This window comes from Scandinavium sp. M-37, assembly GCF_043558715.1.
In the GTDB taxonomy this organism is placed as follows: domain Bacteria; phylum Pseudomonadota; class Gammaproteobacteria; order Enterobacterales; family Enterobacteriaceae; genus Scandinavium; species Scandinavium vulneris_A.
The window spans coordinates 56791-114461 of sequence record NZ_JBIGIN010000004.1; the positions used below are offsets into that span (position 1 = coordinate 56791).

Below are 57671 nucleotides of genomic sequence, written 5' to 3' on the forward strand. Positions count from 1 at the left end.
GCCGTCTGGTAGCCCGAGCCAGTGCCAATTTCCAGCACCCGTGATTCCGGGGTCAGTTCAAGCAGTTCGGTCATTCGCGCCACCATATAAGGCTGCGAGATGGTTTGTCCCTGACCGATTGGCAGCGCGACGTTTTCCCACGCTTTGTGTTCAAAGGCTTCATCAATAAATTTTTCGCGTGGCACATGGGCAATGGCATCGAGTACACGCTCGTCCATAATCCCCTGATTACGCAGCTGATTGAGAAGACTTTGTACGCGTTTGCTTACCATTGCACATCAACTCCCACACGTTCCAGCCAGCCGGAGACGACCTCCTGGGCGCTGTGAGCGGTCAAATCAACGTGCAGAGGCGTGACGGAAACGTAGCCTTCGTCGACGGCCGCAAAATCGGTGTCCGGCCCGGCATCACATTTTTCGCCCGGCGGCCCTATCCAGTAGAGCGTGTTACCGCGCGGATCCTGCTGAGGGATCACTTTATCCGCCGGATGGCGGCTACCGCAGCGGGTCACGCGAATGCCTTTGATTTCTGACAGCGGCAGGTCTGGGACGTTGATATTAAGAATACGCCCAGTGCGCAGTGGTTCACGCGCTAATGCACGCAGGATGGAACAGGTCACCGCCGCCGCCGTGTCGTAATGGGTATATCCGTTCAGCGAAACGGCCAGCGCCGGAAAACCGAGGTGTCGGCCTTCCATCGCTGCCGCCACCGTACCGGAATAGATAACGTCATCGCCCAGATTGGGCCCGGCGTTGATCCCGGAAACCACCACATCCGGACGCGGACGCATCAGGGTATTGACCCCAAGAAACACGCAGTCCGTTGGGGTGCCCATCTGCACGGCGATATCACCGTTGTCGAAAGTGAAGGTACGAAGAGAGGATTCCAGGGTCAGCGAATTAGACGCCCCACTGCGGTTACGATCGGGTGCAACAACCTGAACCTCGGCGAACTCGCGCAAGGCCTTCGCCAGGGTCTGGATCCCCGGCGCATGGATCCCATCATCGTTACTCAGCAATATTCGCATAATCACCTGTTGTGTTGATAAGTTCCCTTACCACACTGGTGGCAAAACTGCCTGCCGGCAGCCAGAAACGCACCTCAACGGTAACGTCATCCCACCAGTTCCAGCTCAGCTGTTGCGGGTAGAGCAGCATGGCTCGCCGCGCTGCATCGACTTTTTCGCGCAGCAATAACGACTGCAACAGCGATTCTTCCGCCAGCGTGTGTTGCTCAAATTCCAGTGCCGCACGCTGCGTGCCCCACTCACCGCTGCCGGGCAGCGAGGCGGTAATCATCAGCTCGCGATTATCAACCCGGGACTGAAGTTCGGGCATTTCTTCATCCGTTGCCACAAACCAGCTCCCGCGTCCCGCTAATTGTAGCGCATCGCCGTCAACAACTTGATTAAAGTCCGGTTTTTTTAAACGCTCGCTGACCAACTGATTAAACAACGCACTGCGGGCTGCCGACAACCAAAAACTGCGTTTATTACGATCGCGTACCGGCGCATCGCTCTGTGCCCAGCGCAGCGCGCCCTGCAAGTTGCTGCCACCAATGCCAAACCGCTGTGCGCCGAAATAGTTCGGCACGCCCTGGTCGCTAATCGCGTGTAAGCGCGTTTCCACGTCTTCGCGGTTGCTGACTTCTCGCAGCACCAGCGTAAACGCGTTGCCTTTCAGCGCCCCGAGGCGCAGCTTGCGCTTGTGGCGGGCATATTCCAGGACCTGACAGCCTTCCAGTTCAAACTTGCTTAAATCCGGCATCTCTTTGCCTGGCAGACGGACGCACAGCCACTGTTCGGTAACCGCATGTTTGTCTTTCTGCCCGGCAAAGCTCACTTCACGGGCATGTACTTTAAGGAATTTCGCCAACGCATCGGCCACAAAACGGGTGTTACAGCCGTTTTTGAGGATCCGCACCAGCAGATGCTCGCCCTCACCGTCCGGCGCAAAGCCTAAATCTTCGACCACCAGAAAGTCTTCCGGGTTGGCCTTCAGCAGCCCCTGCCCCTGCGGCTTACCGTGCAGGTAGGTCAGCTCATCAAAACCAATCATGGGTGCACCTTGTGCAGCAGAGCCACCGCTTCGCAGGCGATGCCTTCGCCGCGTCCGGTAAAGCCAAGCTTCTCGGTGGTGGTCGCCTTCACGTTGACGTCATCCATGTGGCAACCTAAATCTTCGGCAATAAACACGCGCATCTGTGGGATGTGCGGCAGCATTTTTGGTGCCTGGGCGATGATGGTAACGTCGACATTACCGAGCGTGTAGCCTTTGGCTTGAATACGACGCCAGGCTTCACGCAGCAGTTCGCGGCTGTCCGCGCCCTTGAAGGCCGGGTCGGTATCCGGGAACAGCTTGCCGATATCGCCTAACGCCGCCGCGCCGAGCAGCGCATCGGTCAGCGCGTGCAGCGCCACGTCGCCATCGGAATGGGCCAGCAGGCCTTTTTCGTATGGCACGCGCACGCCACCAATGATAATCGGGCCCTCGCCACCGAAGGCGTGTACGTCAAAACCGTGTCCAATTCGCATTATGCCTGCTCCTGAAGTCCGCAACGGGAAAGGTAAAATTCTGCCAGCGCCAGGTCTTCCGGGCGGGTCACTTTAATATTATCAGCCCGGCCGGGGACCAGCTGTGGGTGGAAGCCACAATATTCCAGCGCCGAGGCCTCATCGGTGATGGTCGCACCTTCATTGAGCGCTCGCGTGAGGCAGTCAAAAAGGAGTTCTCGGGGGAAAAACTGCGGCGTTAAGGCGTGCCATAGGTCAGTTCGGTCGACGGTATGGGCGATCGCCTCTTTACCGGGCTCGGCACGTTTCATGGTATCCCGCACCGGGGCGGCGAGGATCCCGCCGACGCGGCTGGTGTCGCTCAGCGCCAGTAAGTTCGCCAAATCGTCCTGATGCAGGCACGGACGCGCGGCATCGTGGACCAGCACCCATGGCGCATCACCCGCAGCCCGCAACCCGGCCAGGACGGAATCGGCGCGTTCGGCACCACCTTCAACGACGGTGACCTGCGGATGATTGGCGAGCGGGAGCTGCTGAAAACGCACGTCACCGTCGCTGATAGCGATAATGACGCGTTCAACCCGCGGGTGCGCCAGCAGAGCGGCGACCGCGTGTTCGAGAATCGTTTTGTTACCGATTGAGAGATATTGCTTCGGGCATTCCGTTTGCATACGGCGGCCAAAACCGGCTGCCGGCACCACGGCACAAACGCCCGGAAAAGTGGTTGCCATGCGGTTATCCTGGCTTGTGTTTATCGATTGTTCTGCCCCGAACTCTGAGCCTGATTGCGTTTAGACGCATCCGGCACCAGACGGTAGAAGGTTTCGCCTGGGCGAGTCATGCTGAGTTCGTTGCGAGCACGTTCTTCGATAGCTTCCTGGCCGCCGTTAAGGTCGTCAATTTCGGCGAAAAGCTGATCGTTGCGCGCTTTAAGTTTGGCATTCGTTGCCTGCTGGGCCGCCACGTCTTCATTGACGCGACTGTAGTCATGGAGACCATTCTTGCCGAACCACAGCGAGTACTGTAGCCAGACCAGCAAGGCCAGCAATAGCAGTGTTAATTTACCCATCCAGCCCCCTGAAAAACGGCATCATCATCCCATATCGTGCCGGAGTGCTCTACCCCGGCCTGCGGACGATGCCGCGTATCGCGGGGAATGTACCACATTTTGCCCGTCGAGTCGTAGGTCTCGATAGAAACGAATATACATCCGTAGACGGTTAGCCCAACAGCCACAGAAACAGCAGGCCAAAGAGCGCCCCAACCGCTATCAGCGTCACCACAATACTGTAGAGGAGTTTGCCGTTCATCAGTGAATGCAGCGCAATGCCAATCACCACCGAAACGGGCAGCAGTGCCAGAAAGAAGGGCCAGGTATAGAGAAAGAAGAACAGCGTGTTGCTGCCGTAAAGCAGGAAGGGAATACCCAGCGCTAACAGCCACGCGACAAAACCCACGACCGCACCGGGCAGAGACCAGGTGGTCTCTTCGGTATCGGTACTCATGGGCTCTGTGCGAGTAATCGTGATGTTCTGGGTATGGCGCATATCAAATCCTGTTTCCTGACAAGCCGGAAAACCGGCCCGGTCTCAGGATCTGATAATATCGCCCTGTCTCAGCAGGTCTAATAATTGGTTAACCAAATTTGTTACCAATTGTTCACCATCGAGGTGAATTTCTGCCTTTTCCGGAGCTTCGTACACCGCGTCAATTCCGGTGAAATTACGCAGTTCTCCGGCGCGCGCTTTCTTGTATAACCCTTTCGGATCGCGCGTTTCGCACACTGCCAGCGGCGTGTCGACGAACACTTCCACGAAACGCTCGGCACCCACGCGATCGCGTACCATCTGGCGTTCAGCGCGATGAGGTGAAATGAACGCCGTCAGTACTACCAGCCCCGCATCAACCATCAGCTTTGCCACTTCCCCGACCCGACGGATGTTCTCTTTGCGGTGATCGTCGCTAAAGCCTAAATCGCTGCACAGCCCGTGGCGCACATTGTCCCCATCCAGCAGATAGGTGCTGACGCCCAGGCGATGCAGCGCTTCCTCCAGCGCCCCCGCTACCGTGGATTTTCCCGAGCCCGAAAGCCCGGTAAACCACAGCACAACCCCACGGTGACCGTGAAGTTGTTCGCGCTGTTGTTGGGTCACTGGATGCGCGTGCCAGACGACGTTTTCGTCATGCTGGGCCATCACTTGCCTCCCAGCAGGTCACGAGCGCCCCAGTGCGGGAAGTGCTTGCGAACCAGGGCATTAAGCTCCAGTTCAAATGCGCTGAAGTCACCGTTAACGGCGGTAATGGCGTCCTGCTGCGGCTCGCGAACCATCCCTGCCCCGACCGTGACGTTGGTTAAACGGTCGATAAAGATAAGCCCCCCGGTGACCGGGTTATGCTGATATTTGTCGAGCACCAGCGGTTCATCAAAGGTCAACTCCACCAGTCCGATGCCGTTTAGCGGCAGGCTGGTCACTTCCCGCTGCGTCAGGTTGTTAATGTCCACCTGATACTGAATCGCGTCCACGCGTGCCCGGGTTTTCTTACCCGCGATTTTAATTTCATAGCTTTGCCCCGGCTGGACAGGCTGCTCCGCCATCCATACCACGTCCACGCTGGCACGTTGCACCGCAGGCAGCGTTGCGCTCACATCGACCAGCAGATCACCACGACTGATATCAATCTCATCTTTCAGCACCAGGGTAATGGCTTCCCCGGCGGCGGCTTCCTGTAGGTCACCGTCAAACGTGACGATGCGCGCCACGGCGGATTCCACACCGGACGGCAGCACTTTCAGGCGCTGGCCCACTTTCACGGTGCCGGAGGCCAGCGTGCCCGCATAGCCACGGAAATCGAGGTTTGGACGGTTGACGTACTGCACCGGGAAGCGCAGCGGCTGGCTTTCGACCACCCGTTTGATCTCCACGGTTTCCAGCACTTCGAGCAGCGTCGGGCCGCTGTACCACGGCATTTTATCGCTCTGGCTGGCGACGTTATCCCCTTCCAGCGCCGACAATGGCACGAAGCGGATATCCAGTTCGCCCGGCAGTTGCCCGGCAAAAGTCAGATAGGCATCGCGGATCTCGTTGAAGGTCTCTTCGCTGTATGCCACCAGGTCCATTTTGTTCACCGCCACCACCAGGTGTTTGATACCCAGCAGCGTGGAGATAAAGCTGTGGCGACGGGTCTGGTCGAGCACGCCTTTACGCGCATCCATCAGCAGTATCGCCAGATCACAGGTCGATGCCCCGGTCGCCATATTGCGGGTGTACTGCTCGTGGCCCGGGGTGTCGGCAATAATAAATTTGCGCTTCTCGGTGGAGAAATAGCGATACGCCACGTCGATGGTAATGCCCTGCTCGCGTTCGGCCTGTAGGCCATCCACCAGCAGTGCCAGGTCAAGCTTCTCGCCCTGGGTGCCGTGACGTTTGCTGTCATTGTGCAGGGAAGAGAGCTGATCTTCATAAATCTGGCGAGTATCGTGCAACAGGCGACCAATCAGGGTACTTTTGCCGTCATCCACGCTGCCGCAGGTCAGGAAACGCAGCAGGCTTTTATGCTGTTGAGCGTGCAGGTACGCTTCCACACCGCCTTCATCGGCAATCTGTTGTGCAATCGTTGTGTTCATGGCGGCTCCTTAGAAATAACCCTGGCGTTTCTTCAGCTCCATGGAGCCTGCCTGGTCGCGGTCAATCACGCGGCCCTGTCGTTCACTGGTGGTCGACACCAGCATCTCTTCAATAATTTCCGGTAACGTCTGCGCGTTCGATTCCACCGCGCCGGTCAGCGGCCAGCAGCCGAGGGTACGGAAGCGCACCATCTGCTGCTTGATGACTTCACCAGGCTGCAGATTGATCCGATCGTCGTCGATCATCATCAGCATACCGTCGCGCTCCAGTACCGGGCGCGGTGCAGCCAGATACAGCGGCACGATTTCAATATTTTCCAGATAGATGTACTGCCAGATATCCAGCTCGGTCCAGTTGGAGAGCGGGAACACGCGGATGCTTTCGCCTTTGTTAATCTGGCCGTTGTAGTTGTGCCACAGTTCCGGACGCTGGTTTTTCGGATCCCAACGGTGGAAACGGTCGCGGAAGGAGTAGATCCGCTCTTTGGCGCGCGACTTCTCTTCATCACGTCGTGCCCCGCCGAATGCCGCATCGAAACCGTACTTGTTCAGGGCCTGCTTCAGGCCTTCGGTTTTCATGATGTCGGTATGTTTGGCGCTGCCGTGAACGAACGGGTTAATCCCCATCGCCACGCCTTCCGGGTTTTTATGCACCAGCAGTTCGCAGCCGTAGGCCTTCGCGGTGCGGTCACGGAACTCGTACATCTCGCGGAATTTCCAGCCGGTATCCACGTGCAGCAGCGGGAACGGCAGCGTGCCAGGATAGAACGCTTTACGCGCCAGGTGCAGCATCACGCTGGAATCTTTGCCGATGGAGTACATCATCACCGGATTGGAAAATTCTGCCGCCACCTCGCGGATAATGTGGATGCTTTCCGCCTCCAGCTGCCGCAGGTGAGTGAGTCGTTTATGGTCCATAACCGTTCCTTATAAGGCCTGGGCTAAGCCAGATTCACCACAGAAGAGTTAAACCCCTCCTGCTGTTGATTGTGTTGAAACCAGGCGAGCTGGTGATGCAGTTGCACCACTTCCCCCACCACCAGCAGAGCTGGCATCGGGGCGTCTTTCGCGAGGCTTTCGAGTTGTTGTAATGTGCCAACGGTCACCTGCTGATCGGCGCGCGTGCCGCGACTGATCACCGCCACCGGCGTTTGGCTGTCGCGGCCATGAGCAATCAGTTGCTGACTGATTTCTGCGGCCTTCATGGTGCCCATATAAATCGCCAGCGTTTGCCCGCTCTGGGCCAGATGCGCCCAGTCAAACGGCGTGCTGTCGGCTTTGTAATGTCCGGTAACAAAGGTCACGCTCTGGGCGTGATCCCGATGGGTCAGCGGAATGCCCGCGTAGGCCGTCGCGCCCGCCGCTGCGGTCACACCCGGCACCACCTGGAATGGCACGCCCGCTTCGGCGGCGGCCTGTAACTCTTCACCGCCGCGACCAAAAATGAACGGGTCACCGCCTTTCAGACGTACCACGTTTTTCCCGGCCAGCGCGGCTTCCACCAGCAGGCGATTGGTTTCGTGCTGCGGCACGCTGTGGGTGCCCGCGCGTTTACCGACACAGATCATCTCCGCGTCGCGGCGCACCAGTTCACGCACACCCTCGCTCACCAGATGATCGTAAAACACCACGTCGGCCTGCTGGATGACCTGTAGCCCGCGCAGCGTCAGAAGCCCGGCATCCCCCGGCCCGGCGCCTACCAGCGTGATTTCACCCATCAGGCGCTGCGGTGCATTCAGCTCATCTTCCAGCGCCTGCTGTGCGGCGGTCTCGTTCCCCGCGCCCATCAGGCTGGCAAAACGGCCGGTAAACACTCGCTCCCAAAAGCGACGACGCTCTTCGATGGTCCGTAAACGGGTCTGAATATGATGCCGCCAGTAGCTGGCTGTGGCCGCCATCCGCCCGAGATGGGTCGGCAATAACGCTTCAATTTTTTCACGCAGCAAGCGTGCCAGCACCGGGGCGGTGCCGCTGGAGGAGATAGCCACCATCAGTGGAGAACGATCGACGATCGACGGGAAGATAAATGAGCACAGCGGTTGGTTATCCACCACGTTGACCAGACGCTGACGGGTATCCGCCGCCGCGAAAATGCGCTGATTCAGTTCGCTGTCATCGGTGGCGGCAATCACCAGAAACACCGGGTCAATCTGGGCTTCGTCAAACTCTGTCGCCAGCCACTCAATCAGTTGCCGTTCGGCGAGTTCGGCCAGTTCGGCACAGAGCTGCTGGGCCACAATGCGCACCTTTGCCCCCGCGCGTAATAACAGCACGATTTTTCTGGCGGCAACGACGCCACCGCCGATAACCAGTACCGGGCGGCCTTTCACAGCGGCAAAAACAGGCAAATAGTCCACGGGGTTACAACTCTTTCACATTCAGCATAGGGGGACTATAGGGGGAGGCTATGAGCAAATGAAATTACGAAATGGAATGAGTAGTTCCGCAAAGGAATAACAGCGCAGAAATGCAAATGCTAAAAAGTGCTTAACGCGTGATATTTCGCCGGTTTAGGAAGAAATGAAATTGTGTTAAATCGGTCACAGTTTCATACTGTATCGCCAATTATTCCGATACCCGTTAGTTTTCAAGTAAGGATACGTTATGTTCTCCGCCTTGTGCCGTCGCCTGCTACCTCTGGCGTTGGGTGCATGTTTTACGGCCTCGTCTTTTGCCGCATCGGTTCCCGCCGGAGCCATTGCCAACCAGCAAGCACGTTATATCGCCACCTACTTTCCTGGCCGCATGACCGGCAGCCCGGCTGAAATGCTGTCGGCGGATTACGTTCGCCAGCAATTTGCGCAAATGGGCTACGAAAGCGATATTCGTACTTTTAACAGTCGCTACATTTATACCAGCAAGGACAAGCGTCAGAACTGGCATAAAGTCACCGGCAGCACGGTTATCGCGGCGCATGAAGGCAAAGCCAGCCAGCAAATTATCGTCATGGCGCATCTCGATACCTACGCCCCGCACAGCGATAGCGATGTGGAACAGAATCTCGGCGGTCTGACGCTGCAGGGCATCGACGACAACGCGATGGGCGTAGGCGTGATGCTGGAACTGGCAGAACGCTTAAAGAATATCCCGACCGAATACAGCATTCGCTTTATTGCCACCAGCGGTGAAGAAGAAGGCAAATTGGGCGCAGATAACCTGCTCAAGCGCATGAGCGCAGAAGAGAAAAAGAATACGCTGCTGGTTATCAACCTCGATAACCTGGTGGTCGGCGACAAACTCTACTTTAACAGCGGCAAATCGACGCCCGCCTCGGTGCGCAAACTGACCCGCGATCGGGCGTTAAAGATTGCCCACAGTCATGGGATTCAGGCCGCCATCAACCCGGGCCTGAACGCCAATTACCCGAAAGGCACCGCCTGCTGTAACGATGCAGAGGTGTTTGATAACGCGGGTATTCCGGTGCTGTCCGTCGAAGCCACCAACTGGTCACTGGGCAAAAAAGACGGTTTCCAGCAGCGTGCCAAAACGCGCTCTTTCCCGGATGGAACCAGCTGGCATAACGTGCGTCTCGACAACCTGCAATACATCGACAAAGCCCTGCCGGGCCGCATCGAACATCGCGGTCGTGACGTGGTGAACATCATGCTGCCGCTGATGAAAGAACTGGCGAAAGCGGGAAAATAACGTCCCGCAATCCGCATAAAGTTAAGGGCTGGTGAGAAATCACCGGCCTTTTTTTTGGTCCGCGGGTGGAGGTGAATGGGGTTTATCCCCGCAGGGGCGGGGAACCCTGATTACTCACTCAGCGCCGCCAACCTGGTGCCGGTTTATCCCCGCTGGCGCGGGGAACACTTGCACAGCACCCCATCGCATACGATGTAGCCCGGTTTATCCCCGCTGGCGCGGGGAACACGGTTTTGATTCACTGTGCTTTGATGGTCAGAACGGTTTATCCCCGCTAGCGCGGGGAACACTGTAAGTGGTAGCCATGGTCAATCCTAAAGTCCGGTTTATCCCCGCTGGCGCGGGGAACACTTTATTCATTTCGCGGGCAGGGCCCAAAAAACCGGTTTATCCCCGCTGGCGCGGGGAACACGGACGTTACATGCTGACCGCAGACACATACGACGGTTTATCCCCGCTGGCGCGGGGAACACGCCTACCAGGCCGGAGCCTCGTTGCGCGAAGACGGTTTATCCCCGCTGGCGCGGGGAACACGCTGTTTTCTTCGGCTTACGTTCTGCGACTGCCGGTTTATCCCCGCTGGCGCGGGGAACACATATGCAGGACGGAACGCACGTAATCGCCCGTCGGTTTATCCCCGCTGGCGCGGGGAACACCTCAACCGACATATTCGCGACACTGGTCCCCCCGGTTTATCCCCGCTGGCGCGGGGAACACTCACTGAAGAAGTGCGTGGTGATATTGAGGCTCGGTTTATCCCCGCTGGCGCGGGGAACACAGAAGAACAGGAACGCATCCGCGCCGGGCGCACGGTTTATCCCCGCTGGCGCGGGGAACACGAACGGGCATCATTTGCATACATGTAAATCGGCGGTTTATCCCCGCTGGCGCGGGGAACACATCCAAATACCCCTCTGGCATTCCATAATCACCGGTTTATCCCCGCTGGCGCGGGGAACACTACGTATCACTGATTGCACGCGCCCCAGGCAGCGGTTTATCCCCGCTGGCGCGGGGAACACGCAGGGATAGGAACCCACGATTTCACAAAACCACGGTTTATCCCCGCTGGCGCGGGGAACACTCTTAAATTATATAACTGATCTATATAAGGTTTTTAGCACCAATAAAATCCACCACAACTTTCAGATTTTTAAAGAGCCATAACTTATTGATTTTCAACAGGCAGGAACGAAACCAACCTCAAGCCATCAAGGTCCACCGGGATCCTTCGATTTACCCCCCAAGTTTGAAAATCAAATCCCGACTCATTATTCACCGCCCAGGCCATGACAACATTTCCGTCATCCGCCAGGACCTGAATTTGCTGCCAGATCATTTCTCGGACTTTACGTGAAACATCTCCGACATAGACGCCAGCACGGACTTCCAGCAACCATACCGCTAACCGACCGCGCAATCGCGGAGGGACATTTTCAGTAACGACGACCAACATACTCATTACCCTCCGCCCCGATGACCCGTATCGCCCAGAGACACTGGTTCGGGAATGGCCGGAGGCTGCGCATCTTCAAACGGTTGTGGCAACGCAATTTCTCCCGCGGCTAAGACTTCTTCAATCAACGGGATTAAACGCGCGAGTGTTTTCTGGCTGCGGAATACATCCCGGCATGCAAGGCGGACGTCCTTATCAGGGGAGTGAGGCTTCTTGGCCGCTATTTCAAAGGCCATAGGGACAACGCCGTCGAACTTCACGATGTCGGCAATATCGTAGACAAACGACAGAGGCTTACCGGAATGCACAAAACCAATCGCAGGGGCATACCCTGCCGCCAGCACCGCCGCTTCGGTTATCCCGTACAAACAAGAGGTTGCCGCGCTAATACATTGATTAACCGTATCCCCCTTTTCCCAGTCTTTGGGATCATAACGTCGCCCGTGCCATTTGATGCCGTATCGCTTTGCCAGCAACGCATAGGTCTGGCGAACCCGGACACCTTCGATCCCACGTAATTGCTCAACCGATCGCCGACTCGGGGCTGGCTCACCAAAACGCAGTTCAAACATCTTACGTACCACCTTGAGGCGCAGATCTTCATCAAGAGCCAGCTTTGCCTGATACAATAAGCGATCCGATCGCGCTCCACCGGGCTGGCCGCTGGCATAAACCCGGCCCCCCGCCTCGCCTACCCACACCAGCAATGTTCCGGTCGTCGCCGCCAGACGAACAGCTGCATGTGACACCCGCGTTCCCGGCTCGAGCATAATGCACGCCACCGATCCCACCGGGATATGCGTGCGGATACCGGTTTTATCGATCAGGACAAACGCCCCGTCAATAACGTCGATCTGCCCATACTGAAGGAAGATCATGGACGTCCTGTCTTTGATGGGGATCGGGGAAAGCGGTATGTAGGTCATCGCATTATCCCCTTCTGATCAGCATCAGCCCGCATCCCAGACCTTTGCTCTTCCCTATGCCTTTACGTAGCAGGGTTAAAAATAGTTCTGTATTGGTCACCCGAAGCAGCCCGCTGAAATCAACGCTGGTGAAACATATTGGTCGTTCCCCCTCTTTACGCTGACAACGTTGCTGCTGATGGCTAACCACCTCAATGTCACGCTCATTAACGGAAAAACCATGCTTATCCGACTGCGCACTTAACCATGCCTTTGCCGCCATGACTTGTTGGATTGCGTATTCCGTCGGTTCGAGTCCTTTTTGCCTTGCCTGAAACTTCGCATCCATCATGACGTCACTACGTTTACCCTGGCGCGTGATGACCGGATTGGCCCGTAAGGAAAAAGCCAACGTCATCCCTTCCACAAGCTGCGGCTGGAATGGTTTTGTCTCAACGTTAAACATGTTGTGGTCAATCTGCGGAGCAATATCAGAAAGGAGATAAAAACAGGCACCTGAAGGTGTTGGTTCATGCCGGAATAAAAAGCGCCGTTCCTGCTGCTCGGGAAAAAGCTGCCATAGCCACTGATGGCTGGCGTAAGAGCGGGTCTGCTGCCATTTCTGTAACATTGCAGGCGTGAGTTTGTTTTGATCAAGCATGACGCGTGAGAAAAACATTATTCTTCCTCCCTGAGGTAGCCAGAATGCTGTTGTCGCGTGGTGAACTGCCAACGCAATTTGCTCAGTGGCTGGTCGTTGCGTTGCACCGTCGCCACCTCAGTCACCCCCTCATGCTGCCCTTCCCATACACACCACTTTTGGTCATGCGTGATGAGGCTCAGCTCCGGGCATAACAGCCCATACTCTTCCTGCTCTGCCTGGCGGAATACAGCCGCGAGTGAGCCATTGAGAATGACGGGCGCCAGCGGTAACGCAAGAGGGCAACTTTTACGCCCCAGATATAGTGCAAACACCGGATACACCAACGCCTGAGCCACTGCCTCCAGACTAAAAGGAGCCCCGGATGTTTCCTGCACAGCAATATGGTAGTAAGCATCACAGCGATACTCACGAGAGGTAATCATAGTGCCCACTTCTTCAGGAGCCTGCGTCAGCTCATCTCGTCGGGTGTAGTAATGGCGTTTGCGGTTTTCTTTTGGCACCTGGACCGTGTGGTAATCTCGTAGCCATTGCTCATCGTTCGACAGGGGTCGGATGGCGAAACGATAATGCTGATTAAATGTCTGCAGGCACGACTCATCTTCGCGTTTTATCCCCAGCGCGGCAGCCAGCAGGCCAAGCAAGGCAGAACGACTGGGCAACGCCGCCGTATGACGCACTTCGCCAATCGCCGCTTCTCCCCATGACGCTAAAGGGGCATAGAGCTGAAAAACCAGATATCGGGACATGGTCACTCCTTGACTAGCTGACAAAATCCAGCAGAGCCTGAAGCGAACCTTCGCCTGATTCCACGTTCATTTCATAACAGCGCTCATCGCTTTTTTGCCCATACACGCGGGCAAATTTCTGCTGTTGCTGCTGTATCCGGGCAATCGCCTGAGCCTGCTGATCTTCGCCCCGTACCGGATTAAAGAAGGCGACCGACAACGCGCGAGGCTGCTGCGTTCCGCGCTCGGCCAGGGCATAAGAGGCATACGCCCGCGAAGCAAAACTATTTTGTTTACCGGTCGGCGAAACGGTCAGGGCGGTTTCCGTCAGCGCGCGAACGGTTTTCGCCACCAGCGCTTCATCATGGTTCAGATTATCCAGCAGCAGATCGCGGTTTATGCAGACGTAGCTGTAAAACAGTGCCGATGCAAACCCCTGCTCCCCCATGTGAACCGAGCCTGCATCCTCTTCTTTACGATTCAAGTCGTCCACAGCGGTGAAGAAATCCTCTTCGACGGTGACCGCACTCACCCCTAACGCGTGAGCCACCTGGCACGCCGCCTCAACGTTAAAGCCAGGGGCAGACGCCAGCATCCGGCCAAATAAGGCAATATCCACACTCTGAACATCGGCGCGCAGCAGTTTTAATTCGTCATCTCTGGGTTCACGTTTTTCGGCGATCAGCACCTCAACCAGTTGCATTGTTTTCCGCTGCTCTTCCGGGCTCAGGTGCACCAGCTGCTCAATATCCAGATTATCCAGCGGCGATTTTGCATTCTTATCGGCTTTTAATTTCCCGAACTGTTCCGCAATTTTTGCCGCGATGGTCAACGCGCTTTTTTCAGCAACATCTCCCTTGCGCAGTGCCTGAAAAATTTCCCGGCCAAAGCGGCGAGTCCGGGTGCCGATGTACTCACTTAATGCACACTGGAATGTTTCTGAGGTGCGCCAGGCCCGCTTCAGGCTTTGTGATGAAATTCGTAGACGTTCGACGCCCCCCATCATCGCCGTCTTTGGACGGCCGGTATCATCACGGTTTAAATTGGCGGGTGCATAGGCGGTTAACAGATGTAGCTGAATAAATGTAGTCATCATTATTGTCCTTAATTTTTAACAGAAACTTTTTCTTTTGCCTGAAGGTAATCACTGGCCCAGCGCACACTGATGCGCTTGAAAGGATCGCTTTGCGCGGGCAGACATTGTTCCCGCGCATGCCATTCACGCATCCACAGAAAAATCCCGTCGGCCAGCGACACCACGTTGACCCCTTCGTCGCCACGCAGCTTTACTGCGCGCGTTAGCTGACTACAGAGTTCAGCCGGGGTGCGAACCGCCAGTAAACGGTCAAAGCGCAAACGGGAAAGGTATGGCGTGCTTTTATTCACTTCCCCCAGTTGTCGGGCGAAACACGCTTGCGAATTATCTCTGCGGGCGTGAGCCGCCACGCTGGCGAATATAGCCAGCGCCAGCGTGTCGCTTTGCTCAAAATGCAATTTGCTGTGTAAGGCATTCAGCAGGGACTGGAAACCATCAGACGTTAACGCCCCGTAAGGTTGAGCGCTGCGACGTAATTCCGCGCGCCAGGCTCTGCCATTTCCCCCATCATGGTGATAGCGTTCCTGTAAATAGCTGTACCAACGCCTTAATTCACCGGCGGCAGCCTGCCCGATAAATATCACGGGCCTGCTGGTATCCATATCAGACATGTTCCGTCTCCTCTCGATCGCACATTATTGCCAGTAACTGTTTATGGCTTTTTTGCTTACTGATGTTTTTATGCAATGCCAGGCGGGCGGCTAAGACACGACATAAATCCGCGGTTTCATCCGGATTGGTGAACGCCCGTGCATCGAAGGCAGTAAAAAGGTAATCACGTATTGCGGTTTGCCAGTGGCGCAATGCCTCACGCGCTTGAGGCATTGCGCTGGATGGGTAGAGACTCAGCTGCTGCCAGAGCGTGCGAAATTCCGCCTCTGTTTGCTGCCAGAAAGCGATATCAATGGCGCTAAAATCACCTTTCGCCTCTTTCGGGCTGGCAAACCAGGCTTCTTTTAAAGCCAGTTTCAACAGAGACAGGGCGTTTTGCGCCAGCTCAACAGCCAATTGCAGAAGGTCTTTCAGTTCGCCTTCCTGAGTGAGCGACGAGACAGGCAGATGATGCTCGTACCAGCAGCGAGATTTGGCATTATCCATATCAAAACCAAAGCACCACAAACGAGTCTGCCGCGGAAGGGGATTACGGCGAACCACCTGGGCTGGAAGCGTGCGGTTTAGTTTATCTTCCGACGTGATAACCAGCCCCAGCCAGTCCTTATAAGCCAGGCCACCAGGCTGCCCTTTTAGCGGTAACAATGGTGCGCTGGCATCTTTTAGACCCTGACGATACGGAGAAAAGGGATGCAGCCAGCCGTCATATTGCACACCATAATTTTTACTGCGAATTTGACTGAGTAAGTTGTCACTATGCTCACCGCATAAATCACAACAGCCGCTCTGCTGATGGTCAAAATCAATTTCAAGGCGACGCGGCATACCCCAATATGCCTGCAACGGATGCGCATTCTCGGGAGTGGTAATATTTTTTGCCGTTTCGCTACTGCGGGTTTCAGCCAGCCAGGGAAAGATCAGTGGTAAGTGTTGCTCTTGCCAGTTATCACTGGATGGCATCACGTTAAGCCAAAGTTTCCGCCATAAAGGCACATTCTCTTCAGCAGGCTCCAGCAACGTGGTCATTGGCCCACCACCCCGCATACTGGTTCGAAAACCCGCCCCACCCGCAGGAGAATTGGTTTGCACGGTGAACAGCGCCATCGCCGTGCAATGAGGACAAAAATGCTGATAGCAACTGCGTTTTACGAAATGGTCTTTATTCAGTTTGAGGGTATTGCCGCCCGGCGAATCAATCAACAACCCCGAAACAGAGGAAGGCTCTACGCTCAGCGTCGAAAAATCCTGCAAAAAGGCGGGTTTCTGCGGGCCAAAGTGAAAAGCGTGTTCAATACGCGTCAGCGCCTGATGTAACTTTTGCGCGTCCAGTCCTTGCTCCCAAACTTCCTCCCATTCTTCCTCATCTTCCGGTGCCATCGCGGTTTGCAGCATGCCAATAAGAAGTTGCCAGCCCGCCCCCTGAAAATCCGGTCTGGGCCAGGCCAGATCAATAATTTGGTTATCCGCCAGTTCCCGTGGCGAAATTTTCCTGCGCTGCCCGTTGCTATCCAGCACGGGCAGCCAGGGGTCTTTTATTAAGGAAAACATAGATTCTCCTGCATAGATTTTCCCTTTGGATCATCATCTGGGTTAGACAACCCCCAGACGCGGCTGTAGAACGCGGATCCCTCCTCCCCCGTCAGCAACAACACCTGCGCGGTTGGGTTACGAATTTTTTCACGAAAACGCTCCAGCTCATCCCCGTGCAAGTGCGGTGCCTCTGCGGCAATTTTTTCCCACAGAGGTATGCGGACGGAGAGACGACTTTTCTCCCAGGCAAAATCAGGCCCAGCGGCGTAGGGCGAGAGATCCTGCCACGCCAGATAGAGATCGACGTTTTTCTCGCTAAGCCGGGTAGAGAGCTCCACCTCATCGCTCCACAAAAAATCGCTAGCGTTGCGGTCATAGCCTGTATCGCGGTCGAGCAACATCTGTGCCGCCGCTCCCTTTTCACTGGCTTTCAAGCCGAACACCGTGTCGCTGATCCGCTGTAAGCCATCCGGGGCTGGGATCCACTCCTCATAGACGCTTTCCACTAGTTCGCGGGCATCATCCGGCATCCGGATTACCCCTTTTTCATGTAATACGGATTGTGTTCGCCACAGGCAGGCATGGTCGGCATACACAGCACCTGTCCCTCGCAGGGTTTCACCAAGCCAGCCAGGTTTGGCATCTGGTTGCCAGTCGGGGGCAAGAATATGCAGAGTGGGAGCCCGTCGTGGCCCGCGCTGATGGCGCTGCAAGCGCCCGGCACGCTGAATGAGTAAATCAATCGGTGCGAGATCGCTGATCATGACATCCAGGTCAATATCAAGACTCTGCTCGATAACCTGGGTGGCGATTAACACCTTGCCCCTTCGCTGCTCTACCGTACTTTCTTTGCCAAACCATTCCAGCGCCTGGTTTTCAATTTCCATGCGGTCGGTAAACGCAAAGCGGCTATGGAACAGCAGCAGGTTTTCAGGGGGGATATTGCTGCGCTGGCGTAGCTGACGATATACGTTGGTTGCATCATCAACCGTATTACGGATCCAGCACAGGCAGTGACCTTCACCCGCCGATGACTCGATAAGTTCGAGGGCCTGTTGGGTCTCCATCAGCCAGTCGACGGCCACACTTCTCGTAACCTCCTGACGGGTTGGGGTAAAACTTTCCTGCACCCCCTGCGACGTTAAATGAGAAAACCAGGGATAGCCCGCGTCCGGGTTGAGTACAGGAAGTTCCGCACCGCAGCCTTTCTGGAAGGCATTCAGTAATTTTTGCCGTAACGATAATGGCAAGGTCGCGCTCAGAACGATCGCACTCCCGCCTTGAGCCGCATGGAAGGTGAGCAATCCTTCTAATAAACGCACCATATAGGCATCGTAAGCGTGTACTTCATCCAGAATCAGAATTTTGCCGTACAACCCCAGCAGGCGTAATGACTGATGTTTAAAGGGCATCGCGGCCATCAGAACCTGATCCAGCGTTCCGACACCGACTTCGGCCAGCAGGGATTTTTTACGTGAATCGGCAAACCAACGGTTGCAGGCGCTACTCGCGGCGATTTCACCCGGCTGGTAATCACTTTGCCCGTCAACATCCTCACTCCACAGGGAATGGTTAAATGCCACTGACATCTGTCTGGCGCCGTGCGCCAGGACCAGCGAGGGATGAGCCGTTTGCTCAAACAATGCGCGATAAGAGTGCGCCAGGCGCGTAAACATCGCATTGGAGGTCGCCATCGTCGGTAATCCGACATACAGACTGTCACCTTTACCCACAGACATCAGCCGATGCGCCAGAATCATCGCCGCCTCCGTTTTGCCTGCGCCGGTAACGTCTTCCAGCACCAACAGCTGTGGGCCTGGCGCGGAGATGTCCACCGATAGCGCTTTTTGCTGCAACGGGGTGAAGTGTTCAATAAAGGGAAATAGCGTGTGTGGTGAATCGAAGGGGCGGACTGGTGAAGCATCAGGTAGCAGCGACAGAGCCTGCTGCGCCTGCTCCAATGCTCTCTGCCAGTATTTACCAGTAGGCATAACCGTACTGACCAGGGGAAAGTGCAGGGGGTTTGATCCCAGCCAGTCTGCAAGCACGGTTAATCCGGCCAACGCCCAGCTTTGTTGCTGTAATTTTTTACGCCAGCTTTTATCACTGAAACATTCCGGGAAATGACTAAGACCGAATAAATGCCCTAGTTCTGCCACCCAACGTTCAGCGGCAATTTTATCTTCCTGAGTAAAAGCCAGATTGCCTTTTACCTGGCCTGTCGGCGGTTTGCCATGATGGCCGGTGACTATTTTTAGCCAGACATCAAGGGTGCGTTTATCATTGATTTTGTTATTACTGGCGGGCAAGGCGCAAGAATTGTCTTCTCTCCAGCGTGGAAGCAGGAAGTCGCACCACAACCAGTAGCCTAATGAATCATGACGCTCACTGTATATTTTACCGTTGACTGGGAGCACTAAGTCCGGGCTGGCATGAGCATATAATTGCTGAAAGCCCCGGGAGAATTTACCCAGATCGTGAATGCCCAGAAACCAAGCGAACCAGCGGGCCCCTTCTTCTCGTGAAAATCCAATTTCCGCGAATATATCAGCAGCATGGAAGCGATTTTGCAACACCATCTGCCAGCCGCAGGCAGCGACATCTAAATGATGCCAGGGCAGTAAATGATAAACCGATCCTGAAGAACACGCCTTATCTGCCGTTTTACCCCAATACATAAAATACGACGCGCAATTGCCCATTCACCCTACATAGTCCGTAAACATACATATATTAAGGATTACAGACTGAGAGATAATAAAGGCGATCGCGGTCACGCCGCAAAGAACAAAATAAAATAACCTGGAGAAATTAATTGACTATAAATATATATCAAAGCCCGAAAATAAACGCCATGAATATTTATTTCATATTCATGGCGTTTATTTTAATTATTATCCTTCGTGCAAACCGCACTCACGCTTAAGCCCAAAAAAGCGGGTTTCTTCTTCTGCCATTCCTGGTTCCCATTTACGGGTAGTGTGGACATCGCCGACGGACAGGTAGCCCTGATCCCATAGCGGGTGATATTTCAGGCCGTGTTGTTGCAGATACTGGTACACCGTGCGGTTATCCCAGTCGATGATCGGCAGGATTTTAAAGACTCCGCGCTGGATAGCCAGCACGGGCAAATTGGCGCGGCTGCCCGACTGTTCGCGGCGCAAACCGGCAAACCAGGTCTGGGCATTCAGATCTTGTAGCGCCCGGTTCATCGGCTCAACTTTGTTGATTTCATTGTATTTCTCAATGCCTTCAACGCCCTGCTCCCACAGTTTACCGTAGCGCGCTTCCTGCCATGCGGGGCTCTGTTCGGCACGGTAAATCTTCAGATTGAGCTTCAGCTTGTCGGTCAGCTCATCGATAAACTGGTAGGTTTCCGGGAACAGATAACCGGTATCGGTGAGGATAACCGGGATGTCCGGGCGCAGCTGATTAACCAGATGCAGGCTCACCGCCGCCTGAATACCAAAGCTGGACGACAGCACGTAATCACCCGGCAGATTGTCCAGCGCCCAGGCGACGCGTTCTTCCGCGCTGAGTTTTTCCAGTTGGCTGTTGGTTTCCGCCAGCGCGAGCACCCGCTCGACTTTCGGCAGTGCATTAAGCGCATTCAGATCCAGTATGGACATAGATACCTCACTTGGCTGTTTTGCCGGGCGGCACTGCATTTGTCCGGCCTACAAAACCTATAGGCCCGGTAGGCGAAGCGCCACCGGGCGGTGAAACCTTATTCCCAGAAATCTCGCGCCGGATCGAGCACCGGACGGACTATCCCGGCACGTACCGTGAAATCACCAAAGCCTTCATCGGCTTCGCGCTCTTTCGACCAGCGGCCGACCAGTTCATCCACGGTGTCGAGGATTTCCGATTCGGTGATGTTCTCGCGATACATCCGCGGGATACGCGTCCCCATCCGGTTGCCGCCAAGGTGCAGGTTATAGCGACCCGGAGCTTTACCCACCAGACCCAATTCGGCCAACAGCGCACGGCCACAGCCGTTCGGACAGCCGGTGACGCGCAGTACGATATGTTCCTCGCCCACGCCGTGACGTTCCATCACCGCCTCCACTTTGTCGACGAACGATGGCAGGAAACGTTCGGCTTCCGCCATCGCCAGCGGACAGGTCGGGAACGACACGCAGGCCATGGAGTTTTCACGCTGCGGCTTGACGGCATTCATCAGGCCGTGGTCCTGCGCAAGTTTCTCGATCTTCGCCTTCTCGCTTTCCGGCACACCCGCCACGATCAGATTCTGGTTGGCGGTCAGGCGGAAATCACCTTTATGGATCTTAGCAATTTCCAGCAGACCCGTTTTCAGCGGTCTGTCCGGATAATCCAGGATACGGCCATTCTCGATAAACAGCGTCAGGTGCCATTTATTGTCGATGCCTTTCACCCAGCCGATACGGTCGCCGCGGCCGGTAAATTCATACGGACGAACCGGCGCGAAGGTCATGCCCGCGCGGCGTTCCACTTCCGCCTTAAACACGTCCACGCCGACGCGCTCAAGGGTGTATTTGGTTTTGGCGTTTTTCCTGTCGGTACGATTACCCCAGTCGCGCTGAGTGGTCACGACCGCTTCAGCCACAGCCAGAGTGTGCTCCAGCGGCAGGAACCCAAACTCGCTGGCGGTGCGGGCGTAGGTTTTTTTATTGCCATGATCGATAGACAGACCCCCGCCGACCAGCAGGTTGAAGCCCACCAGCTTGCCGTTCTCCGCCACCGCGACAAAGTTCATGTCATTGGCGTGCAGATCGACATCGTTCTGCGGCGGGATCACGACCGTGGTTTTGAATTTACGCGGCAGATAGGTCTCGCCAAGGATCGGCTCTTCGTCGGTAGTCGCGACTTTTTCCTGATCGTGCCAGATCTCCGCATAGGCGCGGGTGCGTGGCAGCAGATGTTCAGACAGTTTTTTCGCCCACTCGTACGCTTCAGCGTGCAGCTCGGACTCAATCGGGTTCGAGGTGCAGAGCACGTTCCGGTTCACGTCATTGGCGGTAGCCAACGCATCGAGCCCGACTTCGTGCAGCATCTGGTGTGCCGGTTTAACGTTCTTTTTCAGAATGCCGTGAAACTGGAACGTCTGGCGGTTGGTCAGACGAATGCTGCCGTAGATTGTGTTGTTTTCCGCGAACGCGTCGATCGCCTGCCACTGTTTGGTGGTGATGATCCCCCCTGGCAGACGACAGCGCAGCATCATCGCGTGGCGCGGTTCGAGCTTCTGCTCGGCGCGTTCAGCACGAATATCGCGGTCATCCTGCTGGTACATGCCGTGAAAACGGATCAGCAGGAAGTTGTCGCCGTTGAAGCCGCCGGTGAGACCGTCATGCAAATCTTCTGCGATGGTGCCTCGCAGATAATTGCTCTCTTTTTTCAGGCGCTCGGCGTCAGCCAGCTTGCCTTCGACCACTAAAGGGCCGGGATGTTTTTCGCTCATTAGTAGACATCTCGCTGATAACGGCGCTCAACGCGCAGCTCACTCAAATAGTCGTCCGCCGCTTCGGTATCCATCGCACCGAATTCGGCAATCACTTCCAGCAATGCCTGCTCAACGTCTTTCGCCATGCGATTGGCGTCGCCGCAGACATAAATATGGGCACCGTCATTGATCCAGCGCCACAGCTCCGCGCCCTGCTGGCGCAGCTTGTCCTGTACGTAGACTTTTTCTTTTTGATCGCGGGACCAGGCCAGGTCGATATTGGTCAGGACGCCCTCTTTAACATAGCGCTGCCACTCCACCTGATACAGGAAGTCATCGGTGAAATGCGGGTTGCCAAAGAACAGCCAGTTTTTGCCCGTCGCGCCGTCTGCCGCACGCTGCTGCATGAAGGCACGGAAGGGGGCAATACCGGTGCCTGGGCCAATCATGATAACCGGGGTCTCCGGGTTGGCTGGCAGGCGGAAATTATCGTTGTGTTCGATGAAGACGCGGATTTCACCGTCTTCTTCCACGCGGTCGGCGAGGAAGCCGGATGCGCCCCCGGTGCGGGCCCGGCCTTCGATATCAAAACGCACGGCGCCAACGGTGATGTGGACTTCGGTTTCCACTTCCGCTTGGGACGATGCAATCGAATACAGGCGCGGCGTCAGGGGACGCAGCAGCCCAGTCAATGCTTCGGCGTCTAACTGAGCCGGGGAAAAGCGCACCATGTCGACGATCGGGGTGGTCGCCGCGTAATGCTGCAACTTCGCCTTGTCGCCCACCAATGGCAGCAGCGATTCGCTGCGCGTCAGGGTGGCGTAGTTTTCAACGATGTTGGCGGTATTCACCGTCAGCTCGAAGTGCCATTGCAGCGCGTCGCTAAGCGGCAGCGTCTGACCGTTGACGGTCACCGACTCATCGCCCTTCAGCCACAGCAGTTCGACCAGCTCTTTGACCAGCGCCGGATCGTTCTGATACCAGACGCCGAGGGCATCGCCCGGCTGATACCGCAGCCCGGAATCCGCCAGATCGATTTCAATATGACGCACGTCTTTTTCAGAATCACGCCCGGTTATCTTCTGGTTCACCGCCAGGGTTGCGGTCAGCGGCGCTTCCTTGGTGTACGGGCTGGTATGCACATCGTTGACGATGCCGGTGGCCGTCGCAGCCGCCTGGGCGGGTGTCTCTTTCGGCGCACGGGCTTTCAGCACGTCGACGATGCGCTCGCGCCATTGGGTGGCGGCGGCCTGGTACTCCACGTCGGTGTCGACACGGTCCAGTAAGCGTTCCGCGCCAAGCTCAGCCAGCTTGTTGTCAAAATCTTTGCCTGACTGGCAGAAGAATTCATAAGAGGTATCACCGAGGCCAAACACCGCAAAGGCGGTGCCATTGAGCTTCGGCGCTTTTTTCGAGAACAGGAACTTGTGCAGCGCGACAGCTTCTTCCGGCGGTTCACCTTCCCCTTGCGTGGAGGTCACCACCACCAGCAGTTTTTCCTGGGCTATTTGTTTGAATTTATAGTCGCCCGCGTTCACCAGTTTAACGTTCAGCTTCGCCGCCAGCAGATCGTCGCGCAGCTGTTCGGCCACGCGGCGTGCATTGCCGGTTTGTGAGGCGGAGATCAGGGTAATCGCTGGCGCTTCAACGGCGGCAGGTGCGGCGCTCATCACGCTGCCCGGCTGCTGATTCAACATCCCCCAGAAATAGCCTGAAACCCAGGCCAGCTGGGTCGGTGAAAGATCGGTGGTGGCCGCCTGCAGGCGTGCCAGTTGCTCCGGGTTCAGCGGAAGCAAAGCGGAAGGTGGGGCCTGTGTCGTCATGCGTCGTTATGTTCCAGTAGCAAAGCTGTTTTTCATCGTAAAAACAGAACAGAGGATTAGGGTAACGGCGGCGATAATAACAACTAAATAAGGGTTGGAAATAATAAATAACCAAATGGACTAACCTGTTTTAGTTGTCATTACTATCGGCAAAACAGGTTAATTAATGCTTTGAAAGATAAACACTTTTCTGAAGATTATCCCCGATGTCATTGCCCTCTGCCTAAACGGCGGTTTTAGTTAATGCGAAAAAAGGCGCGTTGCTGTAAGATTCGCCGGTTTTTTCCGCATTCTGAGAGTCAATGATGTCCACCACCCTGTTTAAAGATTTTACCTTCGAAGCCGCTCACCACCTGCCGCATGTGCCGGAAGGTCATAAGTGCGGTCGTCTGCATGGCCACTCCTTTATGGTTCGTCTGGAGATTACTGGCGATGTCGATCCCCACACGGGCTGGATTATGGACTTTGCCGAGCTGAAAGCGGCGTTCAAACCGACTTACGACCGACTCGATCACTACTATCTGAACGATATCCCAGGCCTTGAAAACCCGACCAGCGAAGTGCTGTCGAAATGGATTTGGGATCAGATGAAGCCGCTGGTGCCACTGCTGAGCGCGGTGATGATCAAAGAAACCTGCACCGCGGGCTGCGTCTATCGCGGCGAGTAAAAATGGCGAAGCATGTGATGAAGAAAGCCCGGTGATTAACCGGGCTTTTTTGTCAGGCGATATTCAGGTATTTGTGCGTCTGCATCGACAAACGCCAGTTGCGAGCGATACAGGTTTCAATGCACAGGCGGGTGGCATCGTCTTTCTGACTGATGGGCTGCAGGGCGATGATGCGCTGTTTATCGTCGGTCAGCGTCTCTAACAGTTCATCCAGCGCTTCAATGTCACGCATGCGCCCTACCGGATGTTTTATCTCGTCGGCACGCTGTAGAGCCTGAGGCAGCACTGCATATCCACCGCGCATGTTCACTTTCGGCGATACGGTCACCCAGGTGGCGTGGGAACAGCGCACTTCGTGGGTACCGCTGGTTTCAATCTGGCAGCTGTAACCGTTCTGTTCCAGAAGCGTAGTCAGCGGGGTTAAATCATGAATGCAGGGTTCGCCGCCGGTGATGACCACATGGCGCGCGGTCCAGCCCTGACGACCGATCGCAGTCAGCAGGTCTTCCGCTGTGCCCGCGCCCCATTTGTCGCTTTCTTTGGTTTTAGCCAGAATGCTGAACAGAGACACTTCCCGATCTTCCAGCATGTCCCAGGTATGTTTGGTATCGCACCACGCACAGCCAACCGGGCATCCCTGTAGTCGAATAAAAATGGCGGGAACGCCGGTGAAGTAACCCTCGCCTTGCAGGGTCTGGAACATTTCGTTAATCGGGTACTGCATAGTCATCTCTGTGAAGGGAGTAAAGTGTAAGTATCGCAGATTTGGCGCGCCACGGCGAGACAAGCAGCTGCCCCGCCGCGTTTTCCAGGCAATAAAAAACCCGCCGAAGCGGGTTTATATAGAGTAAAGCGACAGTAATAAATTACTGACCTTTGATCTCTTTCAGACCGTTGTACGGTGCTTTTTCGCCCAGCGCTTCTTCGATACGAATCAGCTGGTTGTATTTAGCAACGCGGTCAGAACGGCTCATGGAACCGGTTTTGATCTGGCCTGCAGCAGTACCTACCGCCAGGTCAGCGATAGTTGCATCTTCAGTTTCACCAGAACGGTGAGAGATGACTGCAGTGTAGCCAGCGTCTTTTGCCATCTTGATTGCAGCCAGAGTTTCGGTCAGAGAACCGATCTGGTTGAATTTGATCAGGATGGAGTTAACGATGCCTTTGTCGATGCCTTCTTTCAGGATCTTGGTGTTGGTTACGAACAGATCGTCACCAACCAGCTGGATTTTGTCGCCCAGCACTTTGGTCTGGTATGCGAAACCATCCCAATCAGATTCGTCCAGACCATCTTCGATGGAAACGATCGGATACTGCTTGGTCAGATCTTCCAGGAAGTGGGTGAATTCTTCAGAGGTGAACGCTTTGTTGCCTTCGCCAGCCAGAACGTATTTACCGTCTTTGTAGAATTCAGAAGCTGCACAGTCCATCGCCAGAGTGATGTCTTTGCCCAGCTCGTAGCCAGCTGCTTTAACCGCTTCAGCGATAACAGCCAGAGCTTCAGCGTTGGAACCCAGGTTTGGCGCATAGCCACCTTCGTCACCAACTGCAGTGTTCATACCTTTAGCTTTCAGAACTTTAGCCAGGTTGTGGAACACTTCAGAACCCATACGTACCGCTTCTTTCAGGGTTTTCGCGCCAACAGGCTGAATCATGAATTCCTGAATATCAACGTTGTTGTCTGCGTGCTCACCACCGTTGATGATGTTCATCATCGGAACCGGCATGGAGTATTTGCCCGGAGTGCCGTTCAGTTCAGCAATGTGTTCGAACAGCGGCTGACCTTTAGAAGCTGCAGCAGCTTTGGCGTTAGCCAGAGACACAGCCAGGATCGCGTTAGCGCCGAAGTTGGATTTGTTTTCAGTACCGTCCAGATCGATCATGATCTTGTCGATGCCAGCCTGATCTTTGGCATCTTTGCCAAGGATAGCCTGAGCGATTGGGCCGTTTACAGCGCCAACAGCTTTCAGTACGCCTTTACCCATGAAACGGGATTTGTCGCCATCGCGCAGCTCCAGAGCTTCGCGGGAACCAGTAGAAGCACCTGATGGTGCTGCTGCCATACCGACGAAACCACCTTCCAGGTGTACTTCGGCTTCAACAGTCGGGTTACCACGGGAGTCGATGATTTCACGACCGATGACTTTAACGATTTTGGACATTAGGTTTTCCTCAGTACAAGTTAAACTAAAACTCCAGACAAACAACGCCCCAACAAGGGGCGCTGCCGTTCTAACTTTTTTACTTCGCCTGACGCTTCTGGAACTCGCTGGCGGCTTTCACGAAGCCTGCAAACAGCGGATGCCCATCACGCGGCGTAGAAGTAAACTCCGGATGGAACTGACAGGCAACGAACCATGGGTGATTCGGAACCTCGATGATCTCGACCAACTGATCATCCCCGGAACGGCCTGCAATACGCAGGCCCGCAGCTTCAATCTGTTTCAACAGCATATTGTTGACTTCATAGCGGTGACGGTGACGCTCGGTGATAGTCTCTTCGCCGTACATCTTGCGAACCAGGCTGTCGTCGCTGAGCTGGCAGGCCTGAGCCCCCAGACGCATGGTGCCGCCGAGATCGCTTTTCTCAGTACGCACTTCGACATTCCCGTTTTCATCACGCCATTCAGTGATAAGGGCCACAACCGGATACTTACAGTCTGGCACAAATTCCGTTGAGTTGGCGTTTTCCATCCCGACTACGTTACGAGCGAACTCGATCAACGCAACCTGCATACCCAGGCAAATGCCCAGATAAGGAATATTGTTTTCACGCGCAAAGCGTGCGGTGGCGATTTTGCCTTCAACACCACGGTAGCCAAAGCCGCCAGGGATCAGAATAGCATCAAGACCTTTCAGAATTTCGACACCACGTGTTTCAACATCTTGCGAATCGATCAATTTGATGTTGACGGTCACGCGGTTCTTCAGGCCACCGTGTTTCAGCGCTTCGATAACGGACTTATAGGCATCCGGCAGTTCAATGTACTTGCCGACCATACCAATAGTCACTTCCCCTGCCGGGTTCGCTTCTTCGTAGATAACCTGTTCCCATTCAGACAGATTAGCTTCCGGACAGTTCAAGCTGAATCGTTTACAAATATAATCGTCCAGACCCTGAGATTTCAACAGGCCCGGGATTTTATAAATGGAATCGACGTCTTTCAGAGAAATGACAGCCTTTTCTGGAACGTTACAGAACAATGCGATTTTCGCACGTTCGTTGGCCGGAACGGCACGATCGGAACGGCAAATCAGAATATCTGGCTGAATACCGATGGACAGCAGCTCTTTAACGGAGTGCTGAGTCGGCTTGGTTTTGACTTCACCCGCAGCGGCCATGTACGGCACCAGAGTCAGGTGCATAAACAGCGCGTGTTCACGGCCAATATCAACCGCCAGCTGGCGAATCGCTTCGAGGAACGGCAGGGATTCGATATCACCCACGGTACCGCCGATTTCGACCAGCACCACGTCGTGGCCTTCACCACCCGCAATTACGCGCTCTTTGATAGCGTTAGTGATGTGCGGGATAACCTGAACGGTTGCGCCCAGATAGTCGCCACGGCGCTCTTTACGCAGAACGTCAGAGTAGATACGACCCGTGGTGAAGTTGTTGCGGCGTGTCATTTTGGTACGGATGAAACGCTCATAGTGACCCAGGTCCAGGTCGGTTTCAGCGCCGTCTTCAGTAACGAACACTTCCCCGTGTTGGATAGGGCTCATGGTGCCCGGATCGACGTTGATATACGGATCCAGTTTCATCATGGTCACGTTGAGGCCACGGGCTTCGAGAATGGCTGCAAGGGAGGCGGCTGCAATGCCTTTACCCAGAGAGGATACGACCCCGCCGGTCACAAAAATATAGTTCGTTGTCATGCTGAACCTGAGAAGTTAGGTTGGAATGATGGAATAACCAGGACGGGAAAGTAGTATACCCGAACACGGCGAGCGCCACAAACATTCATTCTCCGTCTCCATTCCAGGCTCAGACAAACATAAGGAGTGAGAAAATAGCCCCTTTTGGCTAAATGTTTTTGACGCAAATCAAGCGCTTGTCATTTTAAAAATCACACAAATAGCGCTTGATCGCAAAAAACTGTTAGAGATCAGATTCCTGCCGTTTTACCTCTTGCCACACGCCTTCCATGGTTTCGAGGTCAATCCCGGTCATTTCAAGGCCTCGCTCGGCAACAATACGCTCCACTTCGCGGAAACGACGCTCGAATTTGAGGTTCGCTTTTTGCAAAGCGGACTCGGCTTTCACACCTAAATGACGCGATAAATTGACCGTCGCAAACAGCAGGTCACCCATCTCCTCTTCGAGCTTTTGTTCGTCGACCACTGCCTGTTTGGCCTCGTGCATCACCTCGTCGATTTCTTCATAGACTTTGTCGAGTACCGGGCCTAGCGTGGTCCAGTCGAAACCGACCGCAGCAACGCGTTTCTGGATTTTATGGGAACGCATCAACGCAGGGAAACTGTGCGGAATATCGTCCAGCGCGGAGTGCTGCGCCTTTTCAGCCCGTTCAGCGCTTTTGATTTGCTCCCAACGCTCCAGCACTTCAGCGCTATTGCTGGCACTGGCATCGCCGAAAATGTGCGGATGGCGACGCTCAAGCTTGTCGCTGATAGCGGCACAGATATCGTTGAAATCAAAGCGCCCTTCTTCATGGGCCATCTGTGCAAAGAACACCACCTGGAATAACAGATCGCCAAGCTCACCGCGCAGGGAGTCAAAATCCTCGCGGTTAATGGCATCGAGCACCTCATAGGTCTCTTCCAGGGTGTACGGGGCGATGGTGGCGAAGGTCTGCTCTTTGTCCCACGGACAGCCGCGCTGCGGGTCACGCAGACGCTGCATAATGCCGAGCAGGCGGTCGATTTGAGTCATGGTTTTTCCTTGCAAAATTATCCACCGTGCAGACGTCGGGCGTCTATCACATCCGGCACCTGATTCAGCTTGCCGAGCACCCGGCCCAGCACCTGCAGGTTGTAGATTTCTATGGTCATGTCGATAGTTGCGAGCTGCTGTTTAGTGTCACTGCGGCTCGCCACGCCCAGCACGTTGACCTTCTCGTTGGCGAGGATGGTAGTGATATCGCGCAGTAATCCGCTGCGATCGTTGGCCTGCACGCGAACCACCAGTGAGTAACCCGCCGAATAGCTTTCGCCCCAAACGGCATCGACGATGCGCTCCGGGGCGTGTGATTGCAGTTCCACCAGCTGATCGCAGTCAGCCCGGTGTACGGAAATCCCGCGTCCCTGAGTGATAAAGCCGACAATCTCATCTCCCGGAATCGGCTGGCAGCAACGCGCAATGTGGTGCATCAGATTACCCACGCCTTCCACCACCACGCGCCCGTCGTCTTTCTTCCGGTTCTGCTGCGGGTTGTAGGTTTTCTGCTGCAGCTGCTTCAGTGCGGCGGCATCCTGCTCGGCGGCGCTCGGCTTGTTAAACTGCGCTTGCAGGAAATTCACCATCTGGTTGAGACGAATATCGCCCCCGCCAATCGCCGCCAGCAGTTCATCGAGTTCGTTAAAGTTGTAGCGCGGCAGCAGGTGTTTTTCCGCTTCCTTCAGGCTGATGCCGAGATGCGCCAGCTCGTCGTCGAGGATCTGACGCCCGGCAAGAATGTTTTTATCGCGATCCTGTTTGCGGAACCAGGCGTGAATTTTCGAGCGGCCACGGCTGGTGGTGACGTAGCCGAGGTTCGGATTCAGCCAGTCGCGGCTTGGGTTCGGCTGCTTCTGAGTGATAATTTCAATCTGATCGCCCATCTGCAACTGGTAGGTAAACGGCACGATACGTCCGCCGATTTTCGCCCCGATGCAGCGATGCCCCACGTCGCTGTGGATATGGTAGGCAAAGTCGAGCGGCGTGGAGCCCGCCGGTAAATCCACCACGTCGCCTTTCGGGGTAAACACGTACACCCGATCGTCGAATACCTGGCTGCGAACTTCGTCGAGCATTTCGCCCGAATCAGCCATCTCTTCCTGCCACGCAATCAGTTTACGCAGCCAGGCGATGCGGTCTTCATGGCCACGCGCGCCGCTGGACGCCGCGCCCTCTTTATATTTCCAGTGCGCCGCCACGCCAAGCTCTGACTCTTCATGCATCTGGCGGGTGCGAATCTGAATCTCAACCGTTTTACCGCCGGGGCCGAGCACCACGGTGTGAATCGACTGATAGCCGTTCGGTTTCGGGTTGGCGACGTAATCGTCGAACTCGTCCGGCAAATGGCGGAAATGGGTGTGGACAATGCCGAGTGCGGCATAGCAGTCCTGCAAACGCTCGGCGACGATGCGCACCGCGCGCACGTCGAACAGTTCATCAAACGCCAGATGCTTCTTCTGCATTTTGCGCCAGATGCTGTAGATGTGTTTTGGGCGGCCATACACTTCCGCCTTTACGCCCTCTTCTTTGATAGAGGCGCGCAGGGTGCCGACGAACTCGTCGATGTAATGTTCGCGGTCGATACGGCGTTCGTGCAGCAGTTTGGCAATACGTTTGTATTCTGCGGGATGCAGATAGCGGAAGCAGTAATCTTCCAGCTCCCATTTCAGCTGACCGATGCCGAGACGATTGGCCAGCGGGGCGTAGATGTTGGTACATTCCTTCGCCGCCAGCACGCGTTCATCTTCTGGCGCATCCTTCACTTCTCGCAGATGGGCAATCCGCTCCGCCAGCTTAATGACCACGCAGCGGAAATCGTCGACCATCGCCAGCAGCATGCGGCGAACGTTATCGACCTGTTCGGATGAGACGGAATCATTATGCGTGGCTTTCAGTTGGCGAATGGCGGCCATGTCACGCACGCCATGGATAAGCGTGACGATGGATTTACCGGCGCTTTCCTCCAGCGTTTCTTCACTCACCACCTCACCCACAACCAGCGGAAATAACAGCGCGGCCCGCAATGAATCAATGTCCATATTCAGCATTGAGAGAATTTCAACCATCTCAACGCCGCGCCACAGCAGCAGCTCCGCATCAGGATGACCGAGGGTTTGTTCCCGACAATAGGTCCACGTTTCCGCTAAGCGCTCACACGACTGCTGGCTGGAAATCCCCAGACTTGCTATCCATTTAACCGGATCAAACTCCCCAGCTATATTAAGATGTGCACTGCGTACCGCGACCATTATCCTCTCCTTTAGAGAACGGGCCTGTCGGATTCGACAAGCCTTGATTCATTATTTGTGCTCAAACAGCACCATCGACTCCAGGTGCCCAGTGTGCGGGAACATGTCCAGCATTGCCAGACGCTGAATTTGATAGCCCGCCGCCAAAAGCACCTCACTGTCACGCGCCAACGTCGCAGGATTACAGGATACATACACTATCCGCGAGGGGGCTAATTTTACGATATGCTGCATCACGCCCGGTGCGCCCGCGCGCGCAGGATCGAGTAAAATTTTGTCAAAGCCGTTTTTGGCCCAAACCTGACGGGTGACATCCTCTTCGAGATTTTCGTGGAAGAAGGTCACGTTGTGCAGCCCGTTTTGCGCCGCATTCTGCTGACCCTTTTCGACCAACGCCGGGACGCCTTCTACCCCCACTACGCTGGCGGCACGTTTCGCCAGCGGCAGCGTGAAGTTACCCATGCCGCAGAAAAGATCCAGGACGCGGTCTTCTGGCTGCACGTCGAGCCATGCCAGCGCCGTCTCGACCATCCGCTGATTCACGCCATCGTTGACCTGGATAAAATCCCTTGGGCTGAACGTTAAGCGTAGCCCGTCAGAATTGTACCAGGGTAATTCACCGCTAACCTGTTCAACGCTATCACTTTGTGGCGCCAGCCACAGTGCAAGCTGGTGTAAATGCGAAAACTGTTCCAGTTTTGCCTTATCCGCCAAAGATAACGGCGCGGTATGGCGCAGCACCATCAGCGGTCCGTTATCTGCCAGCACCAGCTCGACGTGGCCAAGATGACGCCCCCCGGCCAGCGCTGTCAGGCAGTCACGCACCGCAGGCAGCAATGCCTCAAGAGTGGGCACCAGCACGGGGCATTGCGTCACGTCGACGATATCGTTCGACCCTGCCTTGCGAAAACCCATCTGCAATTGTTGGATTTTTGGCTGATAATTCAAGCTCAGCCGCGCCCGACGGCGATAGCCCCACGGCGAGGCAGAGAGAACATCTTCGACGTCATGTTTCATCAGACGCGCCAGCGCCGCCTGTTTGCTCCGCTGCTGAAGCGCCACGCTGGCATGTTGCTGCTGGCAGCCACCACAGACGCCAAAATGCGGACATCGCGGCTTTTCACGCTCCGGGCTGTCGTTAAGTCGACGTTTTACCTGGGCTCGCGCATACTGTTTTTTATCTTCGGTGATACGAACTTCAGCGCGTTCATCTGGCAACAACCCGTTGATAAACAGTGTTTTCCCGTTATGGCGCGCCACCCCCTGGCCGAAGGGGTCAAGGTCGCTCACCGTCACGGTTATGATCTCGCGCGTCGTCACGCGGCGTTTTGCAGAGTAGAATTGCGCCATTCAGAGATTTTTCTCAAACGTAGTGTGTTAACCCTGATTCTCCCATAACGGACCTCCATGACCAACTACAGCCTGCGCGCGCGCATGATGATTCTGATCCTGGCCCCGACCGTACTGATCGGTCTGCTGCTCAGCATCTTCTTTGTCGTTCACCGCTATCATGACCTGCAGCGTCAGCTGGAAGACGCCGGAGCCAGCATCATTGAGCCGCTCGCGGTCTCCAGTGAATATGGCATGAACTTGCAAAACCGTGAGTCAATCGGACAGCTGATCAGCGTCCTGCACCGGCGCCATTCTGACATTGTGCGGGCGATTTCGGTTTACGATGAGCACAACCGGCTGTTTGTCACCTCAAATTATCATCTCGACCCGAGCGAATTACAGCTGCCAAGCGGCTCGCCGCTGCCACGCAGGCTAAGCGTCCATCGCAGTGGGGATGTGATGATCCTGCGCACGCCGATTGTCTCGGAAACCTATTCGCCGGATGAGTCCCCTACCTCAGATGCCAAAACGCCGGTCAATATGCTCGGCTATGTGGCGCTGGAGCTTGATTTACGTTCGGTGCGCCTACAGCAGTACAAAGAGATTTTTATTTCCAGCGTGATGATGCTGTTCTGTATTGGCATCGCCCTTATCTTCGGCTGGCGGCTGATGCGCGACGTCACCGGACCGATTCGAAATATGGTGAATACCGTTGACCGCATCCGTCGCGGCCAGCTCGACAGTCGGGTCGAAGGCTTTATGCTTGGCGAACTCGACATGCTAAAAAACGGCATCAACTCGATGGCAATGTCGCTGGCGGCCTATCACGAAGAGATGCAGCATAACGTTGACCAGGCCACCTCTGACCTGCGCGAAACGCTGGAGCAGATGGAAATCCAGAACGTTGAACTGGATCTGGCGAAGAAGCGCGCCCAGGAAGCAGCGCGTATCAAATCTGAATTCCTTGCCAATATGTCGCACGAGCTGCGTACCCCGCTCAACGGGGTGATTGGCTTCACGCGCCTGACGCTGAAAACCGATCTCAATCCGACCCAGCGCGACCACCTCAGCACCATCGAACGCTCGGCGAACAATCTGCTGGCAATCATCAACGATGTGCTGGACTTCTCCAAGCTGGAAGCCGGCAAGCTGGTGCTGGAAAGCATTCCGTTCCCGCTACGCAATTCGCTGGATGAAGTGGTCACACTGCTGGCCCACTCCGCCCATGATAAGGGGCTGGAGCTGACCCTGAACTTTAAGAACGATGTGCCGGACAACGTGATCGGTGACCCGCTGCGTCTTCAGCAGGTGATCACCAACCTGGTTGGCAACGCGATTAAATTTACTGAAAACGGCAACATTGACGTGCTGGTTGAGAAGCGCGCCCTGAGCAACAACAAAGTGCAGATTGAAGTGCAAATCCGTGACACCGGGATTGGCATTCCCGAGCGCGACCAGTCGCGACTGTTCCAGGCGTTCCGTCAGGCGGATGCGAGTATTTCGCGGCGTCACGGCGGCACCGGGCTTGGCCTTGTCATCACCCAGAAACTGGTTAAAGAGATGGGTGGGGATATTTCGTTCCACAGCCAACCTAATCGCGGTTCCACATTCTGGTTCCACATCAGCCTGGATCTCAATCCGAACGTCGTATCCGAAAGCCTGACCACTACCTGCCTGGCAGGCAAGCGTCTGGCCTACGTGGAAGCTAATGCCGCCGCCGCGCAATGCACGCTGGACTTGCTGGCCACCACGCCGCTGGAAGTGGTTTACAGCCCGACTTTCTCAGCGCTGCCTGACGATCATTACGACATTCTGCTGGTCGCCGTGCCGGTGTCGATGCGCGATTTAAGCATGCACGCCGAGAAGCTCGAACGCGCCCGTGCAATGACCGATTTCCTGCTGCTGGCTTTGCCATGCCACGTGCAGGTCAATGCCGAGGAGCTTAAGCAAAACGGGGCCGCCGCCTGCCTGCTCAAACCCCTGACCTCGACGCGTTTACTGCCTGCGTTAACGGAATACTGCCGCATCAATCAAATGCCGGTCCCGCTAAATGTCAACGATACGCGACTGAATATGACGGTGATGGCGGTGGACGATAACCCGGCGAACCTGAAGCTTATCGGGGCGCTGTTGGAAGATCAGGTGCAAAACGTAGAGCTGTGCGACAGCGGCCAGGAAGCGATTAACCGCGCGAAGCAGATGCAGTTCGACCTGATCCTGATGGATATTCAAATGCCGGATATGGATGGGATCCGCGCCTGCGAGCTGATTCATCAGTTGCCCCACCAGCAGCAAACGCCGGTGATTGCGGTGACCGCGCACGCCATGGCCGGACAGAAAGAAAAGCTGCTCAGCGCCGGGATGAACGACTATCTGGCGAAACCGATTGAAGAGAGCAAGCTGCGTAATCTGCTGCTGCGCTACAAACCGGGGCTGAACTTACCCCAGGCAGAGGTGCCTGAGCCGCATCCGCCAGTGAATATTAATACCACCCTCGACTGGCAGTTGGCGTTACGCCAGGCGGCTAATAAGCAAAATCTGGCCCGCGATATGCTGCAAATGCTGGTGGAATTCCTGCCGGAAATCCGCAACAAGGTTGAAGAGCAATTGGTGGGTGAGAAGCCGGAAGAGTTGGTCGACGCCATCCACAAACTGCATGGTAGCTGCGGTTACAGCGGGGTCCCTCGTCTGAAGAATTTGTGCCATTTGATTGAAGGCCAGCTGCGCAACGGGATATCACCCGATGAACTGGAACCGGAGTTACTGGAACTGCTGGACGAGATGGACAACGTGGCCCGGGAAGCGCGGAAGATATTAGGATAACGAGCCCTTCGGCTGAAGGGCTGTCGAATGCCAATCAGCTGAGCAGCGTAGCCCAGTGTTCAACCCACGGGTTGGACACGGTTTCCGGTTCAGGATCTTCGCTGGCATCAATCATCAGCATGTCGCCGATGCGCTGCGCGCCCTGTTCCTGTAGCAGCGCATCGAAGCGCTTACCGCCGCCGCAGAAGTGCGAATAGGTACTGTCGCCCAGCGCGATAACACCATAGCGCAGATGTGGCTGGTACATATCCTGAATGCCCTGATACAGCGGTACAATGCTGTCCGGCAGATCGCCCTGCCCGGTGGTGGACGTCACCACCAGCGCATATTTGCCCTGATAAGACGCCCAGTCGTCAACTTCAGGATCTTCAAAAACCTCTGCCTTGTGACCGTGGGCCGCGAGTATGGTCTGCGCTTCTTCCGCCACCAGCAGCGCGTTTCCGTACATGGTGCCGACAAAAATGCCTACTTCCGCCATTACTTATCTCCCTGAATCATTCAGTTATGTCGCCATCCTGACCGTTGTCCGGCGTAAACTCAACCCTTTCAACATCGGGGAGAAGACCACGCCAGCCAAAATGTGACATTGCCTGCATCCAGACGTCATCAAGGCTGGCGCGTATAACCAGCGGCTCGCCGGTAAACGGATGGGTCAGGTGCAGCTCGCTTGCGTGCAGCATTAGCCGGTCGCAGCCAAAGTGCTCTGCCGCACTGCGGTTCTGGCGCAGGTCGCCGTGCTTGCTGTCGCCGAGGATCGGATGACGAAGATGGCTCATGTGGCGGCGCAGCTGATGCTTGCGCCCGGTTTTTGGCTCAAGTTCAACCAGCCCGTAACGGGTGGTCGGATAGCGCCCGGTCGCTATCGGCATTTCAACCGTCGCCAGCCCGCGATAGTGGGTTACTGCTGGCTGGGCTTCTTTATCGTCGCGTGAAAACTTATCGGCTATTTTGTCCAACTCTTCCACCAGTGGATAGTCGAGCACGTCCTCGTCCATCAGCCAGCCACGCACGATAGCGTGGTAGCGTTTTTGGATCTGATGCTGCTCAAACTGCTGAGAAAGAAGGCGGCCCGCTTCACTCGACAGGCCCATCAGCAGCACGCCAGAAGTCGGCCTGTCGAGACGATGGACGGTGAAAACGTGCTGACCAATCTGGTCGCGCACGGTCTGCATCACTACCACGTTCTCATCGCGATCCAGCCAGCTACGGTGCACCAGCCAGCCGGAAGGTTTATTGACGGCAACCAGCCATTGGTCCTGATAGAGGATCTCCAGCATCAGGCGTCGTCGCCGACAAACAGCGCATCGAGCTGCTCAAGTTCCGGCATGATAATCACGCGGAACGGATGGCTGGCGTCGAGGGCCATTTCATAATACGGCGCGACGGCAAAGTTCTGCGGTAGCGGCTGCTGGGCGTCGATAAGCTGATGCATCCGCGGCAGCAGCACCCACTGCAGCCACTCCAGCGGCTCCATCGTGTCCATGAAGAAAGGTTGTGTACTCTCGAAAACGTGGGCCTCGGGAGCGTTATCCTGCCAGTGCTGATGTTTGCGCAGCTGCGCTTCAATGGCGTGCAGGCGCTGACGCACGCGGTCGTGATGGGTCATGGAAACCTCGGAAGAAACGTCGAAATGAAAATCTGCGGCGCAGGATACCATCGGTGGCGAGGGAAATAAAAAAAGGGAGCACTGTTTTCACAGTGCTCCCGGTTCGTTTCGCAGCAGTCCAGCTACTTTTGGTGCTCCCTGCTCATCCTTGACAACTTTTCCTGTGGTCTCCTGACCTGTTCATCCATAAACCGTTGCATCCTGCTCGCACCACCCCGATGCGATTTGACTCATCCGTAAGTTGTCCTGATCTTCCTGATCCACCGGGCATCCTGACCGGCTCTCTTTCTCCATCCTGGAGGTGTCCTTCTACGCGTCCTGCGTAATCCTTTTGCTTCCATCCTGAAGCCTGTCCTTGCAGCACCGTCCTGGTGTATCCTGCTGAAACGTCATCATCCTAATGTTCGTTTCGTTGTCAGACTCCCTGTCGACATGTATAGAATCCTCTATTACGGGCTCTCTTACAAGCCTCTTTTAGGTAATCCTCAGAGAGCGTTTTCATATGAAAGTGGCTCACCTTCATTATAAGCTATTGATTAAAATAGAATCGCGTTAAAGCGGAGCGGCAATATCTCGCTTACGTGCATGCGATCTCTCACACGCTATGTAAGAGATCTCTCACAAGGAGGCCAGGCATATGGATTACACGAGAGGCTCAGCATGAGTCAGGAAACTCGCAACTGAAGCGGAAAGCGTGGTGCGATTACGGGTGCCGAGGGTCTCGAGGACCACTTCGCCCGTCAGATTGCAGACGGAAACCACATCCAGTTCGCTATCGAGCGTGCCGATAAATAACGTCGGCGATAGCTTCAGGCGTTTTTGCGTGACCAGGTGACCAATCAGATTTTCCTGCACTCGCTGAAAATCATCCGGGCTCCAGACCTGCAGCAACGTCAGCTCACGCTCGCCAAACGTAGCGGGCATATCACCGGCAAACTGGCTGGTATAATAAGTTTGAAGCGGGTGTTGTACCACAATGTCCATTGCCCTTTCAACCGCTTGCAGGGTTGGCTCAAGGGTAAACGGCTGAGGCAGCCAAAATACCGCGTCATCATCCGTTGCCGTCACACAGGGTGAAGCAATCCCGTGCAACTCTTCGCTGCGCGGCGCGGTGCCGTGCCGTTGCTGCCAGGCATCGCAATAGCGTTGGGTAAACGCCTGTAAGGCTGTCGCCGTCTGCTGATCCACTGCTTTCTCTCTCCAGGTCAACCAGGATAAACTCAGCCGATAGTCTACCTGCTTTATGACGGTGAAACATGTCTTCTTATGAAAACCACCAGGCGCTCTCGGGCCTGACGCTCGGCAAATCAACAGATTACCGGGATATTTACGACGCCAGCCTGTTACAGCCGGTGCCACGCAGCCTGAACCGCGATCCGCTCGGCCTGCATGCCGATAACCTGCCCTTCCACGGGGGCGATATCTGGACGCTGTATGAACTTTCCTGGCTGAACGCGAAAGGGTTGCCACAGGTCGCGGTCGGCCACGTTGAGCTGAGCGATACCAGCGTGAATCTGGTGGAATCGAAAAGCTTTAAACTGTACCTCAACAGCTTCAACCAGACGCGGTTCGCCAGTTGGGAAGACGTACGCGCCACGCTGGAGCGCGATCTGCGCCACTGTGCCCAGGGTGAAGTCAGCGTCGCGCTGTATCGTCTTGATGAGATGGAAGGTCAGCCGATTGCCCATTTCCACGGCACCTGCATCGACGAGCAGGATATTGAAGTCGACAGCTACGAATTTAGCGCCGATCACCTCGAGGGGGCGGCCAGCGGCAAAGTCGTGGAAGAGACGCTGGTCAGCCATTTGCTGAAATCCAACTGCCTGATAACCCATCAGCCAGACTGGGGCTCAGTGCAGATTCAGTATCGCGGGCCAAAAATCGACCGCGAAAAACTGTTGCGCTATCTGGTTTCGTTCCGCCATCACAACGAATTCCACGAGCAGTGCGTGGAGCGTATTTTCAGCGATATCCAGCGCTTCTGCCAGCCCGAGAGTCTAAGTGTCTACGCGCGTTACACTCGCCGCGGCGGGCTCGATATCAACCCGTGGCGCAGCAACACCGACTTTGTTCCTGCCACCGGTCGCCTGGTTCGCCAGTGACATAAACGATTGCAAAATATAACGCGGCTTCGGTCGCGCTTTTTCTTGTTAAAATCTGACCGGCAAGGCTATTGTAATCAATAGGGAAGACGATTTTCGTCCCGTAAGGAGTTCACTTGATTACACATGTTAGCCCGCTTGGCTCTATGGATATGCTGTCGCAGCTTGAAGTCGATATGCTGAAAAGCAACGCCAGCAGCGATTTGTACCAGTTGTTCCGTAACTGTTCACTGGCAGTGCTCAATTCAGGCAGTCTGACCGACAACAGCAAGGAACTGCTGTCCCGCTTTGAAAGTTTTGATATCAACGTGCTGCGCCGCGAACGCGGTGTGAAGCTGGAACTGATAAACCCGCCGGAGGATGCCTTCGTTGACGGGCGCATCATCCGCTCCCTGCAGGCCAACCTGTTTGCCGTCTTGCGCGATATTCTGTTTGTTTACGGTCAAATTCATAACACCGTTCGTTTCCCGAATCTCGATCTGGAAAGCTCGACCCACATCACCAACCTGGTGTTCTCCATTCTGCGTAACGCACGTGCGCTGCACGTCGGTGAAGCCCCGAGTATGGTGGTTTGCTGGGGGGGGCACTCTATTAATGAAAACGAATATCTGTATGCTCGCCGCGTGGGAACGCAGCTCGGCCTGCGCGAACTGAATATTTGTACCGGCTGTGGCCCGGGCGCGATGGAAGCGCCGATGAAAGGTGCCGCCGTCGGCCAGGCACAGCAGCGTTATAAAGAAGGACGTTTTATCGGCATGACCGAACCGTCGATCATCGCCGCCGAACCGCCAAACCCGCTGGTGAATGAACTCATCATCATGCCGGATATCGAAAAGCGTCTGGAAGCGTTCGTGCGTATCGCTCACGGGATTATCATTTTCCCGGGCGGCGTAGGCACTGCGGAAGAACTGCTGTACCTGCTGGGGATCCTGATGAATCCTGCCAACAAAAACCAGGTACTGCCGCTGATCCTGACCGGACCGAAAGAGAGCGAAGACTACTTCCGCGTGCTGGACGATTTCATCGTGCATACGCTGGGTGAAGCCGCACGTCGTCACTACCGCATCATTATCGACGATGCCGCCGAGGTGGCGCGTCAGATGAAGAAAGCGATGCCGCTGGTGAAAGAGAACCGTCGCGATACCGGTGATGCCTACAGCTTCAACTGGTCGATGCGCATCGCGCCGGACCTGCAACAACCGTTCGAACCGACGCATGAAAACATGGCTAACCTGAAGCTATATCCGGATCAGCCGGTAGAAGTGCTGGCCGCCGACCTGCGCCGAGCCTTCTCAGGCATTGTGGCGGGTAACGTGAAAGAAGTGGGCATTCGCGCCATTGAAGAGCACGGGCCGTACAAAATCCACGGCGACGGCGAAATGATGCGTCGGATGGACAAACTGCTGCATAGTTTTGTCGCGCAGCACCGCATGAAGCTGCCGGGCTCTGCCTACATTCCTTGCTACGAAATCTGTTCCTGATCCCAGGAATTGACCCAAGGGCGGCGATTAAGCCGCCCTTTTCTTTTGCATCTCATCAAACGATTGCCCCGTGCCCAAAGCGTAAAATATTCACTCAAATTATGTTAAAGCGCGTTAAACGCCTATTTTTGTCATCTTTTTCAGCAATAGATACGTTTTAGCCACGGCGTTCTTTCCTCGTCCACGCTGCCGATGGTAGCCTTCGCGCGCATAAATTCCCAATTAGACTAAAAAAGCAGTCTGATGGTCTAAAAACCCTCATTCATTAAGTGTTTTATTGCATTTGGGATCGCGATCACTGATACATTGATTACTTAAATGTATCTTTCCGGCCGCAAACAATAACGGGCAAAAATCATAAGAAAACCCCGTTTTACACGAATTTATATTACCGTCAGTCACTTATTCATTCGAATTGACTAAAAAACTGACAAATTGCTTCCTCCAGGAGATACAGATGGAAACCATTCAAACCAGCACCATTGCCTCGGCAGAAAGTCGTAGCGGATGGCGTAAGACGGATACGATGTGGATGCTGGGCCTTTATGGCACGGCGATCGGTGCGGGCGTGCTGTTCCTGCCGATCAACGCCGGTGTGGGCGGGATGATCCCGCTGATTATCATGGCAATCCTTGCGTTCCCAATGACTTACTTCGCCCACCGCGGCCTGACTCGCTTCGTCCTGTCCGGTAAAAATCCGGGCGAAGATATCACCGAAGTGGTTGAAGAACACTTTGGTATTGGCGCAGGTAAACTGATTACCCTGCTCTACTTCTTCGCTATTTACCCAATCCTGCTGGTGTATAGCGTGGCTATCACCAACACCGTTGAAAGCTTCATGACCCACCAGTTGCACATGACGCCGCCACCGCGCGCCATTCTGTCGCTGATCCTTATCGTGGGTATGATGACCATCGTGCGCTTCGGCGAGCAGATGATCGTTAAAGCGATGAGCATCCTGGTGTTCCCATTTGTCATCGCGCTGATGCTGCTGGCCTGCTACCTGATCCCACAGTGGAACGGTGCTGCGCTGGATACCCTGTCCCTGAGCACCGCGCCAACCGGCAAAGGCCTGTGGATGACCCTGTGGCTGGCGATCCCGGTGATGGTGTTCTCCTTTAACCACTCGCCGATCATCTCTTCCTTTGCGGTAGCAAAACGTGAAGAGTACGGCGCAGACGCTGAGAAGAAGTGCTCCAAAATTCTGGCCTTCGCTCACATCATGATGGTGCTGACGGTGATGTTCTTCGTGTTCAGCTGCGTGCTGAGCCTGTCTCCGGCTGACCTGGCTTCCGCGAAAGAGCAGAACATTTCGATTCTGTCTTACCTGGCGAACCACTTTAACGCGCCGCTGATTGCCTGGATGGCCCCGATTATCGCCATCATCGCTATCACTAAGTCCTTCCTCGGCCACTACCTGGGCGCACGTGAAGGCTTTAACGGGATGGTGATCAAGTCTCTGCGTAGCCGCGGCAAAACGATTGAAGTAAACCGTCTGAACAAGATGACTGCAGTGTTCATGCTGATCACCACCTGGATTGTGGCGACCCTGAACCCAAGCATTCTTGGCATGATTGAGACCCTGGGTGGTCCGATTATCGCGATGATCCTGTTCCTGATGCCGATGTATGCGATTCAGAAAGTACCTGCAATGCGCAAATACAGCGGCCACATCAGCAACGTGTTTGTGGTCATCATGGGCCTCATCGCCATCTCCGCGATTTTCTACTCCCTGTTCGGTTAATCCCCCGCGCCGCCTCAGGGCGGCGCTCTTCTTTATAGCAATGGACGCATCATGATCAGCGTATTCGATATTTTCAAAATCGGCATTGGTCCTTCCAGCTCTCACACCGTAGGCCCAATGAAAGCGGGCAAGCAATTCACGGATGACCTGATTGCGCGCGGCATTCTCATTGACATCACCCGCGTGGTGGTCGACGTTTACGGTTCACTCTCCCTGACAGGAAAGGGCCACCATACTGATATCGCCATTATTATGGGCCTGGCGGGTAATCTGCCGGACACCGTGGATATTGATGCGATTCCGGGCTTTATTCAGGATGTGAACACCCACGGCCGCCTGCTACTGGCGAACGGCGAACATGAAGTCGAATTCCCGGTAGACCAGTGCATGAACTTCCATGCGGACAATCTTTCCCTGCATGAGAACGGGATGCGTATCACCGCGCTGGCGGGCGACAACGCCGTTTACAGCCAAACCTATTACTCCATCGGCGGGGGCTTTATCGTCGATGAGGATCACTTCGGCCAGAGCAACAGCGCGCCGGTAGAGGTTCCGTATCCGTACAAAAACGCCGCTGACCTGCAGCGTCACTGCCAGGAAAGTGGTCTGTCGCTTTCCGGCCTGATGATGCAAAACGAGCTGGCCCTGCACAGCAAAGAAGAGCTGGAACAGCACTTTGCTGCGGTGTGGGACGTCATGCGTGGCGGTATCGAACGAGGCATCACCACCGAAGGCGTGCTACCGGGCAGACTGCGTGTTCCGCGCCGTGCCGCGGCTCTGCGCCGGATGCTGGTCAGCCAGGACAAAACCACCAGCGATCCGATGGCCGTGGTCGACTGGATTAACATGTTTGCCCTGGCGGTGAACGAAGAGAACGCCGCCGGTGGACGCGTGGTCACTGCGCCAACCAACGGTGCCTGTGGGATTGTCCCGGCAGTGCTGGCGTACTACAACAAGTTCATCCGTGAAGTGAACGCTAATTCGCTGGCTCGCTACCTGCTGGTGACCAGTGCGATTGGCTCACTGTACAAAATGAATGCCTCTATTTCCGGAGCGGAAGTGGGCTGTCAGGGTGAAGTCGGCGTGGCGTGTTCGATGGCGGCCGCAGGTCTGGCAGAATTGCTGGGCGGCAGCCCGACGCAGGTCTGTATCGCGGCGGAAATCGGCATGGAGCATAACCTCGGCTTAACCTGCGACCCGGTCGCGGGACAGGTTCAGGTCCCGTGCATTGAGCGTAACGCGATTGCAGCCGTCAAAGCGGTTAACGCCGCCCGGATGGCACTGCGTCGGACCAGCGATCCGCGCGTCTGCCTCGATAAAGTCATCGAAACCATGTACGAAACCGGCAAAGACATGAACGCTAAGTACCGCGAAACCTCTCGCGGCGGTCTGGCGATGAAAATTGTAACCTGCGACTAAGCTCGCACCAGACGCCTCGTTTTGCGAGGCGTCTTCCTGATTTCTCCCCGCTGCATAGCCTGATAATCCTCACAATGTTACCCTACCCGCATTGCTATCAAGGAGGGTAAACCGTGGCCGTTCATCTGCTTATTGTCGATGCGCTGAATCTGATCCGCCGCATTCATGCGGTTCAGGGTTCGCCCTGCGCTGATACCTGTCTGCATGCGTTGCAGCTGCTCATTGTGCACAGCCAACCGACGCACGCCGTCGCCGTGTTTGATGATGAAGCCCGCAATCAGGGCTGGCGACACCAGCGCCTTCCGGATTACAAAGCCGGACGCTCGCCGATGCCGGAAGCGTTACATGCTGAGATGGATAACATTCGCCGCGTCTTCGAACAGCACGGCGTGCGCTGCTGGGGCTCCGCCGGAAACGAAGCCGACGATCTGGCGGCCACGCTGGCGGTGAAAATTGCCGGAGCCGGGCATCAGGCCACCATTGTGTCGACGGATAAAGGCTACTGCCAGCTGCTGTCGCCGACCATCCGCATCCGCGATTACTTCCAGAAACGCTGGCTTGACGCGCCATTTATCGCCCAGGAATTCGGCGTGACGCCGCAGCAGTTGCCGGACTATTGGGGCCTGGCGGGGATCAGCAGCTCAAAAGTGCCCGGTGTCGCGGGGATTGGCCCGAAAAGTGCCACCGAACTGTTGGCACAGTTTCCGACCCTGGAAGCGATTTACCAGCATCTGGACGAGGTGCCGGAGAAATGGCGTAAGAAACTGAGTGAACATCGGGAGATGGCGTTTATCTGCCGTGAAGTGGCCACGTTACAAACGGATTTACAGCTGGACGGGAATTTACAGCAGTTGCGGTTGGTGAAGTAAGGCTTCCTTGCCCCAGTAGGGGCAAGGAAAGAAGAGAACTATTTCCGCTCGTCGCGACGGCCACCCACGGCGGCCCACAGGCGACGCACGTGTACCGTCACCTCTTCGCGATCGTGATACAGCTGACGCGCCTGAATGTGGGCATTAATCCCATGTTCATCCAGCTGCGCCTGAATATAGGCCAGGTTCTGCGACACTTCCTCGTAGCGCTTTTTCATTGGCAGCTTGAGGTTGAAAATGGTTTCACGACACCAGCCGTTAACCAGCCACTGCGCCATTAGCGCCGCCACTTTCGCGGGCTTCTCTACCATATCGCACACCATCCACGAGATGTTGCTCCGGGTTGGGCGATAGCGGAAACCGTCTTCACGCAGCCAGGTCACCTGGCCGGTATCCATCAGGCTTTGCGCCATCGGGCCGTTATCCACCGACGACACCCACATGTTGCGTTGAACCAGCTGATAGGTCCAGCCACCCGGGCAGGCGCCTAAATCGACCGCATACATGCCGTTCGCCAGACGCTCATCCCACTCATCGGCAGGAATGAAGACATGGAACGCTTCTTCCAGCTTGAGCGTAGAGCGGCTCGGCGCATCCGACGGGAACTTGAGACGCGGAATACCCATGTAGAACGGCGAGTTATTAGTGGTCAGCGAGTAGCCGACGTAACAGCAGCCCGGCGCAATAAAGAACACGTGCACTACCGGACGCTTGGTCGTTTCATACGGCGCCAGTACCTTCGCCTCGCGCAGCGCGGCGCGCAGCGGTACGGTGAATTTACGACAGAACTTCATCAGCTCTTTGCTTTCGTTGGTATCGGCGACTTCAACCCGCAGATCGCCGCCCTTCTCAACCACACCCTGCAACATGCCCACCACCGGTGTGATACGGTCTTCCGGCGGAAGATCGGTCAACAGCTCGCAGGCCACGAACATCTGGCGAGCAAAAATCAGCGAGGCAAACGGCAGCTCACGGATGATTTTTTCGGCTTCATCCGGCTGATAGCACTCGAAAATAACATAGCCTGAGTTTTCTTTGACTCGGGCAAAACCGTATACGCCAAGGCGAGAGGCCTTGTCAGAAATCTCTGCTGCGCACTCTTTTTCAAAACCCTGACGGCTGTAGAGGACAACCTTATTCATGCGCGACACCTTTACGCTTTAAACGAATAGCACCAATCAGCATCAGCACCCAACCGGCCAGGAAGCTTACGCCTCCCACCGGGGTAACAAATGCCCACAGGCGTAAATGCGACAGCGCCAGACAATAAAGGCTGCCGCTGAATAATACGGTTCCCAGCGCCATAAACACGCTGCTCCAGTAGAACCAGATACTGATCCGGCGCTGCATAGCGACCGCCAGACCAAAAATCGCCAGCGTATGGAACGCCTGATACTCAAGGCCGGTCTGGATCCAGCCCATCTCAACTACGCCGAGCGATTTACTTAATACGTGTGCGCCAAACGCACCCAAGGCAACAAAAACAAAGCCACTGATAGCGGCAAAAATCAGCATGAAGCGACTGGTCATGTCATTACCCTACATTCATTTATTGTTCGTAACGGAAGCGAAATTTTTCTTGCTCGCTCGCCGCTTTCGCCAGGATCCACTGCCGGAAGGCGGCTATTTTACCCAGTTCCGCCTGGCTGTCATGGCAAACGAGGTAAAACGCATTCTTGCTGACCAGAACATCATTAAACGGGCAGACCAAACGGCCGGCCTCAATTTCGGACTGTGCCATTACATTGTTGGCCAGTGCGACACCCTGTCCGTGGATAGCTGCCTGCAGCACCATGGCGCTGTGGCTGAAAATCGGTCCCTGTTGGACGTTGATATGGTTTAACCCCAACTGACGCGTGTACGTTTGCCAGTCACGGCGGGATGCATCATGCAACAGCGTATGTTGCGCCAGATCCGCAGGCGTTTTCAACGCCTTCTCACCGGTGAGCAACAACGGGGAACATACGGGCAACAGATATTCGGCGTACAGTTTTTCCACACGCAGCCCCGGCCAGTTACCGCGACCATAGAAAATCGCCACGTCAACATCGTCCGCCAGCTTGTCTTCCTGACGGTCAACCGCCTGGATCCTGACGTCGATTCCCGGATAAGCTGAGTTAAAGCTTGTAAGGCGAGGCACCAGCCATTGAATGGCAAAACTTGGCAACATGCTGACCGTCAGAGCCCCCTTGGCGCTGCGGGCCTGCAGTTTACGCGTTGCTTCGGTTAATTGCGAAAAGATCTCTTTGATGTCCTGAAAATAGCTCTGTCCTTCTTCGGTCAACAATAGCGAACGATTGCGGCGACGGAAGAGCTTCAGGCCCAGGAAATCCTCGAGTGACTTGATCTGATGGCTTACTGCGGCCTGGGTGACAAAGAGTTCATCGGCGGCGCGAGTGAAGCTGAGATGGCGGGCGGCGGCATCAAATACACGTAATGCATTCAGAGGTGGTAAACGCTTCGACATGATTGTTTTGGCTTAGATGTTAACGTGTTTTAACAATTAGATTACATCACGTAACCTATTAGTTTTTTTTATCTGAGCCATTATAATTTGTCCGTTGAGCTTCTACCAGCAAATACCTATAGTGGCGGCACTTCCTGAGCCGGAACGAGAAGCTTTTTTCGGAATGCGTGTTCTGATGGGCTTTTGGCTTACGGTTGTGATGTTGTGTTGTTGTGTTTGCAATTGGTCTGGAGTTCAGACCTCGGTAGCGAGACTACCCCCTTTTCACTTCCTGTACATTTACCCTGTCTGTCCATAGTGATTAATGTAGCACCGCCTAATTGCGGTGCTTTTTTTTGCGTGAAATTCAGTCGTTAGTTATTCATTTCGACCATTTCTTTCACGTCACTACGGTTGATTTGCTGTTTGTTACCGTTGGCGTCTTTGTATGAAATCATCCCGGTATCATTATCGGTCTGCGGTTTACCGTCGGAGACGATAGTGCGTCCGTCAGTGGTGTGCATTACGTAGTTGTTACCAGAACATGCGCTCAGGGCGAAAGTCAGCATACAGGCAGAGATAATTGCGGCAGTCTTTTTCATGTTTTTCTCCTTGTAGCATTTCATGCCATTAATTGGCGTTTCATATACCAGGTCACAGCTGTAACCTAACCTTATTCAGCATAACGCACTACTGTCGCTTTGCCACAATTACCGGAAAATTCTGAAGGTTATACCTGTCCTTGCCCTGTTGCGCATTTTGCGCGACGATCGTTCTACAGGTATGAGGAAATCCATGAACGCATTCAACCCGGCGCAGTTTCGCGCCCAGTTTCCGGCGCTGAGCGATGCCGGGGTGTATCTCGACAGCGCCGCCACCGCCCTAAAACCGCAGGCGGTGGTCGACGCTACGCAGCAGTTCTACAGTCTGAGCGCGGGCAATGTACACCGCAGCCAGTTCGCCGCCGCCCAGAAGCTGACCGCACGCTACGAAGCCGCCCGCGATCGGGTGGCTGAGCTGATTCACGCCCCTGAAGGCAAAAATATTGTCTGGACCCGGGGTACCACCGAAGCAATCAATATGGTGGCGCAATGCTATGCGCGCCCGCGCTTACGGCCTGGTGATGAGATTATCGTTAGTGAGGCTGAGCACCATGCCAATCTGGTTCCGTGGCTGATGGTGGCGGAGCAGACAGGCGCTCACGTCGTCAAACTGCCGATTGGCGCAGACTATTTACCCGATATCTCGCTGCTTCCCTCATTAATTAATGCCCGGAGCCGCATTCTGGCACTGGGGCAGATGTCTAACGTTACCGGCGGCTGCCCGGATCTCGCTCGATCTATCCAACTCGCCCATGCCGCCAATATGGTGGTAATGGTCGATGGCGCGCAAGGCGTGGTGCACTTCCCGGCCGACGTTCAGGCGCTGGATATCGACTTCTACGCCTTTTCCGGCCACAAACTCTATGGCCCGACCGGCATCGGGGTGCTGTACGGCAAGCAGGAACGGTTAAATGACATGACGCCGTGGCTCGGTGGCGGCAAGATGATCACCGAAGTCAGCTTCGACGGCTTTAAAACGCAGCCGGTTCCCTATCGCCTGGAAGCCGGTACGCCGAACGTCGCCGGGGTGATTGGCCTGAGCGCCGTGCTCGAATGGTTGAGCGACACGGATATCGTGCAGGCAGAAACCTGGAGCCGTGGGCTGGCGACGCTTGCCGAAGAAGAACTCTCGCGCCGACCGGGCTTTCGCTCGTTCCGCTGCCAGGACTCCAGCCTGCTGGCCTTCGATTTCGCCGGGGTGCATCACAGTGACATGGTGACGCTGCTGGCGGAATACGGCATCGCGCTGCGCGCCGGACAACACTGCGCTCAGCCTCTGCTGGCGGCGATGGGCGTCAGCGGGACATTGCGCGCCTCCTTTGCGCCGTATAATACTCAGGATGATGTTCGGGCGCTGGTGAGCGCCGTTGACCGCGCCCTTGAATTACTGGTGGATTAAATGACAAGCCCTGCTCTCGCCGGACACCCGTTTGGCACCACCGTGACGCCCGAAACGTTGCGACAGATTTTTGGCCCGCTGACTCAGTGGGAAGAGAAATATCGCCAGCTTATTCTGCTGGGGAAACAGCTACCTGCATTGCCGGAGGAATTGAAAGCCGAAGCGGAGGAAATCGCGGGTTGCGAAAACCGCGTCTGGCTCGGATACACGCGTCTGGCGCAGGGCTCGCTACATTTCTATGGCGACAGCGAGGGGCGGATCGTGCGGGGATTATTAGCCGTGCTGCTGACGGCCATTGAAGGCAAAAGCGCGGACCAACTGCTAGCCAGCGATCCGCTCAATTTCTTTGATGAACTTGGCCTGCGGGCCCAGTTAAGCGCGTCCCGTAATCAGGGACTGAACGCGCTGCGCGACGCGGTACTTCACGCCGCGCGCGGAGCTTAAGCCTGACGCTCGGCTTTCGCCAGCATCTTCTTCAACGCATGGGACACCGCGACAAAGCCAAACGTCGCGGTCACCATCGTTGCGGCACCAAAGCCGGACGCACAGTCCATTCGCTTCGGCCCTTCCGCGGTGCTTTTCATCGCACACACTGACCCATCAGACTGCGGGTAAACCAGCGCCTCGGTGGAAAACACACAGTCCACACCAAGCTTACCTTTGCCGTTCTTCACTACGCCAAAATCACTTTTCAGGCGTTCGCGCAGCTTCGCCGCCAGCGGATCCTGAATGGTTTTCGCCAGATCGGCGACCTGGATCTGCGTCGGATCGATTTGCCCGCCCGCGCCACCGGTGGTCACCAGCGGCACTTTGTAGCGACGGCAGTACGAGATAAGCGCCGCTTTCGGCCGCACGCTGTCGATGGCATCAATGACATAGCTGAACCCACCGCCCATGTACTCTGCCACATTGTCCGGGGTGACAAAATCATCCACCACCGTGACGCGGCATTCCGGATTGATCTGCCGGAGTCGCTCGGCCATCACCTCGGCTTTCGCCAACCCGACGTTACCGCCGAGCGCATGGATTTGCCGATTGGTATTGGTGACGCACACGTCGTCCATATCAATCAGCGTGATAGCGCCAATCCCGGTACGGGCCAGCGCTTCCGCCGCCCACGAGCCTACGCCGCCAATGCCGACCACACAAACGTGCGCCCCGGCAAAGACCTGCAGCGCTTTTTCACCATATAAACGTGCCGTGCCACCAAAACGCTGGCGCCACGCATCGCTAAGAACGACTGACATAAAACCTCAAACTGCTCTGTTAACCGCTAAAGACATTGCCGCCGTTACCGGCCCCGGGTGCGCCACGCAGGACCCAAACGCGACCGTAATGATTGTACCAGCCCGCACGGTGGCCGGCATCCGGGCCGATGCCCTGATAGATGTCGAAGTGCTGGCCTTTAATTGCCCCGCCCACATCGAGCGCAACCATCAGACGCAGCTCGTAGTGACCGTTAAACTTACCGTTGTTGTCCAGCTGCGGTACTTCCGCCAACAGGGTGGTGCCCGGCGGGATAATGCTGCGGTCGGACGCGACGGACGCGCGGCCAATCAACGGCACTGCACTCGCCCCTTTCACCGGCGCGAAGGACTGCGGTTTAAAGAATACAAACGATGGGTTCGCTTCCAGCAGGGAACGCACCTCGGCTTCGCTGTGGGTTTCACCCCAATGGCGAATGGCCTGCATCGACATATCTTCTTTCTTTACTTCACCGCGATCGATAAGCACCTTGCCGATGCTGCGGTACGGCCAGCCGTTTTTCCCGGCGTAGCTAAAGAAGTTAAGCGGGGAGCCATCACCATAATCAATGTATCCGCTGCCCTGCACGTCCATGATGAAGTTATCCATCAGGGAATTGCTGTAGGCCAGAATATAGTTGTCGCTCAGCGCCCCGGCATAGATGTCGGCACGTGACGGCAGTTTGCCGCGTTTCGGTGGCATACGGTAAATCGGATACTGGTACTCGCCCTGACGCGTGTGGCGGGCGGATACTACCGGCGTGTAGTAACCGGTGAACTGCACGTTGCCGTAGTTGTCTGCGCCCTGCATCTGCCACGCATCCAGCCCGTACTGTTTCAGGGTGCGGGTATCGCCCCCAGACTGCAGCCATTGTTGAACCGCGGAAAAGACATTGCTCTGGCTGCCATACAGGCGTGGCGAAGCGTTACGGATTTCATTGACCTGCTGGGCAAAGTCACCGCCGTTTATCGGCGCACCCACCGCTTCCGGCTGGTTCACCAGCGAGAACGGCTGGTTAAAGGTGCCGTCTTTATATTGCTGACCGCGATCGGTCGGTTTGGAGGAACAGGCTGCGAGCATTGTCATTAATGTGCCTGTCACCAGAATTTTGGCCCAACGTCCTTTCATGGTATCTCGTCTTCTTTCATCAGCTGAATGCGGGGTGAAGATAACAAACCGCCAGGGGTATTGAAATGTGATAACGTGCCACACGCCCCATTCTGGGCAAAAATTAATCTATGCGATTCGTTTTTAGCCACTCTTTGATATTAATGCAAAAAAGGGTTGCAACAAATCGCGACCAGCGTATAGTGCGCTTCCACGGACGCGGGATGGAGCAGCCTGGTAGCTCGTCGGGCTCATAACCCGAAGGTCGTCAGTTCAAATCTGGCTCCCGCAACCAATTAAAATATGATGTGTAAGGTTTATCTGATGGAAGGATAAACACTCGGACGCGGGATGGAGCAGCCTGGTAGCTCGTCGGGCTCATAACCCGAAGGTCGTCAGTTCAAATCTGGCTCCCGCAACCAACACATTTTGAAGCAAGGTTTACCTGAGTGAAGGGTAAACACACGGACGCGGGATGGAGCAGCCTGGTAGCTCGTCGGGCTCATAACCCGAAGGTCGTCAGTTCAAATCTGGCTCCCGCAACCACTTCAAAAAACAATAAGCACCTTAACGGGTGTTTTTTTGTATCTAAAATCTGTGAATCCTCAAAAAAATGACGCTTTTCAGCGCCATTCTCTTCTCTCTGCCAGACTTACCCTCGCCGCGCGAGCGTTGCCCCGTCGGCAAAGTAGGCTTTGATCCCCGCCAGAATCGACTCTGCAACTTCCTGCTGGAAGGTGGCGGTCTTCAGCTTACGTTCTTCTTCTACGTTACTGATAAATGCGGTCTCGACCAGAATCGACGGGATATCGGGCGCTTTCAGGACCGCAAACCCGGCCTGCTCGACCCGGTTCTTGTGCAGGTTGTTAACCTTACCCAGTTTGCCCAACACCGCTTTCCCAAATTTTAGGCTGTCGTTGATGGTCAGCGACTGCACCATATCGAACATGGTGTGGTCCACGTAACGATCGCCACTCTTGCTGACCCCACCGATCAGATCCGAGGCGTTCTGGGTTTGAGCCAGGTATTTCGCTGCGGTACTGGTCGCACCTTTGGTCGAGAGGGCAAATACCGACGAGCCGCTCGGCTGGCGGCTGGTAAAGGCATCGGCGTGGATGGACACAAACAGGTCAGCACGCTGTTTCTGCGCTTTTGCCACCCGCACCTTCAGCGGAATGAACACATCTTCATTCCGGGTCATAAAGGCCCGCATATTGCCTTCTTTCTCGATAAGCGCCTTCAGCCGACGGGCAATTTGCAGCACCACGTCTTTCTCGCGGGTACGGTATTTGCCCACCGCGCCGGAATCCTCGCCGCCATGGCCTGGGTCGAGCATGATAACAATCGGCCTGTCGCGCCCGGCTTTACCCGGCTGCGGACCACTTTGGGCGGGCGGTACCTGCTTATCCAGATCGCCTTTGTTGTAATCTTCCAGCAGCGCCAACAGCGGATCCTGCATTTCGGTCGCCGTGGACGGATAAAGATCCATCACCAGGCGCTCTTTAAATCCGGCCACCGCCGCCAGGCCAAACAGCTGAGGTTTAACGTTTTGCTTGAGTTCAAACACCATTCGCACGGTTTGCGGATCGAACTGCCCGACGCGTGCGGATTTAATGTAGGGATCGTCAGGGCGAATCTGCGCACTCATGCCTTTCAGCACGGAATTGAGATTCGCCCCCTGGAGATCGACCACCACTCGCTCGGGGTTGCTCAGCGCAAACTGCTTATATTTCAGCTCATGGCTGGATTCTATCGTCACGCGCGTATAGGTGGACGAAGGCCAGACGCGGACCGCCACCACTCGACTCTCAGCGGCCAGACCTACCTGGCTGACACTGAGTAACCACATCGCTCCTGCGCCTTTTAATAAGCGACGACGACTTAATCCTGACTGGCTCCCAGACATGCCTCTCCCAAGCAAATAATTCAATTTAGCAATGTATACGGCGGGTTTGACCGAAAACTTTAACCAAAGCCGCATAAACTGTCATCTATAAAACGGTAAACAATCCTGATCCATCCCATTTTCTGCCAGGCTTTTTGCAACGATTCGTTGAAATTGCTGCTTGCACCGGCGGACAAAACAGAATAAAAATACATTAATTACGAATAATCATGCATCGAGGTTGTACTGTGGTGAAGGAACGTAAAACCGAACTGGTTGAAGGATTTCGTCATTCTGTTCCCTACATTAACGCCCACCGTGGCAAGACGTTCGTCATTATGCTCGGTGGGGAAGCGATAGAGCATGAGAATTTCTCAAGCATCGTCAATGACATAGGCTTACTTCACAGTCTGGGCATTCGTCTGGTGCTGGTATACGGCGCGCGTCCACAGATTGATGCCAATCTGGCCGAGCACCACCACGAGCCGCTGTATCATAAAAACACCCGAGTGACTGACGCCAAAACCCTCGACCTGGTAAAACAGGCCGCGGGAATGCTACAGCTCGATATTACCGCCCGGCTGTCGATGAGCCTGAATAATACCCCGTTACAGGGGGCGCACATCAACGTGGTCAGCGGCAACTTCATCATTGCTCAGCCGCTGGGCGTTGATGACGGCATTGATTACTGCCACAGCGGACGCATTCGCCGTATTGATGAAGAAGCCATTCACCGCCAGCTCGACAGCGGAGCCATCGTCCTGATGGGCCCGGTTGCGGTCTCCGTAACAGGAGAAAGCTTCAACCTGACCTCGGAAGAAATTGCCACGCAGCTCGCTATTAAGCTGAAAGCGGAGAAGATGATTGGCTTCTGCTCCTCTCAGGGCGTATTAAACGGCCAGGGCGAGATCATCTCCGAACTGTTCCCCAATGAAGCGCAGGCCCGCGTTGAAGCGCTGGAAAGCGAGGGGGAATATTACTCCGGTACGGTGCGTTTCCTGCGTGGGGCAGTGAAAGCGTGCCGGAGCGGGGTACGTCGCTGCCACCTGATCAGCTACCAGGAAAACGGTGCCCTGTTGCAGGAACTGTTCTCCCGCGACGGCATCGGTACCCAAATTGTGATGGAGAGCGCCGAGCAAATCCGTCGTGCCACCATTAACGATATCGGCGGGATCCTCGAACTGATTGAACCCCTGGAGCAACAGGGGATTCTGGTGCGACGCTCGCGCGAGCAGCTGGAAATGGAGATCGACAAATTCACGGTCATCCAGCGCGATAACACCACCATCGCCTGCGCGGCGCTGTATCCGTTCCCGGAAGAGAAAATAGGTGAGATGGCCTGCGTGGCGGTGCATCCCGACTACCGTAGCTCATCGCGCGGCGAAGTCCTGCTCGAACGCATTGCGGCTCAGGCCAGACAGATGGGGCTGAGTAAACTGTTTGTGCTGACGACGCGCAGCATTCACTGGTTCCAGGAACGCGGGTTTATGCCGGTGGAAGTGGATTTGCTGCCGGAGAGCAAGAAAGAAATGTACAACTATCAGCGCCGATCCAAAGTGTTAATGGCCGATTTAACGTAAGTCAAAAATCCCGGACGGCATAAACTGTCGTCCGGGATTGTCACCTTATCCCAACTGCGAAAACAACGCCGCCAGGCCACTCCGGCGCTCGGTGCGGACGGTGATCGCCTGAGCCAACAGCGTCGGGTCAGCGTACAGGGAAAGCTGCTGACGGGCGCGGGTGATCGCCGTATAGACCAGTTCGCGGGTAACCAGCGGCACGCTTTGCGAGGGTAATATCAGCGCCGCATGGTTGAATTCCGACCCCTGCGATTTATGCACCGTCATCACCCACGCGGTATCGTGCTCGGGCAATCGACTTGGCTGCACGGATTTAATCGTACCATCCGGCATCGGGAACCAGACACGTAGCCCGGTGCCCCTGTCGAGTGCAATGCCGATATCGCCGTTAAACAGGCCCAACGCGCTGTCGTTACGGGCAATCATCACCGGCCGCCCTTCATACCAGCGCGAATGTCGGGCCAGCACAATGCGCCGCTTGCGGGCCAGCGTCAGCTCAAGCTGTTCGTTCACCCCGCTAACGCCATATGGCCCTTCACGTAGCGCGCACAGCAGCTGATATTGAGAGAATGCTGCCAGCACCTCGGCAGGCTCAGCCCGCGCTTTCAACAGCGCCAGATAATCAGCATAGCCGCTGACCGCATCCTCGAGCATCGATTCATACTCGGCGGTAGTCCGTAACGGCTTGAGGGCGATGTCAGCAAAGTCCTGTGCAAACACCTTTTTCATCGCCTTTGCATCGCCGTTATTTACCGCGCGCGCCAGTTGCCCAATCCCGGAATCACTGCCAAAACGGTAGCTTTTTTGCAGCAGACACAGGCTATCACGTAGGCCACCGGCCTCGGTTCCCTCGCCTGCAGGCACCGTTGTCCCCGTCAGACGACTCAACTCCTGCGCGCGCGCAGGAGTATATCCGGCGTTAACCCAGGCGCAGATATCGCCCAGCACGGCCCCGGCTTCCACCGAGGCCAACTGATCACGGTCACCGAGAAAAATCACCCGGGCGTGTGCGGGCAGTGCGGCAATCAGCCGAGCCATCATCGGCAGGTCAATCATCGACGCTTCATCCACCACCAGCACGTCCAGATGCAACGGGTTCCCGGCATGATAGCGTAAGCGCTGACTACCGGGCTGGGCGCCCAATAAACGGTGCAGCGTGCCCGCCTCTGCAGGCAGCAGTTTCTTCTGTTCGTCGGTTAGCGGCAGTTGGCGCAGTGCAGCGCCCAAGGATTCGGTCAAACGCGCCGCGGCTTTACCGGTCGGCGCAGCCAGACGGATACGGCATTTGGCTAAGGTGTTGGTCTGAATCAGCGCCGCCAGCAGCTTCGCCACGGTGGTGGTTTTCCCGGTGCCGGGGCCACCTGAAATGACCGACACACGTCGGGTCAGCGCCACTGCAGCGGCGACTTTCTGCCAGTCGACATCTTCAGTAGGCGGGAACAGTGCCGCGAGCGTAGTGGTAAGCAAGGCTTCATCGCCGGATAATTCCGGGGCGGTCTGGCTGAAAAAGCGGGCGATCACAAGTTCGTTATGCCACATCCGATTGAGGTACAAACGCCCCTCACACAGCACCAGCGGCGTGGCAACTGAACCGTCGCTCACGGCGGGAGAGGCACGCAGCAACGCCTCAATGTCATCCCCGGCTTCCGCCTGAGCAAACAGCTGCTGCCACAGGCTTTGTGCCCGGCCAGTGGTCTGTTCGTCGGGATGAAAGCGGGACAGCGGCAGGCAAACATGTCCTTCTCCGGCATCGCGGCTAAGCAGGGCTGCCGCCAGCATGACCGCCGGTTTATCCTCTGCTGCCACCATCAGGGCAAACTGCACGTCCAGCGGGCGCAACAGCTTTTGCTGCGCAGCTTCCATTAATAAGGCTTCCATGCTCATGCCCTCACCTCCTGGGTGTCACCGGCAAACAAGGCATCAAGGCCGTCAATCAGCACCCGATCGGGACGGGTGGCAAAAATGCCCTGCCCGCTATCGCCCCCGTCCACGCCGCGCAGGAACAGATAAATCACGCCGCCGAAATGGGTGTCGTAATCGTAATCTGTCAGGCGGTGGCGTAAATAGCGGTGCAACGCCAGACTGTAGAGCTGATATTGCAGGTCGTAGCGGTGCGACTGCATCGCCTGCGCCATCGCCGATTGGGTGTAGGCTTCGCTGCTGTCGCCGAGCCAGTTGGACTTGTAATCCAGCAGGTAGTAA

The 57671-nt window shown here is 55.6% G+C and carries 52 protein-coding genes, 3 tRNA genes and 1 CRISPR repeat array (2 of these 56 only partly in view); of the genes, 14 read left to right on the forward strand and 41 right to left on the reverse strand.

Going from position 1 to position 57671, the window contains the following annotated elements:
• The 11 genes from pcm to cysG all read right to left on the reverse strand — a co-directional run.
• A protein-coding gene (gene pcm / locus ACG0Z5_RS04845) for a protein-L-isoaspartate O-methyltransferase (protein ID WP_394445767.1) crosses the window boundary here: on the reverse strand, positions 1-272 show its 5' portion. The gene continues 355 nt to the left of window position 1, outside the view; only the first 272 of its 627 coding nucleotides appear in the window; its start codon is at positions 270-272; its stop codon lies off the left edge, out of view.
• The gene (surE, locus tag ACG0Z5_RS04850) at positions 266-1027 is read right to left on the reverse strand and encodes a 5'/3'-nucleotidase SurE (RefSeq protein ID WP_394445769.1); all 762 of its coding nucleotides are present in this window, start codon (positions 1025-1027) and stop codon (positions 266-268) included. Before surE ends, pcm begins: the two co-directional genes overlap by 7 nt.
• On the reverse strand, positions 1008-2057 hold the full coding sequence (gene truD / locus ACG0Z5_RS04855; RefSeq protein WP_394445771.1) for a tRNA pseudouridine(13) synthase TruD: 1050 nt from the start codon (positions 2055-2057) through the stop codon (positions 1008-1010). Before truD ends, surE begins: the two co-directional genes overlap by 20 nt.
• Complete coding sequence (gene ispF / locus ACG0Z5_RS04860; protein WP_394445773.1) at positions 2054-2533, reverse strand: 2-C-methyl-D-erythritol 2,4-cyclodiphosphate synthase; 480 nt, start codon at positions 2531-2533, stop codon at positions 2054-2056. Before ispF ends, truD begins: the two co-directional genes overlap by 4 nt.
• Positions 2533-3243: a 2-C-methyl-D-erythritol 4-phosphate cytidylyltransferase gene (ispD, locus tag ACG0Z5_RS04865; RefSeq protein ID WP_394445775.1), complete on the reverse strand. Its 711-nt coding sequence runs from the start codon at positions 3241-3243 to the stop codon at positions 2533-2535. Before ispD ends, ispF begins: the two co-directional genes overlap by 1 nt.
• A gap of 20 nt (positions 3244-3263) precedes the next feature.
• Positions 3264-3581, reverse strand: coding sequence for a cell division protein FtsB (gene ftsB, locus ACG0Z5_RS04870; RefSeq protein WP_394445777.1), 318 nt, complete (start codon positions 3579-3581; stop codon positions 3264-3266).
• 151 nt (positions 3582-3732) lie between these two features.
• A complete protein-coding gene (locus tag ACG0Z5_RS04875) occupies positions 3733-4059 on the reverse strand; it encodes a DUF3561 family protein (protein WP_394445779.1) in 327 nt (108 codons plus the stop codon).
• 42 nt (positions 4060-4101) lie between these two features.
• Entirely contained in the window at positions 4102-4707 is a 606-nt protein-coding gene (gene cysC, locus ACG0Z5_RS04880; RefSeq protein ID WP_394445781.1) for an adenylyl-sulfate kinase, read from the reverse strand.
• Positions 4707-6137, reverse strand: a complete 1431-nt coding sequence (cysN, locus tag ACG0Z5_RS04885) for a sulfate adenylyltransferase subunit CysN (RefSeq protein ID WP_394445783.1) — start codon at positions 6135-6137, stop codon at positions 4707-4709. The genes cysC and cysN overlap by 1 nt, the downstream gene beginning before the upstream one ends.
• Positions 6138-6146: 9 nt before the next feature.
• Complete coding sequence (gene cysD, locus ACG0Z5_RS04890) at positions 6147-7055, reverse strand: sulfate adenylyltransferase subunit CysD (protein WP_394445785.1); 909 nt, start codon at positions 7053-7055, stop codon at positions 6147-6149.
• Between the two features lie 23 nt (positions 7056-7078).
• On the reverse strand, positions 7079-8485 hold the full coding sequence (gene cysG / locus ACG0Z5_RS04895) for a siroheme synthase CysG (protein ID WP_394445955.1): 1407 nt from the start codon (positions 8483-8485) through the stop codon (positions 7079-7081).
• Positions 8486-8741: 256 nt separating this feature from the next.
• Between cysG and ACG0Z5_RS04900 the strand changes: the two genes are divergently transcribed.
• Positions 8742-9782, forward strand: a complete 1041-nt coding sequence (locus tag ACG0Z5_RS04900; RefSeq protein WP_394445787.1) for an aminopeptidase — start codon at positions 8742-8744, stop codon at positions 9780-9782.
• 78 nt (positions 9783-9860) lie between these two features.
• A CRISPR array of direct repeats spans positions 9861-10866; the repeat unit is 29 nt; unit sequence CGGTTTATCCCCGCTGGCGCGGGGAACAC.
• A gap of 84 nt (positions 10867-10950) precedes the next feature.
• On the opposite strand, the gene cas2e is transcribed toward ACG0Z5_RS04900, so the two are convergent.
• The 11 genes from cas2e to cysJ form a co-directional block, all read right to left on the reverse strand.
• The gene (gene cas2e, locus ACG0Z5_RS04905; RefSeq protein WP_394445789.1) at positions 10951-11244 is read right to left on the reverse strand and encodes a type I-E CRISPR-associated endoribonuclease Cas2e; all 294 of its coding nucleotides are present in this window, start codon (positions 11242-11244) and stop codon (positions 10951-10953) included.
• Positions 11244-12164, reverse strand: coding sequence for a type I-E CRISPR-associated endonuclease Cas1e (gene cas1e, locus ACG0Z5_RS04910; RefSeq protein WP_394445791.1), 921 nt, complete (start codon positions 12162-12164; stop codon positions 11244-11246). The genes cas2e and cas1e overlap by 1 nt, the downstream gene beginning before the upstream one ends.
• Before the next feature lie 4 nt (positions 12165-12168).
• Entirely contained in the window at positions 12169-12822 is a 654-nt protein-coding gene (gene cas6e / locus ACG0Z5_RS04915; RefSeq protein WP_394445793.1) for a type I-E CRISPR-associated protein Cas6/Cse3/CasE, read from the reverse strand.
• The gene (cas5e, locus tag ACG0Z5_RS04920; RefSeq protein WP_394445795.1) at positions 12822-13553 is read right to left on the reverse strand and encodes a type I-E CRISPR-associated protein Cas5/CasD; all 732 of its coding nucleotides are present in this window, start codon (positions 13551-13553) and stop codon (positions 12822-12824) included. Before cas5e ends, cas6e begins: the two co-directional genes overlap by 1 nt.
• A 13-nt stretch (positions 13554-13566) precedes the next feature.
• A complete protein-coding gene (gene cas7e, locus ACG0Z5_RS04925; protein WP_394445957.1) occupies positions 13567-14625 on the reverse strand; it encodes a type I-E CRISPR-associated protein Cas7/Cse4/CasC in 1059 nt (352 codons plus the stop codon).
• An 11-nt stretch (positions 14626-14636) separates the two neighbouring features.
• Positions 14637-15239, reverse strand: coding sequence for a type I-E CRISPR-associated protein Cse2/CasB (gene casB / locus ACG0Z5_RS04930; RefSeq protein WP_394445797.1), 603 nt, complete (start codon positions 15237-15239; stop codon positions 14637-14639).
• Positions 15232-16788 carry a type I-E CRISPR-associated protein Cse1/CasA gene (casA, locus tag ACG0Z5_RS04935; protein ID WP_394445799.1) on the reverse strand — a complete coding sequence of 519 codons (1557 nt, stop codon included), beginning with the start codon at positions 16786-16788 and terminating at the stop codon, positions 15232-15234. The genes casB and casA overlap by 8 nt, the downstream gene beginning before the upstream one ends.
• On the reverse strand, positions 16776-19472 hold the full coding sequence (gene cas3 / locus ACG0Z5_RS04940) for a CRISPR-associated helicase Cas3' (protein WP_394445801.1): 2697 nt from the start codon (positions 19470-19472) through the stop codon (positions 16776-16778). The genes casA and cas3 overlap by 13 nt, the downstream gene beginning before the upstream one ends.
• Before the next feature lie 192 nt (positions 19473-19664).
• On the reverse strand, positions 19665-20399 hold the full coding sequence (gene cysH / locus ACG0Z5_RS04945) for a phosphoadenosine phosphosulfate reductase (RefSeq protein WP_394445803.1): 735 nt from the start codon (positions 20397-20399) through the stop codon (positions 19665-19667).
• Positions 20400-20497: 98 nt separating this feature from the next.
• Positions 20498-22210 carry an assimilatory sulfite reductase (NADPH) hemoprotein subunit gene (gene cysI, locus ACG0Z5_RS04950; protein ID WP_394445805.1) on the reverse strand — a complete coding sequence of 571 codons (1713 nt, stop codon included), beginning with the start codon at positions 22208-22210 and terminating at the stop codon, positions 20498-20500.
• Positions 22210-24015, reverse strand: a complete 1806-nt coding sequence (gene cysJ, locus ACG0Z5_RS04955; RefSeq protein ID WP_394445807.1) for an NADPH-dependent assimilatory sulfite reductase flavoprotein subunit — start codon at positions 24013-24015, stop codon at positions 22210-22212. Before cysJ ends, cysI begins: the two co-directional genes overlap by 1 nt.
• A 302-nt stretch (positions 24016-24317) precedes the next feature.
• On the opposite strand from cysJ, the gene queD reads away from it, so the two are divergent.
• On the forward strand, positions 24318-24683 hold the full coding sequence (gene queD / locus ACG0Z5_RS04960; protein WP_319629509.1) for a 6-carboxytetrahydropterin synthase QueD: 366 nt from the start codon (positions 24318-24320) through the stop codon (positions 24681-24683).
• Positions 24684-24735: 52 nt separating this feature from the next.
• Here the strand turns inward: queD and queE are convergent, their stop codons facing one another.
• The 6 genes from queE to rlmD all read right to left on the reverse strand — a co-directional run bounded on the left by queE (position 24736) and on the right by rlmD (position 33179).
• Positions 24736-25407: a 7-carboxy-7-deazaguanine synthase QueE gene (gene queE, locus ACG0Z5_RS04965; protein WP_394445809.1), complete on the reverse strand. Its 672-nt coding sequence runs from the start codon at positions 25405-25407 to the stop codon at positions 24736-24738.
• A 142-nt stretch (positions 25408-25549) separates the two neighbouring features.
• Positions 25550-26845 (reverse strand): phosphopyruvate hydratase, encoded by a 1296-nt coding sequence (gene eno / locus ACG0Z5_RS04970; RefSeq protein WP_319629521.1) that lies wholly within the window; start codon positions 26843-26845, stop codon positions 25550-25552.
• A gap of 79 nt (positions 26846-26924) precedes the next feature.
• Positions 26925-28562 carry a glutamine hydrolyzing CTP synthase gene (pyrG, locus tag ACG0Z5_RS04975; RefSeq protein WP_319629522.1) on the reverse strand — a complete coding sequence of 546 codons (1638 nt, stop codon included), beginning with the start codon at positions 28560-28562 and terminating at the stop codon, positions 26925-26927.
• Between the two features lie 223 nt (positions 28563-28785).
• Positions 28786-29577, reverse strand: coding sequence for a nucleoside triphosphate pyrophosphohydrolase (gene mazG, locus ACG0Z5_RS04980; protein WP_394445812.1), 792 nt, complete (start codon positions 29575-29577; stop codon positions 28786-28788).
• 17 nt (positions 29578-29594) lie between these two features.
• Positions 29595-31829: a GTP diphosphokinase gene (relA, locus tag ACG0Z5_RS04985; protein ID WP_394445814.1), complete on the reverse strand. Its 2235-nt coding sequence runs from the start codon at positions 31827-31829 to the stop codon at positions 29595-29597.
• Between the two features lie 51 nt (positions 31830-31880).
• Positions 31881-33179, reverse strand: a complete 1299-nt coding sequence (gene rlmD / locus ACG0Z5_RS04990; protein WP_394445816.1) for a 23S rRNA (uracil(1939)-C(5))-methyltransferase RlmD — start codon at positions 33177-33179, stop codon at positions 31881-31883.
• Between the two features lie 57 nt (positions 33180-33236).
• Here rlmD and barA point away from each other — a divergent pair, with 57 nt between their 5' ends.
• Entirely contained in the window at positions 33237-35984 is a 2748-nt protein-coding gene (gene barA / locus ACG0Z5_RS04995; protein WP_394445818.1) for a two-component sensor histidine kinase BarA, read from the forward strand.
• A gap of 34 nt (positions 35985-36018) precedes the next feature.
• On the opposite strand, the gene ACG0Z5_RS05000 is transcribed toward barA, so the two are convergent.
• From ACG0Z5_RS05000 to syd, 4 genes are all read right to left on the reverse strand, one after another.
• On the reverse strand, positions 36019-36462 hold the full coding sequence (locus ACG0Z5_RS05000) for a flavodoxin (protein ID WP_394445820.1): 444 nt from the start codon (positions 36460-36462) through the stop codon (positions 36019-36021).
• Between the two features lie 16 nt (positions 36463-36478).
• A complete protein-coding gene (gene truC, locus ACG0Z5_RS05005) occupies positions 36479-37261 on the reverse strand; it encodes a tRNA pseudouridine(65) synthase TruC (RefSeq protein ID WP_394445822.1) in 783 nt (260 codons plus the stop codon).
• Complete coding sequence (locus ACG0Z5_RS05010) at positions 37261-37590, reverse strand: YqcC family protein (RefSeq protein WP_394445824.1); 330 nt, start codon at positions 37588-37590, stop codon at positions 37261-37263. Before ACG0Z5_RS05010 ends, truC begins: the two co-directional genes overlap by 1 nt.
• A 642-nt stretch (positions 37591-38232) precedes the next feature.
• Complete coding sequence (gene syd, locus ACG0Z5_RS05015; RefSeq protein WP_394445826.1) at positions 38233-38778, reverse strand: SecY-interacting protein; 546 nt, start codon at positions 38776-38778, stop codon at positions 38233-38235.
• A gap of 68 nt (positions 38779-38846) precedes the next feature.
• Between syd and queF the strand changes: the two genes are divergently transcribed.
• The 5 genes from queF (at position 38847) to xni (ending at position 45205) form a co-directional block, all read left to right on the forward strand.
• Positions 38847-39692, forward strand: a complete 846-nt coding sequence (queF, locus tag ACG0Z5_RS05020) for an NADPH-dependent 7-cyano-7-deazaguanine reductase QueF (RefSeq protein ID WP_394445828.1) — start codon at positions 38847-38849, stop codon at positions 39690-39692.
• A gap of 116 nt (positions 39693-39808) precedes the next feature.
• Complete coding sequence (gene ppnN / locus ACG0Z5_RS05025) at positions 39809-41173, forward strand: nucleotide 5'-monophosphate nucleosidase PpnN (RefSeq protein ID WP_394445830.1); 1365 nt, start codon at positions 39809-39811, stop codon at positions 41171-41173.
• Between the two features lie 457 nt (positions 41174-41630).
• Positions 41631-42917 carry an HAAAP family serine/threonine permease gene (locus tag ACG0Z5_RS05030; RefSeq protein WP_394445832.1) on the forward strand — a complete coding sequence of 429 codons (1287 nt, stop codon included), beginning with the start codon at positions 41631-41633 and terminating at the stop codon, positions 42915-42917.
• Between the two features lie 51 nt (positions 42918-42968).
• The gene (locus ACG0Z5_RS05035; protein WP_394445834.1) at positions 42969-44336 is read left to right on the forward strand and encodes an L-serine ammonia-lyase; all 1368 of its coding nucleotides are present in this window, start codon (positions 42969-42971) and stop codon (positions 44334-44336) included.
• Positions 44337-44449: 113 nt separating this feature from the next.
• Positions 44450-45205, forward strand: coding sequence for a flap endonuclease Xni (xni, locus tag ACG0Z5_RS05040; RefSeq protein ID WP_394445836.1), 756 nt, complete (start codon positions 44450-44452; stop codon positions 45203-45205).
• Between the two features lie 38 nt (positions 45206-45243).
• Here the strand turns inward: xni and rlmM are convergent, their stop codons facing one another.
• The 4 genes from rlmM to ACG0Z5_RS05060 all read right to left on the reverse strand — a co-directional run bounded on the left by rlmM (position 45244) and on the right by ACG0Z5_RS05060 (position 48253).
• On the reverse strand, positions 45244-46347 hold the full coding sequence (gene rlmM / locus ACG0Z5_RS05045; protein WP_319629536.1) for a 23S rRNA (cytidine(2498)-2'-O)-methyltransferase RlmM: 1104 nt from the start codon (positions 46345-46347) through the stop codon (positions 45244-45246).
• Positions 46340-46735 carry a DUF423 domain-containing protein gene (locus ACG0Z5_RS05050; protein ID WP_319629537.1) on the reverse strand — a complete coding sequence of 132 codons (396 nt, stop codon included), beginning with the start codon at positions 46733-46735 and terminating at the stop codon, positions 46340-46342. The genes rlmM and ACG0Z5_RS05050 overlap by 8 nt, the downstream gene beginning before the upstream one ends.
• A 19-nt stretch (positions 46736-46754) precedes the next feature.
• Entirely contained in the window at positions 46755-47672 is a 918-nt protein-coding gene (gcvA, locus tag ACG0Z5_RS05055; RefSeq protein ID WP_258986649.1) for a glycine cleavage system transcriptional regulator GcvA, read from the reverse strand.
• A 353-nt stretch (positions 47673-48025) separates the two neighbouring features.
• Positions 48026-48253 (reverse strand): YgdI/YgdR family lipoprotein, encoded by a 228-nt coding sequence (locus ACG0Z5_RS05060; protein ID WP_394445839.1) that lies wholly within the window; start codon positions 48251-48253, stop codon positions 48026-48028.
• Between the two features lie 193 nt (positions 48254-48446).
• Here ACG0Z5_RS05060 and csdA point away from each other — a divergent pair, with 193 nt between their 5' ends.
• Positions 48447-49652, forward strand: coding sequence for a cysteine desulfurase CsdA (gene csdA / locus ACG0Z5_RS05065; RefSeq protein ID WP_394445841.1), 1206 nt, complete (start codon positions 48447-48449; stop codon positions 49650-49652).
• Positions 49653-50096 carry a cysteine desulfurase sulfur acceptor subunit CsdE gene (gene csdE, locus ACG0Z5_RS05070; RefSeq protein ID WP_394445843.1) on the forward strand — a complete coding sequence of 148 codons (444 nt, stop codon included), beginning with the start codon at positions 49653-49655 and terminating at the stop codon, positions 50094-50096.
• On the opposite strand, the gene tcdA is transcribed toward csdE, so the two are convergent.
• Together tcdA and mltA are read right to left on the reverse strand one after the other, a co-directional pair.
• Positions 50093-50899 (reverse strand): tRNA cyclic N6-threonylcarbamoyladenosine(37) synthase TcdA, encoded by an 807-nt coding sequence (tcdA, locus tag ACG0Z5_RS05075; protein WP_394445845.1) that lies wholly within the window; start codon positions 50897-50899, stop codon positions 50093-50095. The two genes, csdE and tcdA, sit on opposite strands and share 4 nt — an antisense overlap.
• Before the next feature lie 19 nt (positions 50900-50918).
• Complete coding sequence (gene mltA / locus ACG0Z5_RS05080) at positions 50919-52025, reverse strand: murein transglycosylase A (RefSeq protein ID WP_394445847.1); 1107 nt, start codon at positions 52023-52025, stop codon at positions 50919-50921.
• Between the two features lie 197 nt (positions 52026-52222).
• Between mltA and ACG0Z5_RS05085 the strand changes: the two genes are divergently transcribed.
• The 3 genes from ACG0Z5_RS05085 to ACG0Z5_RS05095 all read left to right on the forward strand — a co-directional run bounded on the left by ACG0Z5_RS05085 (position 52223) and on the right by ACG0Z5_RS05095 (position 52550).
• Positions 52223-52299, forward strand: a tRNA-Met gene (locus ACG0Z5_RS05085).
• A 50-nt stretch (positions 52300-52349) separates the two neighbouring features.
• Positions 52350-52426 (forward strand) — tRNA-Met (locus ACG0Z5_RS05090).
• A gap of 47 nt (positions 52427-52473) precedes the next feature.
• Positions 52474-52550, forward strand: a tRNA-Met gene (locus tag ACG0Z5_RS05095).
• A gap of 106 nt (positions 52551-52656) precedes the next feature.
• Here the strand turns inward: ACG0Z5_RS05095 and amiC are convergent.
• Positions 52657-53910: an N-acetylmuramoyl-L-alanine amidase AmiC gene (gene amiC / locus ACG0Z5_RS05100; protein ID WP_394445849.1), complete on the reverse strand. Its 1254-nt coding sequence runs from the start codon at positions 53908-53910 to the stop codon at positions 52657-52659.
• A gap of 227 nt (positions 53911-54137) precedes the next feature.
• On the opposite strand from amiC, the gene argA reads away from it, so the two are divergent.
• Positions 54138-55469, forward strand: a complete 1332-nt coding sequence (argA, locus tag ACG0Z5_RS05105; protein WP_319628461.1) for an amino-acid N-acetyltransferase — start codon at positions 54138-54140, stop codon at positions 55467-55469.
• Between the two features lie 45 nt (positions 55470-55514).
• Here the strand turns inward: argA and recD are convergent, their stop codons facing one another.
• Complete coding sequence (gene recD, locus ACG0Z5_RS05110) at positions 55515-57353, reverse strand: exodeoxyribonuclease V subunit alpha (protein WP_394445851.1); 1839 nt, start codon at positions 57351-57353, stop codon at positions 55515-55517.
• Positions 57350-57671, reverse strand: partial view of an exodeoxyribonuclease V subunit beta gene (gene recB, locus ACG0Z5_RS05115; protein WP_394445852.1) — the final stretch only. It continues 3221 nt past the right edge of the window; only the last 322 of its 3543 coding nucleotides appear in the window; its start codon lies off the right edge, out of view; the stop codon is at positions 57350-57352. Before recB ends, recD begins: the two co-directional genes overlap by 4 nt.

Bases quoted from the DNA above. Each gene is read 5' to 3' on its own strand.
- cas6e (WP_394445793.1), bottom strand. From the start codon at position 12,822: ATGTTTTTCTCACGCGTCATGCTTGATCAAAACAAACTCACGCCTGCA.
- queF (WP_394445828.1), top strand. From the start codon at position 38,847: ATGTCTTCTTATGAAAACCACCAGGCGCTCTCGGGCCTGACGCTCGGC.
- ACG0Z5_RS05010 (WP_394445824.1), bottom strand. From the start codon at position 37,590: ATGACCCATCACGACCGCGTGCGTCAGCGCCTGCACGCCATTGAAGCG.
- ACG0Z5_RS05000 (WP_394445820.1), bottom strand. From the start codon at position 36,462: ATGGCGGAAGTAGGCATTTTTGTCGGCACCATGTACGGAAACGCGCTG.
- ACG0Z5_RS04900 (WP_394445787.1), top strand. From the start codon at position 8,742: ATGTTCTCCGCCTTGTGCCGTCGCCTGCTACCTCTGGCGTTGGGTGCA.
- rlmD (WP_394445816.1), bottom strand. From the start codon at position 33,179: ATGGCGCAATTCTACTCTGCAAAACGCCGCGTGACGACGCGCGAGATC.
- pyrG (WP_319629522.1), bottom strand. From the start codon at position 28,562: ATGACAACGAACTATATTTTTGTGACCGGCGGGGTCGTATCCTCTCTG.
- queE (WP_394445809.1), bottom strand. From the start codon at position 25,407: ATGCAGTACCCGATTAACGAAATGTTCCAGACCCTGCAAGGCGAGGGT.
- eno (WP_319629521.1), bottom strand. From the start codon at position 26,845: ATGTCCAAAATCGTTAAAGTCATCGGTCGTGAAATCATCGACTCCCGT.
- cysD (WP_394445785.1), bottom strand. From the start codon at position 7,055: ATGGACCATAAACGACTCACTCACCTGCGGCAGCTGGAGGCGGAAAGC.
- csdE (WP_394445843.1), top strand. From the start codon at position 49,653: ATGACAAGCCCTGCTCTCGCCGGACACCCGTTTGGCACCACCGTGACG.
- truD (WP_394445771.1), bottom strand. From the start codon at position 2,057: ATGATTGGTTTTGATGAGCTGACCTACCTGCACGGTAAGCCGCAGGGG.
- cas7e (WP_394445957.1), bottom strand. From the start codon at position 14,625: ATGACTACATTTATTCAGCTACATCTGTTAACCGCCTATGCACCCGCC.
- cysI (WP_394445805.1), bottom strand. From the start codon at position 22,210: ATGAGCGAAAAACATCCCGGCCCTTTAGTGGTCGAAGGCAAGCTGGCT.
- ispD (WP_394445775.1), bottom strand. From the start codon at position 3,243: ATGGCAACCACTTTTCCGGGCGTTTGTGCCGTGGTGCCGGCAGCCGGT.
- ACG0Z5_RS05030 (WP_394445832.1), top strand. From the start codon at position 41,631: ATGGAAACCATTCAAACCAGCACCATTGCCTCGGCAGAAAGTCGTAGC.
- casB (WP_394445797.1), bottom strand. From the start codon at position 15,239: ATGTCTGATATGGATACCAGCAGGCCCGTGATATTTATCGGGCAGGCT.
- relA (WP_394445814.1), bottom strand. From the start codon at position 31,829: ATGGTCGCGGTACGCAGTGCACATCTTAATATAGCTGGGGAGTTTGAT.
- gcvA (WP_258986649.1), bottom strand. From the start codon at position 47,672: ATGTCGAAGCGTTTACCACCTCTGAATGCATTACGTGTATTTGATGCC.
- mltA (WP_394445847.1), bottom strand. From the start codon at position 52,025: ATGAAAGGACGTTGGGCCAAAATTCTGGTGACAGGCACATTAATGACA.
- ACG0Z5_RS05060 (WP_394445839.1), bottom strand. From the start codon at position 48,253: ATGAAAAAGACTGCCGCAATTATCTCTGCCTGTATGCTGACTTTCGCC.
- amiC (WP_394445849.1), bottom strand. From the start codon at position 53,910: ATGTCTGGGAGCCAGTCAGGATTAAGTCGTCGTCGCTTATTAAAAGGC.
- cas3 (WP_394445801.1), bottom strand. From the start codon at position 19,472: ATGGGCAATTGCGCGTCGTATTTTATGTATTGGGGTAAAACGGCAGAT.
- ispF (WP_394445773.1), bottom strand. From the start codon at position 2,533: ATGCGAATTGGACACGGTTTTGACGTACACGCCTTCGGTGGCGAGGGC.
- queD (WP_319629509.1), top strand. From the start codon at position 24,318: ATGATGTCCACCACCCTGTTTAAAGATTTTACCTTCGAAGCCGCTCAC.
- cas1e (WP_394445791.1), bottom strand. From the start codon at position 12,164: ATGACCTACATACCGCTTTCCCCGATCCCCATCAAAGACAGGACGTCC.
- cysH (WP_394445803.1), bottom strand. From the start codon at position 20,399: ATGTCCATACTGGATCTGAATGCGCTTAATGCACTGCCGAAAGTCGAG.
- barA (WP_394445818.1), top strand. From the start codon at position 33,237: ATGACCAACTACAGCCTGCGCGCGCGCATGATGATTCTGATCCTGGCC.
- ACG0Z5_RS05050 (WP_319629537.1), bottom strand. From the start codon at position 46,735: ATGACCAGTCGCTTCATGCTGATTTTTGCCGCTATCAGTGGCTTTGTT.
- tcdA (WP_394445845.1), bottom strand. From the start codon at position 50,899: ATGTCAGTCGTTCTTAGCGATGCGTGGCGCCAGCGTTTTGGTGGCACG.
- surE (WP_394445769.1), bottom strand. From the start codon at position 1,027: ATGCGAATATTGCTGAGTAACGATGATGGGATCCATGCGCCGGGGATC.
- cysC (WP_394445781.1), bottom strand. From the start codon at position 4,707: ATGGCCCAGCATGACGAAAACGTCGTCTGGCACGCGCATCCAGTGACC.
- csdA (WP_394445841.1), top strand. From the start codon at position 48,447: ATGAACGCATTCAACCCGGCGCAGTTTCGCGCCCAGTTTCCGGCGCTG.
- truC (WP_394445822.1), bottom strand. From the start codon at position 37,261: ATGCTGGAGATCCTCTATCAGGACCAATGGCTGGTTGCCGTCAATAAA.
- ACG0Z5_RS04875 (WP_394445779.1), bottom strand. From the start codon at position 4,059: ATGCGCCATACCCAGAACATCACGATTACTCGCACAGAGCCCATGAGT.
- ACG0Z5_RS05035 (WP_394445834.1), top strand. From the start codon at position 42,969: ATGATCAGCGTATTCGATATTTTCAAAATCGGCATTGGTCCTTCCAGC.
- rlmM (WP_319629536.1), bottom strand. From the start codon at position 46,347: ATGAATAAGGTTGTCCTCTACAGCCGTCAGGGTTTTGAAAAAGAGTGC.
- cas2e (WP_394445789.1), bottom strand. From the start codon at position 11,244: ATGAGTATGTTGGTCGTCGTTACTGAAAATGTCCCTCCGCGATTGCGC.
- cysJ (WP_394445807.1), bottom strand. From the start codon at position 24,015: ATGACGACACAGGCCCCACCTTCCGCTTTGCTTCCGCTGAACCCGGAG.
- cas5e (WP_394445795.1), bottom strand. From the start codon at position 13,553: ATGTCCCGATATCTGGTTTTTCAGCTCTATGCCCCTTTAGCGTCATGG.
- mazG (WP_394445812.1), bottom strand. From the start codon at position 29,577: ATGACTCAAATCGACCGCCTGCTCGGCATTATGCAGCGTCTGCGTGAC.
- cysN (WP_394445783.1), bottom strand. From the start codon at position 6,137: ATGAACACAACGATTGCACAACAGATTGCCGATGAAGGCGGTGTGGAA.
- recD (WP_394445851.1), bottom strand. From the start codon at position 57,353: ATGAGCATGGAAGCCTTATTAATGGAAGCTGCGCAGCAAAAGCTGTTG.
- casA (WP_394445799.1), bottom strand. From the start codon at position 16,788: ATGTTTTCCTTAATAAAAGACCCCTGGCTGCCCGTGCTGGATAGCAAC.
- ftsB (WP_394445777.1), bottom strand. From the start codon at position 3,581: ATGGGTAAATTAACACTGCTATTGCTGGCCTTGCTGGTCTGGCTACAG.